Annotated in this window: 52 protein-coding genes and 1 tRNA gene (2 of these 53 running past the window's edge); 15 read left to right on the forward strand and 38 right to left on the reverse strand. The window is 73.5% G+C overall.

The genetic code is table 11. The annotated features are described in order from the left end of the window. Nucleotides 1-656: the 3' portion of a UDP-N-acetyl-D-mannosamine dehydrogenase gene (gene wecC / locus AC3X7R_RS01105; RefSeq protein WP_489963698.1), read on the forward strand. It extends 601 nt beyond the left edge of the window; only the last 656 of its 1,257 coding nucleotides appear in the window; its start codon lies beyond the left edge, outside the window; it ends in the stop codon at nt 654-656. Here the strand turns inward: wecC and AC3X7R_RS01110 are convergent. After that, nucleotides 629-1,903, reverse strand: a complete 1,275-nt coding sequence (locus AC3X7R_RS01110; protein WP_489963699.1) for an O-antigen ligase family protein — start codon at nt 1,901-1,903, stop codon at nt 629-631. The genes wecC and AC3X7R_RS01110 overlap by 28 nt on opposite strands. Before the next feature lie 41 nt (nt 1,904-1,944). Beyond that, complete coding sequence (locus tag AC3X7R_RS01115; RefSeq protein ID WP_489963700.1) at nt 1,945-2,577, reverse strand: hypothetical protein; 633 nt, start codon at nt 2,575-2,577, stop codon at nt 1,945-1,947. Nucleotides 2,578-2,677: 100 nt separating this feature from the next. Here AC3X7R_RS01115 and AC3X7R_RS01120 point away from each other — a divergent pair, with 100 nt between their 5' ends. After that, nucleotides 2,678-3,367 (forward strand): hypothetical protein, encoded by a 690-nt coding sequence (locus AC3X7R_RS01120; RefSeq protein WP_489963701.1) that lies wholly within the window; start codon nt 2,678-2,680, stop codon nt 3,365-3,367. On the opposite strand, the gene AC3X7R_RS01125 is transcribed toward AC3X7R_RS01120, so the two are convergent. Then, complete coding sequence (locus AC3X7R_RS01125; RefSeq protein ID WP_489963702.1) at nt 3,303-4,520, reverse strand: GNAT family N-acetyltransferase; 1,218 nt, start codon at nt 4,518-4,520, stop codon at nt 3,303-3,305. The genes AC3X7R_RS01120 and AC3X7R_RS01125 overlap by 65 nt on opposite strands. Nucleotides 4,521-4,752: 232 nt before the next feature. On the opposite strand from AC3X7R_RS01125, the gene AC3X7R_RS01130 reads away from it, so the two are divergent. Continuing rightward, complete coding sequence (locus tag AC3X7R_RS01130) at nt 4,753-6,147, forward strand: DUF4082 domain-containing protein (RefSeq protein ID WP_489963703.1); 1,395 nt, start codon at nt 4,753-4,755, stop codon at nt 6,145-6,147. Between the two features lie 38 nt (nt 6,148-6,185). On the opposite strand, the gene AC3X7R_RS01135 is transcribed toward AC3X7R_RS01130, so the two are convergent. The 17 genes from AC3X7R_RS01135 to AC3X7R_RS01215 form a co-directional block, all read right to left on the reverse strand. Further along, nucleotides 6,186-7,391: a glycosyltransferase family 4 protein gene (locus AC3X7R_RS01135; RefSeq protein WP_489963704.1), complete on the reverse strand. Its 1,206-nt coding sequence runs from the start codon at nt 7,389-7,391 to the stop codon at nt 6,186-6,188. Then, nucleotides 7,388-8,317 carry a glycosyltransferase family 2 protein gene (locus AC3X7R_RS01140; protein WP_489963705.1) on the reverse strand — a complete coding sequence of 310 codons (930 nt, stop codon included), beginning with the start codon at nt 8,315-8,317 and terminating at the stop codon, nt 7,388-7,390. The genes AC3X7R_RS01135 and AC3X7R_RS01140 overlap by 4 nt, the downstream gene beginning before the upstream one ends. Further along, complete coding sequence (locus AC3X7R_RS01145; RefSeq protein WP_489963706.1) at nt 8,296-9,426, reverse strand: glycosyltransferase; 1,131 nt, start codon at nt 9,424-9,426, stop codon at nt 8,296-8,298. The genes AC3X7R_RS01140 and AC3X7R_RS01145 overlap by 22 nt, the downstream gene beginning before the upstream one ends. Next, a complete protein-coding gene (locus AC3X7R_RS01150; RefSeq protein WP_489963707.1) occupies nt 9,381-10,448 on the reverse strand; it encodes a glycosyltransferase family 2 protein in 1,068 nt (355 codons plus the stop codon). Before AC3X7R_RS01150 ends, AC3X7R_RS01145 begins: the two co-directional genes overlap by 46 nt. Next, nucleotides 10,445-11,923, reverse strand: coding sequence for an oligosaccharide flippase family protein (locus AC3X7R_RS01155; protein ID WP_489963708.1), 1,479 nt, complete (start codon nt 11,921-11,923; stop codon nt 10,445-10,447). Before AC3X7R_RS01155 ends, AC3X7R_RS01150 begins: the two co-directional genes overlap by 4 nt. Then, the gene (locus AC3X7R_RS01160) at nt 11,920-13,041 is read right to left on the reverse strand and encodes a glycosyltransferase family 2 protein (RefSeq protein WP_489963709.1); all 1,122 of its coding nucleotides are present in this window, start codon (nt 13,039-13,041) and stop codon (nt 11,920-11,922) included. Before AC3X7R_RS01160 ends, AC3X7R_RS01155 begins: the two co-directional genes overlap by 4 nt. Continuing rightward, complete coding sequence (locus AC3X7R_RS01165; RefSeq protein ID WP_489963710.1) at nt 13,038-14,150, reverse strand: DegT/DnrJ/EryC1/StrS family aminotransferase; 1,113 nt, start codon at nt 14,148-14,150, stop codon at nt 13,038-13,040. Before AC3X7R_RS01165 ends, AC3X7R_RS01160 begins: the two co-directional genes overlap by 4 nt. After that, a complete protein-coding gene (locus AC3X7R_RS01170) occupies nt 14,147-15,289 on the reverse strand; it encodes a DegT/DnrJ/EryC1/StrS family aminotransferase (RefSeq protein ID WP_489963711.1) in 1,143 nt (380 codons plus the stop codon). Before AC3X7R_RS01170 ends, AC3X7R_RS01165 begins: the two co-directional genes overlap by 4 nt. Continuing rightward, nucleotides 15,286-16,287, reverse strand: coding sequence for an NAD-dependent epimerase/dehydratase family protein (locus AC3X7R_RS01175; protein WP_489963712.1), 1,002 nt, complete (start codon nt 16,285-16,287; stop codon nt 15,286-15,288). The genes AC3X7R_RS01170 and AC3X7R_RS01175 overlap by 4 nt, the downstream gene beginning before the upstream one ends. Continuing rightward, on the reverse strand, nt 16,284-17,366 hold the full coding sequence (locus tag AC3X7R_RS01180) for a Gfo/Idh/MocA family protein (RefSeq protein ID WP_489963713.1): 1,083 nt from the start codon (nt 17,364-17,366) through the stop codon (nt 16,284-16,286). The genes AC3X7R_RS01175 and AC3X7R_RS01180 overlap by 4 nt, the downstream gene beginning before the upstream one ends. 37 nt (nt 17,367-17,403) lie before the next feature. Beyond that, nucleotides 17,404-18,294, reverse strand: a complete 891-nt coding sequence (locus AC3X7R_RS01185; RefSeq protein ID WP_489963714.1) for a glycosyltransferase family 2 protein — start codon at nt 18,292-18,294, stop codon at nt 17,404-17,406. Beyond that, nucleotides 18,291-19,721, reverse strand: a complete 1,431-nt coding sequence (locus AC3X7R_RS01190) for a sugar transferase (protein WP_489963715.1) — start codon at nt 19,719-19,721, stop codon at nt 18,291-18,293. The genes AC3X7R_RS01185 and AC3X7R_RS01190 overlap by 4 nt, the downstream gene beginning before the upstream one ends. 363 nt (nt 19,722-20,084) lie before the next feature. Beyond that, nucleotides 20,085-20,675, reverse strand: coding sequence for an aminoacyl-tRNA hydrolase (gene pth / locus AC3X7R_RS01195; RefSeq protein WP_489963716.1), 591 nt, complete (start codon nt 20,673-20,675; stop codon nt 20,085-20,087). A 109-nt stretch (nt 20,676-20,784) separates the two neighbouring features. Next, nucleotides 20,785-21,414, reverse strand: a complete 630-nt coding sequence (locus AC3X7R_RS01200; protein WP_489963717.1) for a 50S ribosomal protein L25/general stress protein Ctc — start codon at nt 21,412-21,414, stop codon at nt 20,785-20,787. A 228-nt stretch (nt 21,415-21,642) separates the two neighbouring features. Continuing rightward, the gene (locus AC3X7R_RS01205; protein ID WP_489964301.1) at nt 21,643-22,614 is read right to left on the reverse strand and encodes a ribose-phosphate diphosphokinase; all 972 of its coding nucleotides are present in this window, start codon (nt 22,612-22,614) and stop codon (nt 21,643-21,645) included. A 130-nt stretch (nt 22,615-22,744) separates the two neighbouring features. After that, nucleotides 22,745-24,187, reverse strand: coding sequence for a bifunctional UDP-N-acetylglucosamine diphosphorylase/glucosamine-1-phosphate N-acetyltransferase GlmU (gene glmU, locus AC3X7R_RS01210; RefSeq protein WP_489963718.1), 1,443 nt, complete (start codon nt 24,185-24,187; stop codon nt 22,745-22,747). Nucleotide 24,188: 1 nt separating this feature from the next. Continuing rightward, nucleotides 24,189-24,267 (reverse strand) — tRNA-Gln (locus AC3X7R_RS01215). A gap of 150 nt (nt 24,268-24,417) precedes the next feature. Between AC3X7R_RS01215 and AC3X7R_RS01220 the strand changes: the two genes are divergently transcribed. From AC3X7R_RS01220 to AC3X7R_RS01230, 3 genes are read left to right on the forward strand one after another with little or no spacing between them, the layout of a single operon-like run. Next, the gene (locus AC3X7R_RS01220; RefSeq protein WP_489963719.1) at nt 24,418-25,533 is read left to right on the forward strand and encodes an ATP-dependent DNA ligase; all 1,116 of its coding nucleotides are present in this window, start codon (nt 24,418-24,420) and stop codon (nt 25,531-25,533) included. Between the two features lie 7 nt (nt 25,534-25,540). Beyond that, entirely contained in the window at nt 25,541-26,122 is a 582-nt protein-coding gene (locus tag AC3X7R_RS01225; RefSeq protein ID WP_489963720.1) for a hypothetical protein, read from the forward strand. Continuing rightward, complete coding sequence (locus AC3X7R_RS01230) at nt 26,122-28,830, forward strand: stealth conserved region 3 domain-containing protein (protein ID WP_489963721.1); 2,709 nt, start codon at nt 26,122-26,124, stop codon at nt 28,828-28,830. Before AC3X7R_RS01225 ends, AC3X7R_RS01230 begins: the two co-directional genes overlap by 1 nt. Nucleotides 28,831-28,848: 18 nt before the next feature. Here AC3X7R_RS01230 and AC3X7R_RS01235 read toward each other — a convergent pair whose 3' ends face one another. Genes AC3X7R_RS01235 through AC3X7R_RS01245 form a run of 3 tightly spaced genes read right to left on the reverse strand, consistent with a single transcriptional unit; the run spans nt 28,849 to nt 31,569 of the window. After that, nucleotides 28,849-29,916: a sulfotransferase family protein gene (locus tag AC3X7R_RS01235; protein WP_489963722.1), complete on the reverse strand. Its 1,068-nt coding sequence runs from the start codon at nt 29,914-29,916 to the stop codon at nt 28,849-28,851. A gap of 10 nt (nt 29,917-29,926) precedes the next feature. Next, nucleotides 29,927-30,490: a mycothiol transferase gene (locus AC3X7R_RS01240; protein ID WP_489963724.1), complete on the reverse strand. Its 564-nt coding sequence runs from the start codon at nt 30,488-30,490 to the stop codon at nt 29,927-29,929. After that, nucleotides 30,487-31,569 carry a DNA polymerase domain-containing protein gene (locus AC3X7R_RS01245; RefSeq protein WP_489963725.1) on the reverse strand — a complete coding sequence of 361 codons (1,083 nt, stop codon included), beginning with the start codon at nt 31,567-31,569 and terminating at the stop codon, nt 30,487-30,489. Before AC3X7R_RS01245 ends, AC3X7R_RS01240 begins: the two co-directional genes overlap by 4 nt. A gap of 61 nt (nt 31,570-31,630) precedes the next feature. Here AC3X7R_RS01245 and msrB point away from each other — a divergent pair, with 61 nt between their 5' ends. Next, nucleotides 31,631-32,047, forward strand: coding sequence for a peptide-methionine (R)-S-oxide reductase MsrB (gene msrB, locus AC3X7R_RS01250; RefSeq protein WP_489963726.1), 417 nt, complete (start codon nt 31,631-31,633; stop codon nt 32,045-32,047). Here msrB and AC3X7R_RS01255 read toward each other — a convergent pair. The 3 genes from AC3X7R_RS01255 to hemQ all read right to left on the reverse strand — a co-directional run bounded on the left by AC3X7R_RS01255 (nt 32,007) and on the right by hemQ (nt 34,328). Continuing rightward, nucleotides 32,007-32,591: a glycosyl-4,4'-diaponeurosporenoate acyltransferase CrtO family protein gene (locus tag AC3X7R_RS01255; RefSeq protein ID WP_489963727.1), complete on the reverse strand. Its 585-nt coding sequence runs from the start codon at nt 32,589-32,591 to the stop codon at nt 32,007-32,009. The two genes, msrB and AC3X7R_RS01255, sit on opposite strands and share 41 nt — an antisense overlap. A 79-nt stretch (nt 32,592-32,670) precedes the next feature. Next, nucleotides 32,671-33,531, reverse strand: a complete 861-nt coding sequence (locus AC3X7R_RS01260; protein WP_489963729.1) for a hypothetical protein — start codon at nt 33,529-33,531, stop codon at nt 32,671-32,673. A gap of 65 nt (nt 33,532-33,596) precedes the next feature. Further along, nucleotides 33,597-34,328, reverse strand: a complete 732-nt coding sequence (hemQ, locus tag AC3X7R_RS01265; protein ID WP_489963730.1) for a hydrogen peroxide-dependent heme synthase — start codon at nt 34,326-34,328, stop codon at nt 33,597-33,599. A gap of 139 nt (nt 34,329-34,467) precedes the next feature. Between hemQ and AC3X7R_RS01270 the strand changes: the two genes are divergently transcribed. After that, nucleotides 34,468-34,959 carry a hypothetical protein gene (locus AC3X7R_RS01270; RefSeq protein ID WP_489963731.1) on the forward strand — a complete coding sequence of 164 codons (492 nt, stop codon included), beginning with the start codon at nt 34,468-34,470 and terminating at the stop codon, nt 34,957-34,959. An 87-nt stretch (nt 34,960-35,046) separates the two neighbouring features. Then, entirely contained in the window at nt 35,047-35,427 is a 381-nt protein-coding gene (locus AC3X7R_RS01275) for a hypothetical protein (RefSeq protein ID WP_489963732.1), read from the forward strand. 30 nt (nt 35,428-35,457) lie between these two features. On the opposite strand, the gene hemG is transcribed toward AC3X7R_RS01275, so the two are convergent. Genes hemG through AC3X7R_RS01305 form a run of 6 tightly spaced genes read right to left on the reverse strand, consistent with a single transcriptional unit; the run spans nt 35,458 to nt 41,756 of the window. Then, entirely contained in the window at nt 35,458-36,831 is a 1,374-nt protein-coding gene (gene hemG / locus AC3X7R_RS01280; RefSeq protein WP_489963733.1) for a protoporphyrinogen oxidase, read from the reverse strand. A gap of 12 nt (nt 36,832-36,843) precedes the next feature. Beyond that, nucleotides 36,844-38,220, reverse strand: a complete 1,377-nt coding sequence (locus AC3X7R_RS01285) for an MFS transporter (RefSeq protein ID WP_489963734.1) — start codon at nt 38,218-38,220, stop codon at nt 36,844-36,846. Then, on the reverse strand, nt 38,217-38,819 hold the full coding sequence (locus AC3X7R_RS01290) for a flavin reductase family protein (protein WP_489963735.1): 603 nt from the start codon (nt 38,817-38,819) through the stop codon (nt 38,217-38,219). The genes AC3X7R_RS01285 and AC3X7R_RS01290 overlap by 4 nt, the downstream gene beginning before the upstream one ends. Then, the gene (locus AC3X7R_RS01295; protein WP_489963736.1) at nt 38,816-39,358 is read right to left on the reverse strand and encodes an NADPH-dependent FMN reductase; all 543 of its coding nucleotides are present in this window, start codon (nt 39,356-39,358) and stop codon (nt 38,816-38,818) included. Before AC3X7R_RS01295 ends, AC3X7R_RS01290 begins: the two co-directional genes overlap by 4 nt. Then, the gene (locus AC3X7R_RS01300; RefSeq protein WP_489963737.1) at nt 39,355-40,524 is read right to left on the reverse strand and encodes an LLM class flavin-dependent oxidoreductase; all 1,170 of its coding nucleotides are present in this window, start codon (nt 40,522-40,524) and stop codon (nt 39,355-39,357) included. Before AC3X7R_RS01300 ends, AC3X7R_RS01295 begins: the two co-directional genes overlap by 4 nt. A 44-nt stretch (nt 40,525-40,568) precedes the next feature. Beyond that, nucleotides 40,569-41,756, reverse strand: coding sequence for an SfnB family sulfur acquisition oxidoreductase (locus AC3X7R_RS01305; RefSeq protein ID WP_489963738.1), 1,188 nt, complete (start codon nt 41,754-41,756; stop codon nt 40,569-40,571). A 210-nt stretch (nt 41,757-41,966) separates the two neighbouring features. Here AC3X7R_RS01305 and AC3X7R_RS01310 point away from each other — a divergent pair, with 210 nt between their 5' ends. Next, nucleotides 41,967-42,899 carry a LysR family transcriptional regulator gene (locus tag AC3X7R_RS01310; RefSeq protein ID WP_489963739.1) on the forward strand — a complete coding sequence of 311 codons (933 nt, stop codon included), beginning with the start codon at nt 41,967-41,969 and terminating at the stop codon, nt 42,897-42,899. Between the two features lie 46 nt (nt 42,900-42,945). Then, nucleotides 42,946-43,896, forward strand: a complete 951-nt coding sequence (locus tag AC3X7R_RS01315; RefSeq protein WP_489963740.1) for a DUF4349 domain-containing protein — start codon at nt 42,946-42,948, stop codon at nt 43,894-43,896. On the opposite strand, the gene hemE is transcribed toward AC3X7R_RS01315, so the two are convergent. Next, complete coding sequence (gene hemE / locus AC3X7R_RS01320; RefSeq protein WP_489963741.1) at nt 43,881-44,921, reverse strand: uroporphyrinogen decarboxylase; 1,041 nt, start codon at nt 44,919-44,921, stop codon at nt 43,881-43,883. The two genes, AC3X7R_RS01315 and hemE, sit on opposite strands and share 16 nt — an antisense overlap. A gap of 72 nt (nt 44,922-44,993) precedes the next feature. On the opposite strand from hemE, the gene AC3X7R_RS01325 reads away from it, so the two are divergent. Both AC3X7R_RS01325 and AC3X7R_RS01330 read left to right on the forward strand, forming a co-directional pair. Further along, nucleotides 44,994-45,620, forward strand: coding sequence for a DUF3000 domain-containing protein (locus tag AC3X7R_RS01325; protein ID WP_489963742.1), 627 nt, complete (start codon nt 44,994-44,996; stop codon nt 45,618-45,620). Continuing rightward, complete coding sequence (locus AC3X7R_RS01330) at nt 45,617-46,972, forward strand: HRDC domain-containing protein (RefSeq protein ID WP_489963743.1); 1,356 nt, start codon at nt 45,617-45,619, stop codon at nt 46,970-46,972. Before AC3X7R_RS01325 ends, AC3X7R_RS01330 begins: the two co-directional genes overlap by 4 nt. 67 nt (nt 46,973-47,039) lie before the next feature. On the opposite strand, the gene AC3X7R_RS01335 is transcribed toward AC3X7R_RS01330, so the two are convergent. From AC3X7R_RS01335 to AC3X7R_RS01355, 5 genes are all read right to left on the reverse strand, one after another. Continuing rightward, complete coding sequence (locus tag AC3X7R_RS01335; protein ID WP_489963744.1) at nt 47,040-48,434, reverse strand: ABC transporter substrate-binding protein; 1,395 nt, start codon at nt 48,432-48,434, stop codon at nt 47,040-47,042. A 105-nt stretch (nt 48,435-48,539) separates the two neighbouring features. Then, entirely contained in the window at nt 48,540-49,052 is a 513-nt protein-coding gene (locus AC3X7R_RS01340; RefSeq protein ID WP_489963745.1) for a type II toxin-antitoxin system PemK/MazF family toxin, read from the reverse strand. Nucleotides 49,053-49,232: 180 nt separating this feature from the next. After that, nucleotides 49,233-49,835, reverse strand: a complete 603-nt coding sequence (locus tag AC3X7R_RS01345) for a hypothetical protein (RefSeq protein WP_489963746.1) — start codon at nt 49,833-49,835, stop codon at nt 49,233-49,235. 118 nt (nt 49,836-49,953) lie between these two features. Next, nucleotides 49,954-53,913, reverse strand: coding sequence for an ATP-dependent RNA helicase HrpA (gene hrpA / locus AC3X7R_RS01350; RefSeq protein ID WP_489963747.1), 3,960 nt, complete (start codon nt 53,911-53,913; stop codon nt 49,954-49,956). A 46-nt stretch (nt 53,914-53,959) separates the two neighbouring features. Beyond that, nucleotides 53,960-54,400, reverse strand: a complete 441-nt coding sequence (locus AC3X7R_RS01355) for a pyridoxamine 5'-phosphate oxidase family protein (RefSeq protein WP_489963748.1) — start codon at nt 54,398-54,400, stop codon at nt 53,960-53,962. Between the two features lie 63 nt (nt 54,401-54,463). Between AC3X7R_RS01355 and AC3X7R_RS01360 the strand changes: the two genes are divergently transcribed. Beyond that, a complete protein-coding gene (locus AC3X7R_RS01360; protein ID WP_489963749.1) occupies nt 54,464-55,306 on the forward strand; it encodes an SDR family NAD(P)-dependent oxidoreductase in 843 nt (280 codons plus the stop codon). A gap of 12 nt (nt 55,307-55,318) precedes the next feature. Continuing rightward, nucleotides 55,319-55,847, forward strand: partial view of a DUF402 domain-containing protein gene (locus AC3X7R_RS01365; RefSeq protein ID WP_489963750.1) — the 5' portion only. It continues 56 nt past the right edge of the window; 529 of the gene's 585 nt are visible here — the first part of the coding sequence; the start codon lies at nt 55,319-55,321; its stop codon lies beyond the right edge, outside the window.

The raw sequence follows: 55,847 nt of genomic DNA on the forward strand, positions 1-55,847 counted from the left end.
GCGAGATCCACCTGACCGACGCCGCCAGCGCGGAGATGGCCAAGCTGGTGGAGAACGCCTACCGGGACGTCAACATCGCCTTCGCCAACGAGCTCTCCCTGATCAGCGAGGAGCTCAAGCTCGACGTGTGGGAGATCATCAAGATGGCCAACCACCACCCGCGGGTCGACATCCTGACTCCGGGGCCGGGGGTCGGCGGCCACTGCATCGCGGTGGACCCCTGGTTCATCGTGGGCGCCTCGCCCGGGCTCTCCCGGCTGATCCGGACCGCGCGCGAGGTCAACGACGGCAAGCCCCACCACGTGGCGTCCCAGGTCATCGCCAAGACCGAGCGGTTCCGCAACCCGACGGTCGCCTGCCTCGGGCTCGGCTACAAGGCCAACGTCGACGACCTGCGCGAGAGCCCCGCGATGGACATCGTCACCGACATCGCGGACGCACTGCCCGACCTGGACCTCAGGGTGGCGGAGCCGTTCATCGACCACCTGCCCGCCGCGCTGGACGGCCGGAGGCGGGTGCGGCTCCAACGGGTCCACGAGGCGATCGACGACGCCGACATCGTCGTGGTCCTGGTCGACCACGACCACTTCCGGTCGCTGAGCCGCTCCCGCCTCGAGGGCAAGGTGCTCTACGACACCCGCGGCATCTGGCGCTGAGGCAGGGCTCGCGCCCCGAGCAGACCGACACAGAGGAAGAGCAGCCCGGGCACCATGGGGAAGCCCAGCGCGTCGAAGGTCGCCATGCTCACGGCCGCCGCGGCGACCGCGGCGACGAGTGCGCGCGTCCGCGACCCGTCCTGCGGCTCCTGACGGCGGAGCGCCCGGAGGCCCGAGAGGACCGCGCCGCCCAGCAGGGCGAGGAAGGCCAGCGTCCCGAGGATGCCGATCTCGATCAGCATCCCGAGGTACTGGTTGTCGAGGATGCGGTACTGCGGGAGGAACGTGAAGAACCCGCGTCCCAGGACCGGGGAGCGGACGATGAACTCGCCGGCCAGGCTGTAGCTGTCGGTCCGTGACAGCACGCTGCCGTCGTCGGAGATCCCGGTGAAGAGCTTGAGCAGGGCGCCGAGCATGCCGGGGATGAGGACGTAGATCGACATCAGCAGGACGACGATCCAGGCGAGGCCGACGCGTCGCTGGTGGCCCGACCACCCCGTCGCCACGATGACCAGGGCCACCACGACGCAGACGATCGCGCTCCTGGAGATGCTGAGCGGGACCGCGACCGCGATGGCTGCCACCGGCCACCAGCGTCGAAGGCGCCCCGCCTGGCCGGAGCCCGCCATCGCCACGTGCAACGCCAGGGGCAGCGCCATGCTCAGGACCACACCGAACTCGAGCGGGTGCACCGCCGTCGCGGCGATCCGCGTGAAGCCCACCCGCTCCCCCACTCCGCCGATGTCTCCGTTGACGGAGAGCCCGGGGATCCTGATCCTGTCGACGAGCACGTCGCCGGTGAGGAACTGGAGGATCCCCAGCAGGGCGATCAGGCCGGACAGCACGGAGACCCGCCTCAGGACGGACTCCTCGGAGCTCGCCGACGCACCTACGGCGAGCCCGGTGACGACGACGCCCACCCAGGAGACGACCGAGAGCAGGCTCCGGTCGGCCGCGCTGAGCTCCGCGGAGCCCACCGCACCCGCCGCGGCGACGGAGTAGCTGACCAGGACGCAGGCGACGAAGACGGCCATCAGGACCATGACCGGCGCCCTGGTGACCTGCTGCACCTCCTGGGCGGGGCGGGGCAGAGCCAGTGCGCTCCAGACGAGTGCCAGGACGGCCAGACCCATGCCGAAGAGCTGGGCCGGCGTTCCCGCGGCTCCGAGGGGGGCGACCACGAGCGCGGAGGGCACGAGCAGGAGCAGCGTCACGTAGACGCGCAGGAGCAGGGCGCTGTCCCCCACCGCACGATCCGTCGTGGGGCGAAGGCGCGCCAAAGGCATCGCTAGCCCCGGTCGCCCGGTGCCGGAGGGCGCTGCTGCCGCCGCCGCCTCAGGTATGCGTCGAGCAGGGCCACCAGGCCGGCCGTGGCGACAAGCCCCCCGGACACCACCACCAGCAGCGTCCGCAGCTGGGACTTCCGGATCGTCTGCACGACCGGGTCCGCGGAGACCACCGAGGTCGTGATCAGCGCTGACGTCTCGACGTCGCTGGCCAGCTGGAGGTCCCGAAGGCTGGACTCCGCGATCGTCACCAGGGCGTCACGTGCCGCCAGCGCTCCTTGCTCGGTCACGTCCTCCACGACGACCAGCAGCAGCGGTCCGCTCGCGGTGGGGTCCTCCGTGACCGTGTACTCGGCGTCCCCGGCGATCTCCGCGACCTGCTTGGCCACGGGGTCGGCCTGCATGGTGCGCGCCAGCACGCTGTTGACCGAGTCCAGGCCGCTGAGGCTGAGGAAGGGGTTCTTCACCTCGGCCTCGGTGGAGACGGGAGGCAGCAGCACCAGGAGCGCCCGCGCCTCGTAGCGCACGGGAACGAGGTTGACCACGCCGGCGACGGCGACCGCGGTGATCACGAGCCCCAGCAGCGTCGCGTACCAACGTCGCGCCAGCGCCCGGAGCAGAGCCCCTACGGTCATCGCCGCCCCATCCCCCTGGAGACGCGTAGCCCGTCTCACGGTCTCACCAGCTGCCGATCGCATATCCTAACGGCTTCGCCGGGGGGCAGGATGGGACTCGATGGGCCGGACCGAGTGGGTGACCGACGTCAGGCGCCACCTCCACCGAGCGGGTCGCGGCGGAGCGGTGCCGCTCGTCGGCGCCCTCCTGCTCAGCCTGCTGGTCGGCTGGGCGGTGATGAGCCCGCCCGGGGTCTACTTCGGTCAGTCCACGGTGCTCCTCGTCCCGCCCGGCCGTCCGCCCGGACCCACGCTCCTGCCCCCACGGATGAACAGCGCCATCGAGGTCGCCGGGATGGTCGCTCGCTCGGTCGGCGGGTCGGAGGGCTTCGTCGACATCTCGCCCGAGGTGACGCTCCTGGACCAGGGCGTCCGCCAGGGGTGGTCCGTCCAGCAGCCCTCCGAGGGGAGCCAGTGGCAGCGTCTCTACGACCAGCCCACCCTCGAGGTGCAGGCGGTGGCCGGCACCCCGGAGGAGGTCCGGCTCCTGATCGAGGAGGCCGAGACCCGGGTCCGGACCACTCTCGCGTCGTGGGAGACCGAGGCGGGCGTCCCGCCGGGTGACCGGATCGAGGTGGTGAGCGACCCCGGACCCACCGGCGTGACCTTCCACGACGGCGATCCCGTGCGCACCCTGGCCGGCTGGCTCGGAGCCTCGGCCCTGTTCGTGCTGCTCGCCCTCCATCTCAGCCGGCGCCCGGGCCCGGGTCGCCGGGCCCCTTCACCGCCTTCGCCCGCAACCGTCGCTTGAGCTGCTGCGCCGCGTCCCCTCGAGCCCATCGGGACCTGGCCGCCCGCGACCTGAGCGCGTCGAGCCCGACGACCAGGCGCATCAGTCGCCCTCGGGGTCGCCGGCTGAAGATGGTCACGTCGGTGGCCAGCACCTGACGCGTGGCGAAGCGCTCCTTGTAGGCGGCGTCCCCGAAGCCCAGGTCGATCTCGTCGATCCCCGGGTCGCCGCAGCAGTCCTGGATCATCTGACCGAAGGCGTAGCTGCCCAGGCGATCCTTCGCGAAGGCGGAGTCGTATGCGGTGGCCTGGGCGAAGAACGTCCGTCCCACCACAAAACCCCACCAGTAGGAGACGGGTGTCCCGTCGACCAGCACGAGCCACGAGCGCAGGGCGCCGCGCTCCGCCCCCCAGGCCAGCACCGCGTCGCGGGTGACGGCGGGCATCTCCTCGATGCCCAGCCCGGCCTGGTAGGAGCCGGCGTCCACGCACGCCAGGGCGGCCCTCAGCTCAGCCAGGTCGTCGGGTCCCAGGAGACGACGCAGCGAGAGCCTCTCCCCGAACCTGCGCTCCGGCCTGGACCGGTGGTAGCGGAAGTCCTTCCGGGTCTTCGAGGGCAGGCGCCCGAGCCACTCCTCCCAGTCGCCCCGCACCTCGATGAGCCACTTGCCGGTGGGGGCCGAGACGCTCAGCCTCCCCGGACCGAGGAGGCGCTCGGCGGCGGGAACGAACGGCGAGTGCTCCGGCATCTTGGGCGCCACCACCGCGTCCAGGCCTCGGTCGTCGAGGACCGCCAGCAGAGCCGCGACGACGTGCTGCCAGTCGTGCTGGCTGCGCGCACCCAGCACCCCGTCGAAGGAGAGGACCAGGGCACGGCCGGTCGTCCTCGCAACCCGGCGATAGCCGAGTCGCACGGAGACGGTGGTGCTGGCGATCCGGCCGACGACGAGCAGCGTGCCCCCCTCCTGACGCGGGAGGGACAGGACACACGGGGACTCGGTGCCCGGGAGGCTCCGGACCAGGGTGGCGAAGTAGCCGGGATCCGTCTCCGGGCCGGTGGGGCCCGCGGCGAGCCACTCGGTCTCGAGGCCGGCGAGCTCGGCGAGATCGGTGACCGCACGACCCCGCGCGAGCGCCCCGGGGAGCGCACCGTCTGGTTCGACCGGGAAAGCCATGGCACCTCCGGCCAGTGCGCTGCTCCGACGACCGAAGTCTAGGGGTGTCACGCCCTCACGCGCGCCGTTCAGTGAGGCGAACCCCCGAGCGGTCGCCCAGCCGCGCGCTAGATTCGGAGGTCCAGGGAAGGGCGTACTCAGTGGTGGGGGGCGCCGACGGGTTCGGAGTGCTCCCCGACCAGAGTCGCGTCACTCGTCGGCACCGGCGCCCCAACCCCGAAAGCAGGGCCTCATGCCCACCTCCCTCTCTTCGTCCGGCACGAATCGGCCCCGGCAGCTCACGATCACCTCCCTCGCCGTCGCGGTGCTGGCCGCCGCGGCGACCCTCGTCCCCGCCGGGCCGAGCACGTCCGCCCCCGACTCCGAGACGGTCGGCCTCTTCTCCGAGGGCACCCCCTCCGCCGTGGTGGCGGACGACGACCGCAACGCGGTCGAGCTGGGGACGAGGTTCACCTCCTCCCGCGACGCGGAGGTCGTCGGCGCCCAGGTGTACAAGGGGGCCCGCGCCTCCTCGGTCACGCCGACGTCGGCCTCGCTGTGGAACAGCAACGGGCGTCGCCTGGCCCGGGTCGACCTGCCTGCCACGACGGGCTCGAGATGGGTCACGGCCGTGTTCTCCGAGCCGGTCGCGATCGCGGCCGACAAGACCTACACCGTCTCCGTCTACGCGCCGCGCGGCCGCTACGCCGCCACCCGGCAGGGCTTCGCGAACACCGTGAGGCGCGCCGGGCTGACCGCGCCCGGCGGGGGCGCGAACGGCGTCTACCGCTACGGCTCCACCTCCCGCTTCCCGGAGCAGACCTTCGACTCGACCAACTACTGGGTCGACGTGCTGGTGGACGTCACGGTGGACGACGAGAGCACGGACAAGCCGTCGGCACCGCCGAGCCAGGCGGGGGCCTTCCCGTCCGCGGCCGACACCGGCGCCAGCGGTCCCCTCGAGGTGCGCAACGGCGGCCTGACCGTCACCAACGACGGTGCGGTGATCGAGAACCGCGAGATCCGCGGCCCGCTCCTCATCCGGGCGAACAACGTCACCGTGCGCAACGTCAAGGTGGTCTCGGACGGCTTCTGGGTCCTCTACAACTACGGCAGGAGACTGACGGTCGAGGACTCCACGCTCCGCGGCGGCCCCGACACGCAGGCCTCGATCGCGGGCGCGAGCTGGGTCGGCCGGCGCCTCGACCTGAGCGGCGCCGGGGACGGCGCCAAGATGGACGCCAATACCGAGATCTACGACAGCTACGTCCACGACCTCTCCGACCTGCCCTCGGCGCACAACGACGGGCTCGAGGTCACCGACGCGGTGAACGCCCGGGTCGTGCACAACACGGTGCTCAACGACCACGACCAGACCAGCGCCATCCTGCTCAGCGAGTTCGGCAGCAACCCCGACACCAACGTCCTGGTGAAGGACAACTACTTCGCCGGCGGCGGCTTCACCCTGTACGGCGGCGCACCCGACACCGCGCGCGGCCACCGGGTGGTCGACAACCAGTTCAGCACCCGGTACTTCCCGCGCTCCGGCTTCTACGGCCCCGTCGCCTACTGGAGGTCGGCCGGGAACACCTGGTCGGGCAACGTGTGGGCCGACGGGCCCAGGGCGGGCGACCCGGTCAACCCGTGACCTGACCGGACGCCGCCCTCGGCAGCGGACGCGCGCGCTCAGGAGTCACCCTCCTGCTGGCGTGCGCGGACGGCGTCCTGGTAGCACCGCAGCAGGACTCGACCCGACTCCGTCCAGGTGAGCCCGCGGGCCGCCTCCTGCGTCTGCCGTCGTAGCCGCGCCCGGCACTCGCCGTCCAGCCGGAGGCGGGTCAGCTGGTGCGTCAGCACGTCGACGTCGCGAGGGGCGTGCAGGAGCCCGCTGAACCCGTCCCGGACGGGCGCACCCACCGCGGTGGAGACCAGCGGAACGACCCCGCAGGCCATCGCCTCGTAGACCACCAGCGCACTCCCCTCCTCCACCGACGGCAGGAGCAGCACGTCGGCCTGCGCCATCAGGCGGCCGACGTCGGGGACGAAGCCGGTCACGGTCACGTCCGGTGCCGCGAGCTCCTCGGCGAGCCGCTCCGCGTAGGCGGGGTCGACCTCCCCGCAGACCACGAGGCGTCCGCTCCCTACGGCGGCCGAGGCGCGCCAGGCGCGCAGGGCGTAGTGGAGCCCCTTCCTGGGCTCCGCGCGTCCGACGAAGACGGCGGTGAAGGTGTCCGGCGGCGACGAGGCGGTGAACCGGCCGGGTTCGTAGCCGTACCGGTGCCGGAGCAGCCGGCCCTCGTCCACGCCGTGGGCCACGAACGTCGCGGCGGCGTGGTCGGACGGCACGAGGAGTCCGTCGGCGGCGGCGTACTCGGCCTCCTCCAGGGCCTGGCGGCGCGGGGAGGGCGTGTGGGAGTGGCCGCGCGGCAGCGCCATCCCGAGCAGGTCGTACTCGCGCGCCACCTCGGCGTACCCGTGGACGATGTGGGTGTTCGGGACCTCACGGAGCCCGGTGATGCCGAGGCTGCGCGCCGCCCGCAGCGTCGCCAGGGAGCCGCGGGGCCAGGCGTGGACGACGTCGTACGCCGGGACTCCCCGCGCGAGCGCACGGGCCACCCGCCGGTCGTGGTAGCGGTAGGCACGGTCGACCCCGACGACCCGGTGCGGCACCCGGCCGCCGGCGACCCGCAGGGTCTCCACCACCGGGAGATCCCGCGGGACGCATGCGGCGCGTGAGGTGCACCAGACCACGACGTCGCAGCCGAGGCGCCGCAGCGCCAGCACCTGCTGCAGGGCGGTGGTGCCGATCCCCGGCGCCCCGAGGGTGTGCGGGAAGCTGTAGAGCACCCGCAGGCCTCCGTCGTGGCGCGCTCGACCGCCCGGCGACGTCACGGGGTCGCCTCCCCGCCCGAGGACCGGGAGAGCAGGGCGCGAAGGGCCGCCCGGTGAACGGGCCGGTGGACCCGGAGCGCCTCGTTCGCCAGCACCGCGCCACGGAAGGCGAGGGCGGGCACCGGCCCGTGGTGACGTGCGAAGAACCGGATCCGGTTGCGGGCGAGCAGGCTGTAGAGCACCGGGGAGACGTGCGACTCGCCCCCGCGGTGCTGCACCACCGCCCTCGGCTCGTAGCGGATGCCGAACCCCAGCTCCCGCGCCCGCCGTGCGAAGTCCGTCTCCTCCGAGTACAGGAAGAAGCCCTCGTCCCACGGGCCGACCGCGCGGGCGCACTCCCCCGCGACCAGCAGCGCCGAGCCCGAGGCCCAGTCGACCCACCGGGGGGAGTCGTAGGCACCCTCGTCCACCACCATCTCACCGAGGGGGGCGAACCTGCCGGCGCGTGTTCCGCCCAGCAACGCCTCCCCCCAGGCCCGCGCCACCGTGGGCTCGCGGCGCAGGGAGGGGTTGAGCCGTCCCCCGGAGTCCAGCTGCCGGGGCACCACCATCCCCGCACCACTGCTCTCGAGCGACGCCAGGAGGGTGGCCACGCACCCCGGTGACAGGGTGACGTCCGGGTTGAGCACGAGGAACGCCCCGCTGTCGGGCGCGGTGCGCACCCCGACGTTCACGCCCGCGGCGTAGCCGTCGTTGCGTCCCGTCTCGACGACCGTCGCGGCCGGGCACAACCGACGGGCGAGTACGGCCGAGCCGTCCTGCGAGCCGTTGTCGACGACCACCAGTCGCCAGCGAGGCACCCCCGCGAAGGCTGCGTCCAGGGCGCCGATCGCCGCGGCGAGGTCCGAGGAGCTGTTCCACGTCACCATGACCGCGGTGACGTCCCGGGGCGACGGCGCCGCCGTCACGGTCTCCGGCCTTCCCACGCCAGGCTCTTCCCGACCAGTGCGTCGTAGGCGCTCAGCAGCTCGGCGCGCTGACGCTCCGCGCCGTACTGGGAGAGGATGAAGGACCGGGCGAGCGCGCCGCGTCCTGCGCACCAGCCGGGATCGGACCGCTCGTCCGCCACGACGCGCTCCACCTCCCGCGCCAGGGCGAGCACGTCCCCCGCGGGGACCGGCGCGGAGAAGGCGCGCTGCATCAGCTCGATCCCCGCGAAGCCGTGGTAGCCCACGACGAACGCCTCGCAGGCCATCGCCTCGGCGAGGGGAAGCCCGAACCCCTCCTGCCGCGAGCACGTGAGGTAGATCGTCGCCCTGCCGAGCGCCGCCGCGAACTCCTGCTGGGAGCGGGTGGCCACCCGCTCGACGTCCCAGCCCTCCAGGACCCCTCGGGCGCGGAGGATCCCGAGGACCTGCTCGCAGTCGTCGGCCCCGCGCCGCGGGACGTAGACCAGGCGTGGCCGGTCCTTGGGGCCCGCCCGGAACACCTCGGACTCGACGTGGTTGCGGACCCGCAGGACCCGTTGCTCCGGGAAGGCGTGCTGGAGGTAGGCCCGGTTGTGCTCGGAGACCGCCAGGATCCCGAGCAGGCCGTCCGGGTCGCGGTAGTAGGCCGTCGCCAGGTCAGGGCCGTTCGACCAGGTCAGGTGGGCGTTCTGGTTGAGGACGAGGTGCCGGGGCCGCCGCTGGGCGCTCACGAGCAGGTCCACGTCCTGCTCGGGGACGACCAGGACGTCCTGCGGCCCGACCCCCTGGTCCCGCGAGCTCACGATCGCGGTGGCGTTCTCGAACCAGCTGCACCGGAAGCCCCGGCGCCGGTGCATCACCCGGGCCCGGCGGCCCGAGCCGTCGAGGAGGTCGACGTGCTGGTAGATGACGCGCACGCCCCCGGACGGACGGTCGTAGTCCGGGCACAGGAAGTAGAGGGTGGGAGGCGTCGACTGGCGCTCCGAGACGACGAGGCGCGGCCGGGGGCTGCGCCACGGGGTGCCGCGCGTCTCGAGGAGTCCCCGGAGCCGGCCGTTCATCGGCGGGGTCATCGGCGGGGTCACCCCCAGGTCCCGGTCCGCGCCCAGCGCCGCTGCAGCCGCCACCAGGTCCACCTGGCGCGGAGCGACTGCACGACCGCGTGGGCGGCCCGGTCGCCCCGGCCGCTGCCCTGGAGCGCCACCCACGCCGGGATGTCGGTGACCGCCGGATCCGCCTCGACCGCCAGCCCGGCGAGGCGCCTCACGACCTCCGGCCGACTGCGCCGACCCCGGCGACGTTCGTAGGACGCCTCCCGCACCGCCTCCCGCGCGATCGCCCGCTCGGCGTGGCGGACTCCTACTGCCACACCGGGGACGCGCGCCGCCACACCGCCGCCGAGCTCCCGGAACGCCTCGAGCCGTCCGGCCATGTCCCTGACGGCGTCGACCTCCCGCGCCGAAAGGCTCGCGTCGTGCTCGCGGTGCCACGCCTGGTCGGCGCCGACGACGTAGGCGACGTCGCAGAACGCCGCCAGTCGCAACCACATCTCCATGTCGTGGGTGTGCGGGAGGGGCCGCTGCCCACCGACCTGCCGGACCACGGCCATCCTCATCAGGACCTCCGGCGCGGTGATCACGTTGTGCCCGTCCTCGCACCGGTCGGTCAGCCAGTCCACGCCCCGCCAGACCCGCCACTCCCGGACCTTCGCCCTGATGGGCGGCAGGTCGCCGCGGAAGTGCACGGGGTGGCCGTAGACGAGTCCGACGGAAGGCAGGGCTCGCGCCGCGTCCGTCGAACGGCGCAGCGACCCCGGCGTGAGCAGGTCGTCGGCGTCCAGCCGGACCAGGAACTCCCCGGTGCAGGCGGCCAGCCCGTCGTTGAACGTCTCCACCGGCCCACGCGTGGTCTCGTGCGTGAGCAGCCTGACCCTCGGGTCGGCCTCGGCCAGCGCCGAGGCCACGTCGACGGAGTCGTCGGTCGAGGCGTCGTCGACGACCACCACCTCGAGCCGGACCCCCTCCTGGCCGAGCGCGCTGGTCACCGCCTCGCGCAGGAACCGCCCGTAGTTGAAGCACGGGACGACGACGGAGACCACCGGGGGCGGTCCCAGCCAGGTGGTGGGGCGCACGCGCTGCGGCCTGCTCATCCCGGGCCTCCCGCTCGCAGGGGCACCGGCGACGCACCCGACTCCACCGCGCCGATCTCGCGGGCGGTGCGCAGGGCCCTGGCGATCCACCGGTGCATGAGCACGGCGTAGACCACCGTCCCCGCCGAACCCGCCGCCACGATCGTCAGCAGCGACGAGTCCACCAGACGGGCGATCAGGACGGCGGCGGCGAAGGCCGGGACGGACGCAAGCATCGGAAGTGCCACCGCGGGAACGACCTCACGCACGTGGGCCCCCGATCGCTGGCACCGCCACAGGTAGCCCGGCAGCACGACCAGCAGGGCGATGCCCGCCTGGGCCCAGGCGGCACCCTCGAGGCCGCCCCACCTGGTGCCGACGACCGCCGCGGGGACGAGGGAGACCAACCAGAGCACCTGCAGCTGGAGCACGGCCCGAGCCTGACCCAGCGCCATCAGGTAGGTGGCGAACAGGTCGAAGAGCACCCGGAGTCCACCGACCAGGGCCAGCGCCGGCAGCGCCGTGGCAGCGGGCAGCCACCTCTCGCCGTAGAGGAAGGAGACCAGCGGGACGCTCGTGGCGGCGAGGAGGCACGCGGCCGGCGCCACCAGCCCGTAGGTGAGCTGTACCGCGACGACGAGGCTCCGGCCCGCGTCGTGCGTCTCGCGGCGCAGCTGCGAGAAGGCGGCCAGCGCCACGGGGCGGACCGTCTGCCCGAGTGCGGTCATCGGCCAGCTCGCGATGTTGAACGCCAGCACGTAGTAGCCGAGGGAGACCTCGCCGGCGAGACGACCGACGACCGCCTTGTCCGCGCTGAGCACCGCGATCGAGACCATGTTGGCCAGGGCCAGCGGCACCCCGAAGGCGAGCGCGGAGCCGGCCAGCTCCGTGGACCACCCCAGCGTGGGGCGGCAGCGGGTGAAGAGGAACTGCAGGAAGGTGGTGCAGACCTGCGAGGCGACGCGGGCGACCGCCAGGGCCATGGGACCCCAGCCGAGGAGGACCAGGGAGACGGTGACCAGGGCGTCCACCAGGAAGCCGGCCACGCTGGTGGCGAACATCTGCTTCTGCATGAACTGGCGCTGCATCCGCGCGTACGGCACGACGCCGAGCGCCCCCAGGGGGATGGTGAGGGCCAGGACCTGGATGACCCGCGTGGCGTCCCCGCTGCCGAGGAACGACGCCAGCGGGCCGGCCGCCACCACCATGGCCAGGGCGAGGACGCCGCTGGCGCCCAGGCTCAGCGTCGCGACCGTGGGCTCGCGGAGGGCGGGTCTCCGCGTCCGCACCAGGTCGGCGCTCAGGCCCAGGTCCATCACCGCCATCAGGATCCCCTGGACGGTGAGCGCGATGGCATAGACACCGAAGTCCTCGGGGGCCAGCAACCGGGCGAGGACGATGCCGAGCCCCAGGCTGCTGAACCTGAGCACCAGGGCGCTGAGCCCACCCCAGGCCAGTCCTCGACCGACGGCTCTGCCGAGGACCTCCTCGCTCACGACACCAGACCCTGTCGTTGGCGACGGCTGCGGAGGCGGTGCCGCTCGGTCAGCCAGCGCTCGCGCGGCATGAAGAGGGGGTTCCTGCGGCTGCGGCTCCCCCAGGCCTGGCGCCGGCGCAGCGTCCGCCAGGCGCGACTCCCGACGACCGACGGGTCGACCCGCGTCGCGAAGGCCACCAGCTCCTGGACGAACCAGGGCTCCGACCATCCGTCCACCAGGGCGCTCGAGGCGGTCTCGACCGCTTCCCGGGCGAGGGCCGCCCGCGCGGAGACCAGCAGGGCGTCCCCGTGCGCGTAGGCGGAGGCCGCCGTCTCGAAGGCACGGAGGCGGGCCTCGAGCCCCGTGATCACCCCGTGGGTCTGACCGACCGAGAAGACCGAGGAGTGCATGTTGGCCCCGTGGACCCGGTAGCAGGCCTGGACCGTGTCGACCAGGATGCCGACCTCCCCCGCGGCCCCGGCCAGCAGCCACATCAGCATGTCGCCGGCCTGCGGGTGGTCCGGGTCGTAGCCGCCGATCCGCTGCTGCACCGAGCTGCGCAGCACCACCTCGGGCGAGTACGCCACGTTCGTGCCCTTCGTGAAGACCTTGCGAGCCCACTCGTCCCCGTCCCAGTGGACCCACGGTGCCGCGCGGCGCTCCGTCACGGCGGGGGGCGGTCCGTCGAAGGTCCTGATCGAGCCGTACACCATGCCGACGGTCGGGACCGCCTCCATCACGGCGAGGGCGCGGGTCAGCGCCGCCGGGGCCAGGAGGTCGTCCGCGGAGACCAGCGCCACGTAGTCGGTCGTCGCCGCAGCGAGACCGTCGTTGTAGGTGGCGATGTGACCGCGGTTCTCCTCGTGGGCGATCAACCGGACCCGGTCGTCGTCGCGCGCCAGCTGCTCCGCGATCGCGGTGCTGCCGTCGGTGGACGCGTCGTCGACGATGACGACCTCGACGGAGACGGAGGGCTGCGCGAGCGCCGAGGCGACCGCCTGGCCGAGGTAGCGACCGTAGTTGTAGCAGGGGATCACCACCGTCGCGGTGGGGTTGCGGACCGGGGACGGCGCCGCGTGGCGGTGCCTCGGACCGCCCGGGCAGAGCTCCCGTGGGCGCACGTCCTGGCTCGTCATCGCCCGCCTCCCACGAGCCCGGCCAGCACCTCGGCCACCCGCTGCTGCTGCTCGGGGCCCAGGTGCTGGTGCATGGGCAGGGAGAGGATCGTCCTCGCGGCCGCCTCCGCGACCGGGAAGGAGCCGGGCCCCCGGCCGAGCCCGGCGTACGCCCCGGTGAGGTGCACCGGGGTCGGGTAGTGGATCCCGCAGCCGATCCTCGCCTCCACCAGCCCGGCCAGGAGGGCGTCACGCTCCGGCACCCGGATCACGTAGAGGTGCCAGACGTGCTCGTTGCCCGCGGCCGTCCCGGGGAGCCGGACGCCTGGGAGCCCGGAGAGCAGGGACGCGTAGCGGTCGGCGGCCTCGCGGCGCTGCTGGTTCCACTTCTCCAACCGGCTGAGCTTGGCCCTCAGGTAGACCGCCTGCACCGTGTCGAGCCTGGAGTTCATCCCGACGACGTCGTGGACGTACTTCGTCCCGGACCCGTGGGCGCCCAGGATCCGCACCCGCTCCGCGACCTCGGCGTCGTCCGTCGTCACCCCGCCCGCGTCCCCGGCGGCACCGAGGTTCTTCCCGGGATAGAAGCTCGTGCCCGCGACGCTGCCCAGCGAGCCGGCCGCCCGACCGTACCGGCGAGCGCCCTGCGACTGCGCGGCGTCCTCCACGATCGGGACCCCCGCTGCCTGGCACATCCCCTCCAGCAGCTCCACCGGGGCCGCCTGCCCGAAGAGGTGCACCGGCACCACCGCCCGGGTCCGCGGGGTGATCGCCCGCTCCACCGCGCCGACGTCGATCAGCAGGTGCTCCTCGTCGACGTCCACCAGGACCGGTGTGGCACCGATCCGGGAGACCGCCTCCGCCGTGGCGACGAAGGTGTTGGCCGGGAGCACCACCTCGGCCCCCGGCCCGACGCCCACGGCCCGCAGCGCCAGCTCGAGGGCGTCGGTGCCGTTGGCGACACCGACGCAGTGCCGGGCGCCGACGTACTCCGCGTACTCCTCCTCGAACCGGGTGACCTCCTCACCTCCGACGAAGGCGGTCCGGGCGAAGACGTCGGCGAGACCGACCTGCACCTCGTCGGCGATCTCGGCGTGCTGGGACACCAGGTCCACGAAGGGGACGCTCACCGCCCCTCCCCCGCTCTGCGCAGCACCTCGAGGACGCGCCCCTGGTCGGAGTCGGAGAGGTGGTGGTGGAGCGGGAGGATCAGCGTGCCGTCGGTGAGCCGGTCGGTGGCCGGCAGCGGCATGCCCCCGCCGTACCGGTACCGGTGCGCAGGTTGGCGGTGGGCGGCCATGATCCCTCGTCGTGCCGAGATGTCGGCCCTCGCGAGCTGACCGAGCAGGGCGTCGCGGGAGACCGGGAAGCCCTCCTCCACCTCCACCCAGCAGGACTGGAAGTTGGTCGTCCCGTACGGCGGGTCGGCGACCAGACGGAGGCCGTCGATCTCGCTGACGGCCTTGGCGTAGCCGTCGGCGAGGGCCCGCCGCCGAGCGACCATCTCGTCGAGCTTGGCCAGCTGCACCAGTCCGACGGCCGCCTGCATGTCGGTCATCCGGTAGTTGAAGCCGACCTCGGCGTACTCCTCGACCGGGGCCAGCACGCTGGCGTGCCGCTCGGCGGCGGAGACGCTCATCGCGTGCTCGCGCAGCCGGGCGACCCGCTCGGCCCACTCCGGCCGGGAGGTGGTGACCATCCCGCCCTCGCCGGTGGTGAGCAGCTTGCGCGGGTGGAAGGACCACGCGGCGATCTCGGCCCCGACGCCCACGGGCCGGCCGCGGTAGGTCGACCCCGCGGCGCAGGCCGCGTCCTCGACGACCACGATGCCGAGCGGGTCGCAGAGGGCGCGGAGGGGGCCGAGGTCGACCGGCACACCGCCCTGGTCGACCACCACCACGGCCACCGTGGCTTCGGTCAGCACCTCGGCGACGGTGTCGGCGGTGAGGTTCCCCGTCGCCGGGTCGACGTCGGCGAAGACCGGCCGTGCGCCCAGGTAGGCCGCCGCGTTGGCGGTGGCGATGAACGAGAAGGAGGGGACCACCACGTCGTCCCCGGCGCCCACCCCCGCGACCAGCAGGGCCAGGTGGAGCCCCGTGGTGCAGCTGGAGACCGCCACCGCGTGCTCCGCCTGCTGGTGGGCGGCGAAGGCGGCCTCGAACTCGGCCACCCTGGGTCCCTGGGCGACCCAGCCCGACGCGATGACCTCGGCGACGGCCGCCGCCTCCTCCTCGCCGAGCCACGGCCGCATCACGTCGATCCGGTTCATCGGGCACCTGCCGGGCGGCGCCCCGCCGCGATCTCCTCACGGAGCGGGCGCCACCACTCGACCAGGCGCTCGAGCCCCTCCTCGAGCCCGATCCGGGTGGTGAAGCCGAGGTCGCGCCGTGCGGCGGAGACGTCCGCCAGCCGGCGGACCACTCCGTTGACCGGCCGCTCCGGACCGAGCTCGACCGAGAGGTCGGGCCGGCCCATGACGCGGAGCAGGGCCTCGGCCAGCTCCAGCAGGCTGGTCTCGGTGCCGCTGGCGACGTTGTAGACCCCCTCCCGCACGTCGCTGGCGGCGGCCAGCACGTTGGCCCGGGCGATGTCCGGGACGCAGGCGAAGTCCATGGTCTGGCGGCCGTCGCCGAAGATCAGCGGAGGCAGGCCGTCCTCGATCCGCTCCATCCAGCGCACCAGCACCTCGGTGTAGAGGCCGTGCACGTCCATCCGCGGCCCGTAGACGTTGAAGTAGCGCAGCAGCACGTGGTCGAGGCCGTGCATCGCGCGGAAGCTGCGGATCATGCCCTCGTTGAACGACTTCGCCGCCCCGTAGAAGGTGTCGTTGTTGTGGTGGTGGTGCCGCTCCCCGGTGGGGAACTCCTCCGCCATCCCGTAGACCGACGCCGAGGAGGCGGCCACCAGCTTGCCGACCCGCGCCTGCGCGGCGGCCTCCACGACGTTGAACGTGCCGTCCACCATCACCTCCAGGGCGAGGCGAGGCTGCTCGGCGCACTGGGTGATCCGGATCGCGGCCTGGTGGAAGACCAGGTCCTTGCCCCAGGTCAGGTCGTGGACGAGGTCCCGGTCGCTGAGGTCACCCTCGACCAGCGCGACCCGACCCGAGGCGAGCGCGTGGTCGAGGTTGGCACGCCGGCCGCGGACCAGGTTGTCGAGCACGTCGACGTGGGCCACCCCGTCCGTCACCAGCTGGTCGACCAAGGTGGAGCCGATCGTCCCCGCGCCCCCGGTGACCAGGGCCTGCGCCCCTGCCAGGCTCGTCATCCCGCCACCTCCAGCTGCGAGGCGCTGATGTCGGTGTCGACCAGGACCCCGCCGGCACCGAGGCTGCGCGACGCCGCGTCGAGCACCTTCAGCACCCTCAGCCCGGCGGCCCCGTCGGTCCGGGCCGCCCGTCGCCCCCGGATGCTGGCGGCGAACTCCGTCACCATCGCCCCCAGCGCCTCGCGCTCCGGCAGGGCCGGGGCCCACGTGTCGCCGAGCCGGTAGGAGATCGTCGCGTCGGTCCGGTCGGTCGTGCCGGCGGTCTGCTGTGCCAGGTCGACCCCCCGGTCGTAGACGCTCACCCGTTGCTGCGGGTTCAGGTCGTCCCACACCAGGGTCCGGCGGGTGCCGGCGATCACCATCTGCCGGATCTTGGTCGGACTGAGCCAGTTGACGTGGACGTGGGCCATCGCCCCGCCCGGCAGAGGCAGGCTGAGGTAGCCCACGCACGCCTTCCCCGCGCCCAACGGGTCGGCCCCCTGGGCAGCCACGCCGCTGGGGCGCAGCCCCCCGGGCAGGACGAAGTCGAGGATCGACAGGTCGTGGGGGGCCAGGTCCCAGAAGACGTCGATGTCCGGCTGGACGAGGCCGAGGTTGATCCGCACCGAGTCGACGAAGAGGATCTCGCCCAGCTCCCCCGCCTCGACGAGCTCACGGATCTTCAGCACCGCCGGCGTGTAGCAGTAGGTGTGGTCGGCCATCAGGACCAGCGCCCGCTCCGCCGCCAGCTCCACCATCGCGGACCCGTGGGAGACGCTGTCGGCCAGCGGCTTCTCCACGAGCACGTGCTTGCCGGCCCGGAGCGCCGCCAGCGCGATCCCCTGGTGCGTCCGGGCGGGGGTGGCGATGGCGATCGCGTCCACGTCGTCGCAGCGCAGCACCGCCTCCAGCGACGAGGTCACGTGGGCCACGCTGCCGCTCCCCAGCACCGCCCTGGCCCGTTGCTCGTCCAGGTCGCAGACCCCGACCAGAGCCCAGTCCGGGCTCGACCCGAAGTTCCTGATCAGGTTCGGCCCCCAGTAGCCGGCGCCGACGACGGCGACACCGATCGGCTGTCGTTCCTGTGCGCTGCTGCTCATCCGCGTCCCCCCGTGGTGCTGCGCGATGTGTGCGTCCTCATCGGCGTGAGCTCTCGTCCCGCTGCCAGGTGCTGAAGTCACCGGCGCGCAGGGCCCTGCGCGCGCCCAGCCGAGCGATCACCGTGACGCCCAGGAAGACCGGCATCCGCAGGACCAGGGCAGGACGGCAGCGCACCATCCGGACCAGGGTCAGCGGACCCGTGGCGGAGCCGGCCCGGCGCACGCCGGCCTCACCTGCCTGGACGTTGCCCGTCACCACGCGGATCCGCCGCCGGACCAGGTCGGCGAGCGTCCGGGGCGGGTGGACCACCACCGTCGCGTGCTCGACGACCCGACGCTCGGCGTGGTCGAAGGCCTCGGAGATCGCCAGGTCGTCGCTCATCAGCGGCGGCAGCGCGGCGAGCCGGTGCTGGGCCTCCTCGGCGACCGCGACCACGCCGCGGCCGAAGAGGCCGGACCCTACCTGCGGCAGCGCCTCCCAGACGTCGTAGTACCAGTCGACCCACAGCGAGCAGCCGTCCCTGGGCATCGCACGCCGAGGCGCGGTGGCCAGCGCCTCGCCCCTGGTGAGTGGCTCGAGCAGCGCGATCAGGTCGGTCCCGGTCAGCTCGACGTCGGCGTCGAGGTGCACCCGGGGGAAGACCGTGGTGGCCGCGTTGCCCACCCGCACGGCCGCTGCCTTGGACGGCTCCGGGATCTCGATCACCCGGGCCCGGGGGTCCGCGGCGCGGGCCACCTCGGCGGTCCCGTCGGTGCACCCGTTGCACACCACGACCACGTCGAGGTCCAGCCCGCCTGCTCCGGAGCGGAGGGCGGCGAGGTTGCGCCCGATCGTGCGGGCCTCGTTGTGGGCGGGGATGACCACGCTCGCCCTGGTCCTGGTCGTGGTCGTGGTCCTGGTCGTCGTCGTGGTGCTCGTCGTGCTCACCAGGCACCTCGGGGCCGGGCCACGGCGTCGACGGTGCGCATCGCGATCAGCACGTCGTAGGTCAGCCGGTAGTTGTCGGCGTAGTCCAGGTCGAGGAGCATCGACTCGTCGCGTCCCAGCGTGGACCGGCCGCTGACCTGCCAGGCGCCCGTCATCCCGGGGCGGACCGCGAGACGCCGCCGCTCCATCGAGGTGTAGCGCGCCACCTCGTCCGGCAGGGCGGGCCGTGGTCCGATCAGGGACATCTCGCCGTGGAGCACGTTGACCAGCTGAGGCAGCTCGTCGAGCGAGTACCTGCGCAGGAACCGGCCGAACCGGGTGACCCGGGGGTCGTGCTCCTTCTTGAAGAGCAGCCCGTTGCCCTCGTCGACGTCGCGGAGCAGCTCCTTGACCTGCTCGGCGTCCGCGCGCATGGTGCGCAGCTTGTACATGGTGAACGGGCGTCCGTGGCGACCGATCCGCTGCTGGGCGAAGAGCCCCGGCCCGGGCGAGGTGCCTCGCAGCGCCAGCAGGAGGACGGCGAGGAGGGGTGAGAGGAGCGCGAGGAGCAGCAGCGCGCAGAGCCGGTCGGCCACGGTCTTCACACCGCGCACCAGCCAGGACGGGCGGCTCGACCGGACCTGCATCACACTCATCCCCGCCATCTGCGTGGGCTGGACGCGGTGCGCGGCGACGCCCTCCAGCCCCGAGCAGACCGCCAGCCCGGCGCCGGAGCCCTCCAGCGCCCAGCCGATCCGGCGGATCACCTCCGAGTCGACCCCGGCCCCGGGCAGCACCAGCACCATGTCCGGCCGGAACCCGAGGATGAGCTGGCGCGGGTCCTGGGACTCGAAGCGCTCCCCCGGCACCGAGCCGGGTTGGTCCTCCTCGACGACCAGGGTGCCGACGAGCCGGATGCGCCGGTCCCGGTCCCAGCAGGCGAAGGTCGCCGCCACCTCGGCGGCCGGTCCGACGACCACCACCCGGACGCCGGTCATCCACGTGTGGCGCACCGCGGCGGCCACCAGGGTCACCGACCCGCCGGCCACCAGCACCGCGAGCGCGGTGTCGAGGGCGGTCCGCTCCAGCCACCCCACGGTGCAGGCGAGGGCGGCGGCCGCGAACGGGAGGGCCAGGTCCCGGGCCACCCGGCCCGGCGTGGGCAGCCCGGGCCGGACGGCGTCCCGACCCGGCTGGTAGGTCAGCACCAGCGCGCCGAGACCGACCGCGAGGGCGACCCAGGGGTCCGAGCCCACCAGCGCCGCCGCCACGGCCATCGCGGCGAGGACCGCGGCCATCTCGACGGCCAGGACCATCCGCAGGACAGGACGATGGACGCCCTTCCCGGCCCCGTCGGGCACCGGACCGGTCCGCAGCAGCGGCAGGGCACGCTCGTCGGTGCTGGCCGGCGCGGGAGTGGGGTGGCCGCTCGTGAACCCTCGGCTCATCGCGTGGCCCCCAGGACCGCCACGCCGCCCCGGCCCGAAGCATGGGGCGACGGTGGAACGACGTGACGGCTGGAGCCACGGAAGGCGTGGGGGGGAGCACTCCCGTGGATCAATGTGCCGACGCGCGTCGTCTCGCGCCCCGGCGTGGATGAAGGTCCGCTGAATACGCTCTCCACCATGCCCCCCGGCATCCCCGCGCCCCCGCGGATTCCCCCGGATCCGATCGACCCGTCCCTGCAGGCTACGGCTGACATGGCCGATTGTTAATGCCTCAGACCGAGAAATGATGACGCATCATCAACGCAACTGCCTCAAATTGGGCATGCCCTTGGCACCTCGCCACTGCTATGGGAGGGGCCGAGATCAGCGGTTGAACTGCTGCTGCGCCTTCTCCAGGCCCTCGGTGACCAGGCACTCGACTGCGTCCGCGGCCTCGACGAGCTGGATGGGCAGCTCCTTGCGCTCGGTCTTGGAGTAGTCGGAGAGCACGAAGTCCGCCACGTCCTGGCGGCCGGGCGGGCGTCCGATCCCCGCCCGGACCCGGTAGAAGTCGCCGGTGCCCAGGGAGGACCGCATGGAGCGGAGGCCGTTGTGCCCGTTGTCGCCACCGCCCTTCTTGAGGCGCAGGGTGCCGAAGGCGATGTCGAGCTCGTCGTGCACCGCGACGATCCGGTCCGGCGGGACGTCGTAGAACTTGGCGACCGCCGAGACCGGGCCGCCCGTCTCGTTCATGTAGCAGCGCGGGCGCACCAGCACGAGCCGGGGACCAGGGCTGCCAGGGGCGCCGAGCCGTCCCTCGGCCACATCCGCGCGGCCGGTCTTGTGCGACTTGAAGGGCGATCCCAGGCGCTCGGCCAGCAGGTCGTTGACCAGGTAGCCGACGTTGTGCCGGTGGCCGGCGTACTTGGGTCCGGGGTTCCCCAGCCCGACGACGAGCCACACCTGCGAGTCCATGGGCGCAAGTATCCCGTACCCCCTCCGGACGCAGCACGGCGCCGCGACCCGGAGGTCGCGGCGCCGTGCTGAGGCGGTCCGGCGGCTGCAGCAGCCGACGGGCCAGGGGTCACTCGGAGGCGGGCTCGTCGGCCTCGTCGCGCTCGATGCCGGCCTCGGCCTCGGCCTCCTCCATCTGGGCCTCGTGGGCCTCGGCGGAGATCTGCTGGGTGATGTTGACGATCAGCAGGTCGGCGTCGGAGAGGAGCGTGGAGCCCTTCGGGAGCACCAGGTCGGAGGCGAGCACCTGGAGGCCGGCCTCGGCGCCCTCGATGGAGACCTCGATCTGCTCGGGGATGTGGGTGGCCTCGGCCTCGAGCTGGACGGTGGTGTTCTCGGTGACGACCAGCGCGTCGCGCACCGCGTCGCCGACGACGTGGATCGGGACGTCGACGGTGACCTTCTCGCCGCGGACGACGGTGACGAGGTCGACGTGCTCGATGACCCGGCGGATCGGGTCGATCTGGACGTCCCGGACCAGGCCGAGGTGGCTCTCGCCGTCGATGTCGAGGTCGAGCAGGGCGTTGGCGCCGCCGTTGCGGATCGCCAGCATGGTCTCGTGGCCGGGAAGGGTCACGTGGATGGGCTCGGCGCCGTGTCCGTAGATGACGCCGGGGATCTTGTTCTCCCGGCGGATGCGGCGGGCCGCGCCCTTGCCGAACTCGTTGCGGACCTGTGCGGTGATCTTCTCGGTGGACATGCTCGACTCCGTTGGTGTGCGCTGTGCTGACGGGTGGTCTGGTTCGGTGGTTGCCCAGGACGACGAAAACGCCGCGCTCCCGGCAGGGGGGCGCGGCGCGGTGGCTGGCCTGCCCTGTCGATCACGGAGCTCCCTGTGTGGGACTCCCTCGCCGAGGCAACTGCAGCAGACTACCCGGCGCCGGGCCGGAGCAGAAATCGCGGTGCCGGGTGGGCCCCGCGCTCCGGGTCAGGCCTGGCCGTCGAACATCGAGGTGACGGAGCCGTCCTCGAAGACCTCCCGGATCGCCCGCGAGAGCAGCGGTGCGATCGAGAGCGTGGTCAGCTTGTCGAACTGCTTGTCCTCGGGGATCGGCAGCGTGTTGGTGACGACGACCTCGGTGGCCACGCAGTTCTTCAGGCGGTCGACGGCCGGGTCGGAGAGGATCGCGTGGGTGGCGGCGATGACCACGCCGCTCGCCCCGGCCTCCATGCAGGCCTCCGCGGCCTTCACGATGGTGCCACCGGTGTCGATCATGTCGTCGGTCAGCACGGCGACCCGGCCGGCGACGTCACCGACCACGCGGTTGGCGACGGTCTCGTTGGGCCGGTCGGTGCGACGGGTCTTGTGGATGAAGGCCAGCGGCACTCCCCCGAGGCGGGCCGACCAGCGCTCGGCCACCTTGATCCGGCCGGCGTCCGGGGAGACCACGGCAAGCTGCTGGGTGCCGTACTTCTCCTTGACGTAGTCGGTGAGGATCGTGATGGCCATCAGGTGGTCGACCGGGCCGTCGAAGAAGCCCTGGATCTGGTCGGAGTGCAGGTCGACGGTGATCAGCCGGTCCGCCCCGGCGGTCTTGAAGAGGTCGGCGATCAGCCGGGCCGAGATCGGCTCGCGACCACGGTGCTTCTTGTCCTGGCGGGCGTAGCCGTAGAAGGGCATGACGACCGTGATCCGCTTGGCCGAGGCGCGCTTGAGCGCGTCGACCATGATCAGGTGCTCCATCATCCACTCGTTGATCGGCGAGGTGTGGCTCTGGATGACGAAGGCGTCGCACCCCCGCACCGACTCCTCGTAGCGGACGTAGATCTCGCCGTTGGCGAAGCCGTACGCCGACTGGGGCACCAACCCGCTGCCGAGGAGGTCGGCGACCTCGTTGGCCAGCTCCGGGTGGGCGCGGCCGCTGAAGACCATCAGGTTCTTCTCCGTGGTGCGCTTCATTCCGCTCACGGTGAGACTCCTCGGGGGGGATGAGGTGAGACCCGGTGGGACAGGCCCGTACTTCTGGATTGTGTCCCACCGACGGGCATCCCCCCAACCCCGGGGTCCTGCGTGGGACGCGACAGGTTGCCTACGACACATCCTCCCCCGCGTCGCCGTCCAGGACCCCGCCCTGGGCGGCCTCGGCCTGCTTGGTCCCCGAGCGGCGGGAGACGACCCAGCCCTCGATGGTGCGCTGGGTGCCCGCGGAGACCGCGAGCGCGCCGGGCGGCACGTCCTGGCGGACCACGGTCCCGCCACCGGTCGCCGCCCCGTCGCCGATGCTCACCGGCGCCACGAAGGTGTTGTTGGAGCCGGTGCGCGCGTGACGCCCCACGACGGTGCGGTGCTTGGCCACCCCGTCGTAGTTGGCGAAGATCGTGCCGGCTCCGATGTTGGCGCCCTCCCCGATCTCCGCGTCGCCCACGTAGGAGAGGTGCGGCACCTTGGCCCCGTCGCCGATCTCAGCGTTCTTGGTCTCCACGAAGCCGCCGATCTTGCCGTCGGCACCGAGCCGCGTCCCGGGCCGCAGGTGGGAGAAGGGCCCCACGGTCGCGCGGTCCCCGACCACCGCGAGCTCGCCGTGCGTGCGCACCACCCGCGCGCCGATCCCGATCTCGCAGTCCTTGAGGGTGCAGTCGGGACCCACGACCGCGTCCTCGTGCACGATGGTGGCGCCCAGCAGCTGGGTGCCGGGCAGCAGCGTGACGTCGGGCTCGAGCACCACGTCGGCGTCGATCCACGTGGTCGCCGGGTCCATCACGGTGACCCCCTCGCGCATCCAGCGGGTGACGATGCGGCGGTTGAGCTCGCGACCGAGCTCGGCGAGCTGGGCGCGGTCGTTGGCCCCCTCGGTCTGGCGCACGTCGTCGACGGCGAAGGCGCCCACCCGCAGGCCGGCGTCGCGGGCGATGCCGACGGCGTCAGTGAGGTAGTACTCCCCCTTGGCGTTGTCGTTGCTGATCCGGCCCAGCGCCTCGGTGAGGAACGCCGCGTCGAAGGCCAGGATCCCGGAGTTGATCTCCCGGATCGCCCGCTGCTCGGCGTCGGCCTCTTTCTCCTCCACGATGGCGGCGACGTCGCCGGTCTCGTCGCGCACGATCCGGCCGTAGCCGAACGGGTCCTCGACGACGCCGGTGAGGATGCTCACCGCGCGTCCGGAGGCCGCGTGGTCGGCCACGAAGGCGCGCAGGCTCTCGCCGTCGAGCAGCGGGGTGTCGCCCGCCGCCACCACCACGGTGCCGTCGTGGACGTCCGCGGCCTCGCAGGCCACCCGGACCGCGTGCCCGGTCCCGTCCTGCGTCTCCTGGACCGCCAGCACGGCGTCCGGAACCAGCTGCTGGATGTGCGGCCCCACCTGCTCGCGCTGGTGGCCCACCACCGCCACGATCCGCGACGGCTCCATCGCTTGGACGGCGCTGAGCACGTGGCCGATCATCGAGCGTCCGCCGACCGGGTGCAGCACCTTCATGGTCTTGGACTTCATGCGGGTGCCCCCGCCGGCGGCGAGGACGATGACTGTGAGGTTGTCCATGCTCCCCGGGTAGGAGTCGAACCTACGTCGCTAGTCCTGATTCAAAGTCAGGCGGGCCCTGCCGGCAGACCAACCGGGGATAGGCGGCCCAGCCTATCGGCGGGCGCCGGCGACCCGGTCGCGCACCTCGTCGGCGAGCACCACCGTCTCGACGTCGCGCAGCCACAGCTCGCTGCCGGGGTCCGCGGCGAGGGCGCGCGGACGTCGGTCCGGCGCTCTACGCTCGTCGGATGGACCTTCCCGTGATGCCGCCGGTGCGGCCGATGCTCGCCAAGTCCGTGTCGTCCGTGCCCACCACGGGCGGGTTCAGCTTCGAGCCGAAGTGGGACGGCTTCCGCTGCCTGGTCTTCCGCGACGGCGACGAGGTCGAGCTGACCAGCCGCAACACCAAGCCGCTGACCCGCTACTTCCCCGAGCTGGTCGCCGCGGTCCGCGAGCAGCTCCCCGAGCGGGTCGTCCTGGACGGCGAGCTCTTCGTGGCCCGTCCCACCGCCGAGGGCGGCGAGCGGCTGGAGTTCGAGGTGCTGCAGGAGCGGATCCACCCGGCCGCCTCCCGGGTGAAGACGCTCGCCGAGAGCACGCCGGCGGGGTTCGTCGCCTTCGACCTGCTCGCCCTGGGCGACGACTCCTGGCTGGAGCGGCCCTTCGCCGAGCGGCGGGCCGAGCTGGAGCGGGTGCTGGCGGGGCTGGACGGCCCGTGCTTCCTGACCCGGACCACCACCGACGTGTCGGTCGCCCAGGAGTGGTTCACCACGTTCGAGGGGGCGGGCCTGGACGGGGTGATCGCCAAGCCGTTGGACGCGCCGTACGCCCCCAACGCCCGGACCATGCTCAAGATCAAGCACGAGCGGACCGCCGACGTGGTGGTCGCGGGGATGCGCGAGCACAAGACCTCCACCCCCGAGCGCCGCCTGCTGGGCAGCCTGCTGCTCGGCCTCTACGACGACGGTCCCGACGGGGAGCCGCGGCTGCAGCACGTCGGGGTGAGCGCCAGCTTCACCGAGAAGCGGCGCGCCGAGCTCTGGGACGAGATGCAGCCGCTGGTCTGCGACCCCGAGGAGCACCCGTGGGGCGAGTGGAGCCAGTGGGCGGTCGCCAACCCCGACCGGATCCCCGGCACCAAGAGCCGCTGGAGCGCCGACAAGGACCTGGGCTTCGTCGCGCTGCGGCCGGAGCGGGTGCTCGAGGTGAAGTACGACCACATGGAGGGCCGCCGGTTCCGCCACACCGCCCACTTCAAGCGGTGGCGGCCCGACCGGGAGCCGGAGTCGTGCGACTACCGCCAACTGGAGGAGCCGGTGCGCTACGACCTCGGTAGGATCCTCGGCACAGACTCCGAAGGGTGAGGGTGGCATGAGCCAGACCGGCGACAGCACGCGCAACGAGCGGATCGACGACGGGATCGGCACCTACGACGTGGTGATCCTCGCCGAGCACGAGGTGAGCGCCAGCGATGCACGGCAGATCCACAGCCTCCACGACGAGATCGCCGACGAGGTCGTCTACCACGTGCTGATCCCCATCGAGGACGCCGCCGCCAGGGTCGAGGCGGCCATGGGCACCCTCGGCACCGGCGAGCTCCTGGCCGCCCCCGCGGTGATGAACGACTTCGACTACGAGGCCGTGCGCCACGAGTGCGAGGACCGGGCCGCCGAGGAGCTGAGCACCAGCATCGCCGCGCTCTCCGCGACCGGCGCCCGCACCGTCGGCAAGGCGATCACCGACCCCCCGGTCGAGGCGCTCGAGGCGCTGGTGCGCCAGGTGGACGGCCGCGAGGCGATCATCCTCACCCGGCCGCACGTGGTCGCGGAGTTCTTCCACGTCGACTGGACCTCGCGGGCCCGCCGCAAGATCGGCGTCCCGGTGCTCCACCTGATGGAGCAGGAGACCTTCGACGAGCAGGCCGGCGGCGGCGAGGGCGTCACCGGGCTCTGATGCGTCGGCTCCTGCGGCGACGTGACGGCGACCGGCTGCGCATCGCCTTCCTCGTCCTCAACCTGGACGGCATGGGCGGCACCTCCCGCTCGGCGATCACCCAGGCGGGCGCGCTCGCGGCGCGTCACGACGTCACCCTGGTCAGCGTCACCCGGACGGCCGACGCCCCGCACTACCCGATCGACCCCCGCGTCGAGGTCCGGCACCTGGCCGACCTGCGCACCCCGCACCCCGACGGCCTCGACCGGCGGCCCTCGGTGCTGGTCCCGGCCCGCTGGGACGGGCAGTTCTCCGCACTCACCGACGCCGCCCTGACCGCAGCCCTGCCCGACCTCGACGTCGACGTGCTGGTCACCGTGACGCCGGCGCTGCTCGCCGCCGCCGTCCAGCTCGCCCCCGAGCGGGTGGCCGTGGTCCACCAGGAGCACCGTTCCTCGGCCGACCGGGTGGGGGGCATGGAGCCGCTCCTCTCCTTCGCCCCGCGGGCCGACGCGGTGGCGCTGCTCACCGAGTCGTCCGCGGCGTGGCTGGCCCACGAGCTCGGGCCGGTCGCACCCGAGCTGCTCGTGATGCCCAACCCCCTCCCCCCGACCCTCCAGCCGCGGTCGGCGCTCGACCAGCGCCTCGTGCTGGCGGCCGGGAGGATCGTCGCGGAGAAGCAGTTCATCCACCTGGTCCGCGCCTTCGGCCAGCTCGACGCCCCCGGGTGGCGGCTGCGGATCCTCGGGGACGGTCCGTTGCGCGGCGAGCTGCGGGCCCAGGTGGTCAAGCTCGGTCTCGAGGACCGGGTCGAGCTGCCGGGCGCGGTCGACGACATGACCAGCGAGTGGGCGTCCGCCTCGGTCTGCGCCCTCAGCTCGCGCACCGAGGGCTTCCCGCTGGTCGCGCAGGAGGCGATGTCGGCGGGCGTCCCGGTGGTCAGCTACGACTGTCCGTCGGGTCCGCGCGAGCTCGTCGAGCACGAGGTGAGCGGCCTGCTCGTCAGCGCCGGCGCCAAGGCGGGGCTCGCCTCCGCCCTGGGGCGGCTCACCCACGACGAGGCGCTGCTGCGCCGCCTGGGCGAGGGCGCCCACGCCGCAGCCCGGGCCTACCTCCCCGAGGTGATCGCCGCCCGCTGGGAGGAGGTCTTCGCCCGGGTCGCCGGCCGCCGCGAGGGACGCAGCCGGGTGGAGGCCGCGGCCGCCGCCGGGCCGCTCGGCTCCCGGGTCCAGGTCGGCCGGCACACCCAGGAGCGCGCCCCCGGAGTCGACGTCCCCCTGGTGACCCCCGAGCAGTCCCGCCGCGAGGCCCTGGACCTGCTGCTGGCGGCCGTCGCCGGGCTCGACGGGTGGTTCGTGGTGCCCCCGCACGGGGCGGACCCGGCCACCGTGGTGGTCCCCGCCGAGCACCGGCAGAGCGTCCTCTCCCGCCTGGTCGAGGCGCCGGCCCACCTCTCGCTGCTCGACCCCGGCGACCGCGGCTGGCCCGAGCGACGGCTGCCGGTCGCCGAGATGGTGGCCCTGCAGTGCCGGGCGATGACCGCGCGGCTCGCCCTGGAGCCGTGGCCGCGGGGCGACGACGGCCGTCCGAGCCACCTGCGGGGGGCCGGCGCATGGGTGGAGTTCTGGGACCGGGACGGCGACGTGCTGGTGGCGCCCCGGCTCCCGGCGTACGCCGCCGAGGTGCCCACCGGGGCGGCGACCGCGACGGTCGCGGTCCACGAGCGCGGGGTGCCGACGCTGCCGCTGATGGCTCTGCCGAGGGTCGACGAGTGCCGTTTCCCGGTCGACGTCGTCTACACCTGGGTCGACGGCGAGGACCCGGCGTGGAACGCCGCCCGGCTGGCCCGGCTGGGGCAGGCCGCGGACGCCGAGCGGCGCCGGGAGGCCAGCGGCCAGGCGCGCTTCCGGAGCCGGGACGAGCTGCGCTACTCGATGCGCAGCGTCCACCTCTTCGCGCCGTGGGTGCGCACCATCCACCTCGTCACCGCCGGGCAGCGGCCCGACTGGCTGGCCGACGAGGCGCTGGAGTCGGGGCGGGTGCGGCTGGTCGACCACCGCGAGATCCTGCCCGCCGGCGCCCTGCCCACCTTCAACTCCCAGGCGATCGAGACCGGGCTGCACCGGGTGCCCGGCCTGGCCGAGCACTTCGTCTACCTCAACGACGACGTCTTCCTCGGACGCCCGCTGCGCCCGGAGACGTTCTTCTCCCCGGGCGGCGACTTCGCGGCCTTCGTCGGGGAGGGCCTGATCGGCCTGCCGACCGGCGACCCCGGGCAGCAGCGACCGTTCCTCCAGGCGGCCCTCAACAACCGGCGACTGCTGGAGGCGGAGCTGGGGGTGACCATCACCCGGGTGATGGCGCACTCCCCGCACCCGCACCGCGTCTCGGTGCTCACCGAGGTCGCCGAGCGGTACGCCGCCGCGGTGGACGCCACCGCCCACGCCCCCTTCCGCTCGCCGACCGACGTCTCGATGCTCAGCTCCCTGGCCCAGCACCACGGCCTGGCCACCGGCACCGCGTTCGCGGCGCACGCCGAGCACGCCTTCATCGACCTCAGCAACGCCCGGGTGGAGCGCCAGCTGCGCCAGCTGCGGGCGCGCGACAAGGACTTCTTCTGCGTCGGCGACCACCACGACTTCGCACTCGACGCCGACGAGGTCGACCAGGCGCTCGGGGAGTTCCTGGAGCGCTACTTCCCGGTCGCCGCCCCGTGGGAGCGCTCCTGACCCAGGCGCCCAGGTGGCTCAGTGGCCGCGCAGCCGGGAGAGGAGCCGGTTGGGCAGCGAGCGGCGCAGCCGGGCGTTCTCGTGCCGCAGCCCTTCGAGCTCGCGGCGCACCTCGTCGAGCTCGGCGTCCTTCTTGCGCCGCACCTCACGGCGTCCGGAGGTGACCCGGGCCGTGGTCGCGTCCATCGAGATCGCCTCGGCGTGGTCGAACATCTCCACGTAGGCCTCGCGCAGCCGGCCCAGCTCGGCGATCGCCTCCTCGTCGTGCGGAGCGTCGACCAGGACGTTCATGGCCTGCCAGGTCCGTTCGGCCAGCTCCTGGAGCCCCGCGGGGACGGCGAGGTCGTCCCAGGTGATGGCCGAGCGGTTGAGCCGCGCGTCGACGAAGTCGTCCACCTCGTGGTGGGCGCGGTCGGCGAGGTCGGCGGAGTAGGTGAGGTCGAGCTGCTCGCCGGCCCGCGCCATGGCCGTGCGCCAGTCCTCCACCAGGTCGGCGTAGCGGACGAAGGCCCGCGACTGCTCCCGGGTGGCCAGCTCGGTGAGGTGGGCGGCGTTGACCCAGGCCGCCACGTTGGCGGTCTCCCGCTGCCGGCGGAACTTCGGCGTCTGCTCGGTCAGGTAGGCGGTGTCGCGGGAGCGGACCACCTCGGTGGGGTGGCGCAGCATCGTCAGCGTCACCACCTCCGCCTCCACCTGGGCGGCCACTTTGGTCCAGACCGGCAGGATCCAGAAGGCACGGGGGTCCTTGATCAGCACCTGGCCGTCGTGCAGGGCCGGGTCGAGCTGGCTGGAGAGCCAGGCGCGGAGCCGCGCCTCGACCTCGGGGGCGGAGCCCGCCTCGAGGGCGATGTCGGCGGCGTCGGGGCGGGTGTCGATGGTGCGCACCGGGACGGGGTTGAGCACCTCCTTGTGGAACTCGGTCACCCACAGGGGCTCGTAGTACCCCCGGGGGTTGGCCTCGTCGGCGGGCACCTCCGGCTGCGGGACGTGGAGCCCCAGCCGCTTGAGGGTGCCGGCGACGCTGCTGGTCCCGCTGCGGCCCGAGCCGGTGACCAGGACGAGCTTGGGACGGTTGGGAGGAGTCACGGGGTGCAGGCTAGTCGGTGCCCGGGGTCGCCCCGGCGCCGCGGCCGAGCTCGGCGACGACGTCGAGGTGACCGGCGTGCCGGGCGTACTCGGCCAGCACGTGGAAGCAGATCCACTCCAGCGTCGGCGGGTGGTCGTCGAACCGGCCGCCGACCGCCGACCGGGCGGTCAGGGGGTGCTCGCGGAGGATCTTCCGGGTCCGCTCCGCCACGGCCTCGAGACGCTCCGCGAGCCGCTCGGCGGTGACGGCGTCGGGGACCTCCCAGCGCGCGTCGCCGCGCACCTCGTGGGGGTCGTCGGGCCGCTGGGGGTCCTCGGTGTTCCAGTCGCCCCACGCGTCGCGGACGGGCTCGCCGAGGAAGCCCCAGACGAACCACCGCTGCTCCATGTGCATCACGTGGGAGAGCAGCTCGAGGGGCGACCAGCCGGAGGGCACGAGGACCCGGCGCCGCTCGCCGGCGTGCATGCTCAGGACCGTCGCCACGATGTCGGCACGCACCCAGTCGAGGTAGTCGCTCCACCGCTCCGCACCGGGCGCCCCGAACCTGCCCGGCTCCCGCCCCTCCCCGCTCATGGCTCGATCCGGTTGCCGTCGTCGTCCCAGTGCTCGGCGACCTTCTTGCTCGGCTGCACCCGAGGCGGCTCGCCCGGCATCTTCGGGTGGTCGGGCGGGTAGTTGAGCTCGCGCGGGTCGGCCTCCCACAGCGCGAGCAGCGGAGTCAGGTCGTGGGCGACGTCGTCGATCTCCTGCCACGGGTCGCCACTGGAGGCGAGCCGCTCCGGAACGGTGAGGAGGTTGAAGGCCCGCGGGTCCTTGACGTCGTCCAGCTCATCCCAGGCCACCGGGGTGGAGACCGGGGCCCCGGGCAGCGGCCGCAGGGAGTATGCCGAGGCGATGGTGCGGTCGCGGGTGTTCTGGTTGTAGTCGACGAAGATCCGCTCGCCCCGCTCCTCCTTCCACCAGGCGGTGGTCACGCCGTCGTCGTGCTTCTCCAGCTCACGCCCGAGGGCGATGGCGGCGTGCCGGACGTCGACGAACTCCCACTCGGGACGGATGCGGGCGAAGACGTGGACTCCCCGGTTGCCGCTGGTCTTGACGAACGGCCGGATGCCGAGGCCGGTCAGCAGCTCGCGGGCGACCTGCGCGACCCGCACCACGTCGGCGAACGAGGTGCCGGGCTGCGGGTCGAGGTCGATGCGCAGCTCGTCGGGGCGGTCCACGTCGGTGCGCCGCACCGGCCAGGGGTGGAAGGTGAGGGTGCCCATGTGGGCGCACCACACCGCCACCGCGGCCTCGGTCGGGCAGATCTCCCGCGCCGTGCGCCCCGAGGGGAAGGTGATCTCCACGGAGTCGATCCAGTCGGGCGCCCCCTTGGCGATCCGCTTCTGGTAGAACGCCTCGGCGTCCTTGTCCTGCGGCCCGGTCGCCAGCTGGAAGCCCTCACGCACGCCCGAGGGCCACCGCTCCAGCGCGGTCGGCCGGTCGCGCAGGGCCCGCAGCAGGTCCTCCCCGACGTCCGCGAAGTACTGCGCGACCTCGAGCTTGGTGATCTCGGGGGTCTCCTCGGTCGCCTGGTAGATCACCCGTTCCGGGGAGGAGACGCGGACCTCCCGCTCCCCCGCCTGCACCCACGCCTCCGACGCCTTCGCCATGGGGCCCATCATGGCCTCCGGCGCCGACATGGGCCACCACGCGGTGGATACGCTCTGTGCCATGGGCTACCAGGTGGAGAAGACCGACGAGCAGTGGCGGGCCGAGCTGACCCCCGAGGAGTACGCCGTGCTCCGCCAGGCGGGCACCGAGCGCGCCTTCACCGGTGAGTACAACGACACCGACACCCCCGGCACCTACTCCTGCCGCGCCTGCGGGCACGAGCTCTTCGAGGCCCAGACCAAGTTCCACTCCGGCTGCGGGTGGCCCAGCTTCTACCAGCCGTTGACCGACACCATCGAGTACATCGAGGACACCTCGCACGGCATGAAGCGGGTGGAGGTGCGCTGCGCCAGCTGCGGCTCCCACCTGGGCCACGTCTTCCCCGACGGCTACGGCACGCCCACCGGCGACCGCTACTGCATCAACTCGCTCAGCCTCACCCTGCACGCGAAGCAGGACGCCTCTTCATCGGACTGAGCAAGCGCCTGGCCGATATGGAGTGAAGGCGGGCACGCAAGAGCCGCTGCAGCAGCGCCGGGTACAGATGCAAAGGCAGTCCGAGGGCCACCAGCCACACCGCGCCTCCCCATGCCCCGGTCGACAGCACGCCGAGAGCCACGGCCGCAGCCACGACAAGGCAGATGCTGTGGCCGACCTCGGAGCGACGTGTGTGCTGATCGAGTTCCTTCAGGCCCTCCCGCGTGCCGTCGAACCCACGCTCCCTCGCGATGACCCGGTTCCATCCGATGACGTCGAGCAGCTTCCCGAAGAGTCGGACCCCCAGTGCCGGGTAGAGCCGCGCCTCCCAGGGCCTGACCCGGAGCCACCCGTGATCCGGGATCCGTACCCGCGGACCGACGATCGAGGACACCCACGCCATCAGGATGAAATGAGTGACCCAGGCGAAGGCGAACCCGGTCCGGCCGAGGAAGACCCACGCCGCTGCGATGCCTCCGGCGGCGAGTGCCGTGGTGAGCGACGCGACCAGCATGACGCGTGCTGACTTGAGAGAGTGGGGCACACGCCCACGCTATCGAGGCTGCTTGCTGCACGGCCGCTGACGGCCCACACGACCCGACACGGAGCGAAGGCCCGGTGTCTCAGTCGACCGGAACCACCAGGGCGGAGCGGACCTCGACCCGCCCCTCACCGTGGGCCTGGTCGACCCACTCCTGGAGCGAGCCGTCGTCGTAGACCACGGTCAGCAGCACCTGGTCGCCCCAGGCGGAGCTGTCCAGCACGCCCGGGAGCTCCTGGAGCCGGGTGGTGAGGGCGACGAGCTCCTCCTCGTCGTACCGGGCCTGCTGGACGCAGAGCGCGCCGCCCCAGCTCTTGCGCAGCGTCGCCTCCGCGCCGGCGGGGTCCTTGGTGACCCGCACGTTGACGATCTGCTCCTCGGGCCTGGTGAGGTCGCCGTCCAGCCAGGCCTCCGCGTAGCCCGGCAGCTGGCCGGCCCGCCTCAGCGTCTCGTCGAGCGCGGCGGCGGAGGTCTTCGCCCGGTTCTCGATCTTCCAGCCGCCGGACGGCTCGGGGCACGCGGTGCCCGGCGTCTCCTCGACCGGAGCCGCTCCGTCGTACAGCGCCGCGGGGACCGCCTCGTCCACCTTCAGCCTCTCGCCGTCCCAGGTGCCGGTGAGCGCGAACTGCCCGTATCGCACGCTGCCGCTGGCCTCGTGCTCGGGATGGTCGTCCCAGCTCCAGCCGGAGAGTCGCTGCCCGTCGCACTGCGGCGGCGCCGACTCCGCGACCGCGCCGAGGCAGACGACCGGCAGGTCGCCCTGGTCGAGCACCAGGACCGGACCCCGGGTGGTCACCTGTCCCTCGGCCTGCGGCACCGCGGTGGGCGAGGAGGCGACCTCCTCGTCCGCGCTCTCCGGCTCCTCGGCCTCCGTCCCGCATCCGGTCAGCCCGGCCAGGGCCAGGGCGAGGGCGGGCAGCAGGAGGCGGGCGCGACGGGGCATGCCCCTGATCATGGCATCCCCGGTCACCGAGGGGGGCCGCCTCGACGACGTGACCGGAAGAGGCGTCAGGGCAGCCGGGTGAGGAGCTCGGCCACCGAGGCCCGGGCGCCGGTGTAGAACGGCACCTCCTCGCGGACGTGACGCCGGGCGTCGGACGCGCGCAGGTGCCGCATCAGGTCGACGATGCGGTGCAGCTCGTCGGCCTCGAAGGCGAGCATCCACTCGTAGTCGCCGAGGGCGAAGCTGGCCACGGTGTTGGCGCGGACGTCGGCGAAGCCGCGGGCCATCTGGCCGTGCTCGGAGAGCATCCGGCGACGCTCGGAGTCCTCGAGCAGGTACCACTCGTAGGAGCGGACGAACGGGTAGACGCAGATGTGGGCGCGCGGCTCCTCGTCGGCGAGGAACGCCGGGATGTGGCTGCGGTTGAACTCCGCCGGCCGGTGCAGCGCCATCTGCGACCAGACGGGCTCGAGGCGCCGCCCGAAGGCGGTGCGGCGCAGCGCGTTGTACGCCGCCTGGAGCGGCTGGCTGTCGGTCGCGTGCCACCACACCATCACGTCGGCGTCGGCGCGCAGGCCGCTCACGTCGTAGGTGCCGCGGACGACCACGTCCTCGGCGGCCAGCTTGGCGAAGAGCTCCTCGACCTCGGCCGCCTCGGCGGCGCGGTCGGCGTCGCCGAGCAGGTCCCGCAGCTTGAAGACCGACCACATGGTGTAGCGGATCGAGTCGTTCAGCTCGTTGATGCGCGCGGCGTTGCTCTGGCCGGCGGTGGTCTGCTCGGGGGTCGTGTCGGTCATGCCCCCATTGTGCTCCCGTGACCGAGGCCACAGGAGGCAGACCCGTCCGCCCCGGATGAGACCACCTGACAGATGGCCCGTCGCCTGCCATTCTTGCCAGCGGCCCGTCGGGAGCGGGCCCGACCTGGGAGGGTTACTGATGAAGGCTCTGGTGCGACCCCTGACCGTGTGCGCGCTGCTCACCGCCCTGACGTTGAGCGGCTGCGGCGAGGACGACGAGCCGGCCGGCGACGCGGGGACCAGCGCGGGGGGCGAGAGCACCCCCGGCGAGGCGAGCGGCGAGCCGAAGGGCGACGACACCGGCACGGGCCAGAAGAACCAGAAGCTGAAGAGCGTGAAGGTCCCGAAGGACTTCCCGGGCGAGGTGCCCCTGATCGACGGCGTGGTCACCGACGCCGTGGAGGAGGGCGGCACCTGGCTGGTCCTGGTGGAGGTGGCCGGACCGCACGAGGAGATCGTGGAGACCGCCCTCTCGAAGGTCCTCGCCGGCGGCTTCACCGAGGAGAGCCGCACCGAGGCCGACGGCGGCAACGTCCTGGTGACGGCCACCGGCGCGGGCTACGCCCTGACCCTGTCGGTCAACAAGCACGCCGACAGCAGCACCGTGAGCTACGCGGTCACCGAGGCCTGACGCCGCTGGGCACGCCCGCGCGGACCTGCACAGGATCTTCACGGCTTCGTCACCACCCCCTGGTGGGGCGGCTCCTACCGTGGCGGCATGTCATCGAAGACCGCCTACCGGCTCGGGCTCGCCCTGGCGGTGGCCACCCCCCTCTCGCTGCTGCTCGCCGCCGGCGCCCTCGGGATCATCGGGGCCGGGGGCCGGCAGGACCGCGTCTACGTCGTCGTCCTGGCCGTCGTCCTGCTGGGCTCGGCGCTGGCCAGGCTCCGTGCGCCCGCCATGGTGCTGGTCATGTCGGCCGGCGCTCTGACCCAGGCCGTGGTGACCGCGACCGTGCTCCTCGCCGGGGTGCACGAGGAGAACGGCGGGCAGGTCGGTGACCTCCTCGCCGTCACCGCGCTGTACGTCGCGCTCTTCGCGGCCGCCGCCTGGCTCTTCCACCGGGCCGCGGTGCCGCAGCGCGCCCTGGCCACCTGACGGAGCCGGCGGGCGCGTGGCGCGTGGCGCTCAGGCGGACCCGAGGAGCCGGTCCACCGCGACCCTCGCGGAGGCGATCACCGCCGGGATCCCGACGCCGTCGTAGGCCGCCCCGGCCACCGCCACCCCGTCGGGCAGCGCCGCACGGGCCCGGGCGACCAGGTCCAGGTGGCCCACGGCGTACTGCGGCAGCCCTCCGCCCCAGCGCTGGACGTGGGTGTCGACCGGTACCGCCCGGAGGCCGGTGGCCTCCTCGAGGTCACCGAGCGACCAGTCGACCAGCTCGGCGTCGCTGGCCTGGAGCGCGGTCTCCTCCCCGTGCCGCCCCAGGGAGGTGCGCAGGTGCACGACCCCCTGCTCGGCGCCGGCGGACCGGACCCAGCCCCACTTGGCGAAGGAGAAGGTGGAGGCCTTGATCCGGTGCCCGTCGACGGGCGGCACCAGGAAGCCCGACGAGCCCGACGCCTCCAGCTGTGCGACGTCCTCGGTCCGGAAGGCGAAGGTGACGACCGCCATCGAGGCGTACTCGATCCCGGCCAACTCCGCGGCGGTCGTGGGGGCCACCTCACGGAGCAGGCGGGCGGTCGGGGCCGCGGGCGTGGCCAGCAGCACCGCCGCCGCCTCGATCCGCTCCGGGGCCGTGGTCGGCCCGACGGTGAGGGCGAAGCCCTCCGGCGTGCGGACCAGCTCACGGACGGTGCGGCCGGTCCGGACGTCGAGCCCCGTGGCGAGCGCCTCGGGGAGCCTGCCCATCCCGCCGGGGATGCCGGCGAAGACGGGGCGGTCGTAGGTGGTGGGGATGGCCGCGCCCTGCTCCAGCAGGGAGCCCCGCTCGGCGAAGGCGACCAGCTGGGGCACCGACGCGCGGGCCGAGAGCCGGCGCGCGTGGCCGGCGTAGACCCCGCCGAGCAACGGCTCGACGAGCCGGTCGACCACCTCGTCGCCGAAGCGGGCGGCCACCAGGTCGCCCACCGAGATGTCGCCGTGCACCGGCGTCGGGGGCAGGGAGGGCTCGCGCCGCACCCGGGCGACCCCCTCGTCGGAGAGGACGCCCGAGGCGAGCAGCGCGTCGAGGTCGAGGGGCACGCCCATCAGCGAGCGCGGCAGTGGCCGGAGCCGTCCTCGGGTCCAGATACGGGAGGAGGCGACGGTCGGGTGCTCGACCGGCAGGCCCAGGTCGGCCGCGAGCTCGACGCCCTCGGGGCGTCGGTTGAGCATCGCCTCCGCGCCGACGTCGACCTGGATCCCGGCGACCGTGTCGCGTCGCAGCTTGCCGCCGACCTCGGGCGAGCCCTCCAGGACCACCACCTCGCGCCCGGCTGCGACCAGGAGCCGCGCCGCCGCCAGTCCGGCGACGCCGGCACCCACGACCACGACGGTTCCACGCGGCACAGCCTGTTGCATGCCCCCAATCTCTCAGACCTCCACGGGCTCCCGCTCGCCGGGCGTCCTCGGCCGGGACAGGTCGGCGTGGGGCTCGTCGCCCGCCCCGCCGACCAGGGTGTCCAGGTCGCGGCCCAGCGTCTCGGGGAGGAAGCGCGCGCAGGTCAGCGAGATCACCGCGACCGCCACGTTGTAGGTGGCCACCCACCACAGCGTCCCGTCGCCTCGCGTCACCAGCCACGCGGCGATCAGCGGCGTCAGCCCGGAGGCCACGATCCCGGAGACCTGGTAGAGCGTGCTCAGCGCGGTGTAGCGGTAGCGGGTCTCGAAGAGCTCGGACCAGAAGGCGGCCAGCGGCCCGTAGACGACGCCGTAGACCAGGCCGAGTCCGCCGACGAAGGTGAGGAAGATCAGCCCCCGGTGGCCGGACTGGATCATGGCCGCCGCCGGGAAGGCGAAGATCAGCCCGATCCAGGCGCCGATCCGGTAGACCGGCTTGCGGCCGAACCGGTCGGACCAGGCACCGGCGAGCGGCACCAGCAGCACGCCGAGACCGGCGCCGACCACGATCCCCTGGAGCGCCCAGTCGCGGGGCAGGCCCATGTTGGTCACGACGTAGGCGAGCAGGTAGACCGAGAAGAGGTTGAAGGTGAACCCCTCGATGAAGCGGGTCCCCATGCCGAGCAGGAGCGGTCGCGGCTGGCTGAGCACCAGGTCCTTGAGGGGGAGCCGGGAGACCTCCTTGGCCTCCTGGACCTTGGCGAAGGCGGGCGTCTCCATCACCGACAGGCGGATCCAGGTGCCGACGCCGAGCAGCAGGATGCTGACCACGAAGCAGGCGCGCCAGCCCCAGGCGAGGAACTGGTCCTCGGGGAGCAGCCCGGCGATGGAGAAGGCGATGGCGGCGAGGAACATCCCGCCCGGCACCCCGATGTGGGCGAAGCTGCCGAAGAAGCCGCGCCTGCCGCGGGGCGCGTACTCCACCGCCATCAGCACGGCACCGCCGTACTCCCCGCCCACGCCGATCCCCTGCAGCACCCGCAGCACCACCAGGGCGACCGGCGCCCAGATCCCGATCTGGTCGTAGGTGGGCAGCAGGCCGATGGCGGCGGTGCCGACCCCCATGATCAGCAGGGTCAGCAGCAGCATCCGCTTGCGGCCGAGGCGGTCACCGAAGTGCCCGAAGATGATCCCGCCGACCGGACGGGCCAGGAAGCCGACGGCGAAGGTGCCGAAGGCGGCGAACTGGGCCGCCGGCCCGCTGAGCCCGTTGAAGTAGAGCTTGTCGAAGACCACGGCCGCCGCGGTGCCGTAGAGGAAGAAGTCGTACCACTCGATCGTCGCTCCGACCGCCGAGGCCACCGCGACCTTGCGGGGGCTGGCGGACGCCGAGTCGACCGCCGCCTTCACGCGGCGTCCTCGGCGCCGGCGCGCGCGGCGTCCGGGGAGCCCTCCGGGACCGGCTCCCCGTTGATCCGCCCGTGCAGGGCGGCGGGGTCGAGGTCGTCGCGGTGCAGCCGCTTGAAGCCGCTCTCGTGGAAGACCAGCGGCGAGCGGTCGCCCTCCGCGCGGACGCCGTGCACCCGCAGCAGCACGATCGTGTGGTCCCCGGCGTCCACCTCCTGGTGGACCGAGCAGGTGAAGGTGGCGACGGCCTCGTCGAGCAGCACCGCCCCGCCGGCGGTGGTGCGCAGCGCCAGGTCGTCGAAGCGGCGCTCGGCGGGGCCGGCGAGCTGGCGGCAGAGCTGGTCGTGGTGGTCGGCCAGCACGCTGACCCCCAGCTGACCGGCCTCGCGGAGCGCCGGCCAGGTGTTGCTGGTCCGGGCGATCGAGAAGGAGACCAGCGGCGGGTCGATGCTGACGGAGGTGAAGGAGCTGGCGGCGAGGCCGATCAGCTGGCCCCCCACCCGGCCGGCGACGGCCACCACCCCGCTGGGGAAGGTGCCGAAGACGTCACGCAGCACCCGGGGGTCGAGGTCCTGCTCGGCGGTCTCGGGGACGACGGTCATGAGGTGGCTCCTGTCAGGTGGGGCGAGTCCGGCCGGGGCTGCGTCCCGGCCAGCAGGGCGGCCACCACCGGACGGGCGGCGGCGAGCCAGGGCGCGTACGCCGCGGGGTCGTCGTGCTGGGTGTCGAGCAGGTAGAGGCCCCGCACGGGGGTCTGGGCGCCGATCTCCGCCAGCACCGGGCGGAGCGTGAGCTCCGGTGCCAGCGCGTGGGCCGGGCCGGCGCCGAGCATCAGCGGGACGGCGATCCCGCGCAGCGTGCCGGAGCCGAAGCGGTCGAGGAAGACCTTGAGCAGCCCCGAGACCGACGCCTTGTAGGTGGGGCTGGCGAAGACCACCAGGTCCGCCTCCCCCACCTGCGCGACCAGCGCCGCGACGTGCTCGTCGGCCCAGTCGAGGATCGAGGCACCGAGGGTGGCCAGGTCGACCACCAGGTCGGGCTCGGCGCCGGTGAGCTCGCGGGCGAGGTGGGTGGCGGCGGCCAGCGTGCGGCTGGCCGGCTTGGGGTTGCCGACGACGACGGCCACCCGGGGCCCGGTCACGAGGCGGCCCGCCCGACCGTGGCGAACGGGACGGAGGCCGTGCTCGTCCGGGCGGCGGGGCGGGGGTCGTCCCACAGGCCGCGCTCGGCGAGGATCGGCAGCACGCCCTCGCCGAAGGTGTAGGCGCCCTCGAGGTGCGGGTAGGCGGAGAGGACGAACTCGTCGATGCCGAGCGCGGCGTACTCCGCGATCCGGTCGGCCACCTCCTCGTGGCTGCCGACCAGGGCGGTGCCGGCACCGCCGCGGACCAGGCCCACCCCGGCCCACAGGTTGGGGTAGACCTCGAGGTTGTCGCGCGAGCCGCCGTGCAGGGCGAGCATCCGCCGCTGCCCCTCGGACTCGCTCTTGGCGAGCCCGGACTGGACGTTGGCCAGGGTCTCCTCGTCGATCCCGGCGAGCAGCCGGTCGGCCTCGGCCCACGCCTCCTCGGAGGTGTCGCGGGTGATGGTGTGCAGCCGGATGCCGAAGCGCATCGGGCGTCCGTTGCGCGAGGGCTCCGCGTCGGCGACCGAGCGGATCCACTCGATCTTCTCCTTGACCGCGGCCGGCGGCTCGCCCCAGGTGAGGTAGACGTCGGCGTGCTTCGCGGCCACGGTGGCCGCGGCGGGCGAGGAGCCGCCGAAGTAGATCTCCGGGATCGGGTCGGGCAGCTGGTTGAGCCTGGCCGCCTCCACCGAGAGGTGCTCGCCGGAGAAGTCGACGGTCTCGCCCTCCCACAGGCGGCGGACGATGGTGAGGAACTCGTCGGCGCGGGCGTACCGCGCGTCCTTGTCGAGGAAGTCGCCGAACATCCGCTGCTCGTGGGGCTCGCCGCCGGTGACCACGTTGAGCAGCAGCCGGCCGCCGGTCATGTTCTGGAAGGTCCCGGCCATCTGGGCCGCCAGGAACGGCGCGACCAGGCCCGGCCGGAAGGCGACCAGGAACCGGAGCCGGTCCGAGACCTGGCTGAGCATCGCGGTGGAGAGCCACGCGTCGTCGCACCAGGCGCCGGTCGGGGTCAGGGCGGCGTCGAAGCCGGACTGCTCGGCCGCCCGGGCGACCTGGCCCAGGTAGGGCACGTCGGAGGGACGGCCCGCGGCTCCGGGGTTGACCCCGTGGCCGCCGCCGACGACGTGGCGGCCGTCACCGCCGTTGGTGGGCAGGAACCAGTGGAACTTCAGGGACATGACTTCCTCTCGGGCTTCGGGTGGCGGGGGTGGCGGGTACGCCGTCAGAGCTGGCCGTGGTTGGGGGGCAGGACGCCCTCAAGCACCCAGCGACCCAGGTGCTGGACCTTCCAGGCCGCGGGGTCGTGGAGGGTGTGGGTGCGGGCGTTGCGCCAGTGGCGGTGCAGGTTGAGGGAGTCCAGCGCCGCGCGGGTGCCGGCGACCTCGAAGAGCCTCGAGGAGACCGAGACCGACGCCTCGGTGGTGGCGGCGCGGGCCGCGGCCACGGCGAGGCTGGCGGCACCGGCGGACTCCTCGGTGAGGTCGGCGTTCGCCTCGTCCACGGCCCGGGCCGCGGCCGCGAGGAGCAGCTCGCACCCCCGCACGGCGACCTCCATCTGGCCGAAGGCCTGCACCACCAGCGGGTCCTCCACGGCTCGGGCGACCCCGGCGTCGGGGTAGGGCCGGCTCTTGGTGCCGACGAACTCCGCCGCCTCGGTGAGGGCGGCCCGCGCGATGCCGGCGTCCAGCGCCGCGTGCAGCACCTGGGCGAAGGCCCCGTAGGTCTGCGGGCCGGTGAACGTCTCGGCGTACCCGGTGACCAGGTCGTCGGGGACGGCCACGTCGCGCAGCGAGACCGTGCCGCTGGCGGTGGTGCGCTGGCCCATGCCGTTCCAGTCGTCGACCACCTCCACACCCTCGGCGTCGCGCCGCACCCAGGCGACGGCCATCGGGCCGAGGGGGCCGCGGTGGGCCAGGACCGGGATCCAGTCGGCGAAGAGGGCACCGGTGCAGTAGCCCTTCTCGCCGCTCAGCACCCAGCCGCCGCTCCCGTCCTCCAGGAGGGTGGTCCGGTGGTCGCGCACGTGCTTGGAGCCGATCTCGGACTGCGCGTTGCCGAAGGAGGCTCCGGCCAGCACGTCGGCGAAGAGCCGGGCCTGCTGGGCCGGGGTGCCCTGGTGCTTGAGGAGGTTGACGTAGACGAAGTGGCTGTGCGGGATCTGGGCGAGGCTCGGGTCCGCGGTCGCGAGGAGCCGGAAGACCTCGGTGAGGGTGGCCACCGAGACGTCCCGTCCGCCGTGCTCGGCGGGCACCGTCACCGCGAGCAGCCCCGAGGCCTTCAGCGTGGCCATCTCCTCGTGCGGCGTGGTCCGCTCGGCGTCGCGCTGGGCGGCACCCTTGGCGAAGAGGGAGGAGAGCTGCGCCGCGACCTCGAGCGCGGCGGCGTCGTCCAGGACCGGGACGCGGCTCACGCCACTCCCCTCTCGCTCGTGCGCTTCATCCGGCACCTCTTCCCGGTCGTCGACCGCTCGGCCACAATCTCATTAATCTGTACTGACTTGGTTGACTTTAGACCCGGTCCACATCTGCAGCCAAGGACGAACACCCCACTTCGCGGCACGTTTTGCCGTGGGGGTGGACGGTAAAACCTATTAAGTCGCGTAATTGAGTAGCATTACGCCATGCGTGTCGAACAGCTCGAGTGCCTGCTGGCCGTGACCCGTCACGGATCCCTGCGGCGCGCCAGCGAGCACCTCCACCTCTCCCAGCCCGCCCTGAGCGAGTCGATCACCCGGCTCGAGCGCGAGCTGGGGGTGGTGCTGCTCGACCGCCGGCGCTCGGGAGCGCGGATCTCGCGCGACGGGCTCGAGCTGCTCCCGCACGTGGAGGCCGTCCTGGAGTCGGTGGCCCGGCTCCGCACCGCCGCCGGTGACCGGTCGGTCGGCGAGCGCCTGCTCCGGGTGGGCACCGTCAGCGCCGCGACCTCCACCCTGCTCACCCCGGCGCTGCGCGCCTTCACCACCGACCAGCCCCACGCCCGGGTCGAGGTGGTCAACGCCCGTCAGGTCAGCATCGACTCCGGCCTCCTCGACGGCAGCCTCGACCTGGGCCTGGTCAACGTCCTGGAGGGCGACGACCCGCCGGCCGGACTGCTCGACACCCCGCTGCTCACCGGACCGGTGGTCGCGGTGCTTCCCGGCGACCACCGGCTCGCCTCCCAGCACTCCGTCGACGTGGACGACCTGCGCCGCGAGCCGTTCGTGGCGATGCGCGAGGGATACCTGATGCACCGGCTCAGCGTCCGGCTCTTCGGCGACACCTGGCCCCGCGCCCTCACCAGCACCGACGGCGCGGAGCTGGGGAAGGCGCTGGTCGCCGACGGCGCGGGCCTCACCCTGCTCCCCCGGTTCAGCGTGGAGGGCGACCCCCTGCACCGGGTCGGTGCGCTGGCGCACCGCCCGGTGGAGGGCCTGGACACCTCCGTCGCCCTGGTCCTGCGCCTGCGCCGCAGCACCCGGGTCGCCCCGCCGGAGCGCCACCTGCGCGACGCCCTGCTCGCCCAGGCGGGGCGGGCCAGCGCCCTGCGGGTCGTCGACGAGGCCCCGGCCGGCTGAACGGGGCCTGACGGAACCGGCAGCGACGCGGCCGCGTCCCACTGCCATGACGAGACGACCTGCGAGACGAGCCCCCGCGTACGCCGCCCTGCTGACGACGGCACTGCTCCTCGCCGGCTGCGGCACCGGGTCGGAGTCCTCCGACAGCGACACCTCATCCGGTGGCGCGGTCTCCGACGAGGCGCAGACCTCGGACGACGCCGGGGCGGTCGCGCCCGAGGCCGATTCCGCGGCCGACTCCGGCCGGTCCCTGGTCCCGGCGAGCGGCGCCGGGGTCGCCCCCGCCGCGGCCCGCCGCGCGGTGATCGCCACCGCCACGGTCGCCCTTGACTCCCCCGACGTCGCCAAGGCCCGCCAGGAGGTCAAGCGGGTCGCCGACGTGCTCCGCGGCGAGGTCAGCGACGAGGAGGCGAGCACCGACGACGGCGAGGTGTCCTGGACCCGGATGGTGCTACGGGTGCCGACCGAGAGCTACGAGGAGGCGATCGAGCGGATCGAGGGGGCCGGGCGCCTGCTCGAGACCGAGCGCAGCACCGAGGACGTCACCACCCAGGTGATCGACAACGAGGTCCGGATCCGCGCCCAGGAGCGGAGCCTGCGGCGGGTGGAGGTGCTGCTGGACCGGGCCGAGCGCATCGCCGACGTGGTCAGCGTCGAGGCGGAGCTGACCCGACGGCAGGCCGAGCTGGACTCCCTCAAGCAGCAGCAGGCCTACCTGGCGGACCAGACGTCGATGGCCACCGTGACCGTCCACATCTCGCAGCGCGCCGCCGACGAAGAGCCGGTCGTCGAGGACGAGGAGACCGGCTTCCTGCACGGGCTCGCGACCGGGTGGAGCGGCCTCAGCGGCGCGGCGGTCGCGCTGGCCACGGTGGCCGGGGTGCTGCTGCCCTGGCTGCTCGTCGTCGCCCTGCTGGGCGTGCCCGCCTGGTGGGCGGCCCGCCGGCTGCCGCGGCGCGGCCGACGCCCCGCTACGCCGGGTCAGGTCAGCGGGTAGGACTGCACGAAGTCGGTGAGCCGGGCCAGCTGGTCGGGGTCGGTGGAGGGGATGACCCCGTGGCCGAGGTTGAAGACGTGGCCCCGCGCCGCGCGGCCCGCCTCGATCACCTGGGCCGCGCGCGCGGTCATCACCTCGGTGGGGGCGAAGACCAGGGTCGGGTCGAGGTTGCCCTGGACCGCACGGTCGCCGACCAGCTCGATCCCGCGCTCCAGCGGGGTGCGCCAGTCGATGCCCACCACGTCGGCCCCGGCCTCGCCCATCAGGCCCAGCAGGTTGGTGGTGCCGACGCCGAAGTGGATGCGGGGCACGCCCAGCTCGCCCGCGGCCTCCAGCACCCTGGCCGAGTGGGGCATCACGTGCTCGCGGTAGTCCTGCGGGGTGAGCGCCCCGGCCCAGGAGTCGAAGAGCTGCACGGCCGAGGCACCCGCCTCCACCTGCACCCGCAGGTAGTCGGCGGCGATGCCGGCGATCTTGCGCATCAGGGCGTCCCACACCTCGGGGGCGCCGAACATCATCGCCTTGGTCTTCGCGTGCTCCTTCGAGGGACCGCCCTCGACCAGGTAGGAGGCGACCGTGAACGGGGCGCCCGCGAAGCCGATCAGCGGGGTCGCGCCGAGCTCGGAGACCAGGCCGCGCACGGCCTGGGTGATGAAGGGGACGTGGTCGGGGGTGAGGTCGGGGATCGCCTCGACGTCGGCCAGGGTCCGCACCGGGTTCGCCACCACCGGCCCGATCCCTGGCTTGATGTCGAGATCGACCCCGACGGCCTTGAGGGGCAGCACGATGTCGGAGAAGAAGATGGCCGCGTCCACGCCGTACCGCCGGACCGGCTGCATGGTGATCTCGACGACCAGGTCGGGGTCCATGCAGGACTCCAGCATCCCGATCCCCTCGCGGACCCGCAGGTACTCGGGCAGCGAGCGGCCGGCCTGCCGCATGAACCAGACCGGGGTGTGCGGCACCGGCTCGCCTCGGACGGCCTTGAGGAACGCACTGTCGCGGACTGTGGGGGTGGAGGTCACGCCCGCGATCATCGCAGGTCAGGCGGCGTGTTGGCACATCGCTGGCTGGCCGCCCGACGTAGATTGGCGCTCATGGTCGTCCACTCCGAGCCACACCCCGGCACGGGGCCGGCTGAGGCACCCGCTCCGTTCCTGACCGCGGTCGCGCAGCTGCGCGCCGCCGCGCTGCGCCCGGAGGTCTTCTGCGAGGAGATGCCGGCGCCGCAGCGCATCGCCCCCTGGTCGTCGGCGCTCAGCGCCGACGTCAGCGTCGGCGACCACGAGGCGGGCACCGGACGGCTCATCCTGCTCCACGACCCCGACGGCAACGACGCCTGGAACGGCACCTTCCGGTTCGTGGCCTACGCCCGCGCCGAGATCGACCCCGAGCTGGTCACCGACCCGATGCTCGGCGCCGTCGGCTGGAGCTGGCTCGTCGAGGCCCTCTCCGCCCACGGGGCGCGCTGGGGCTCGGAGTCCGGCACCGTCACCCGGGTCGCCTCCGAGAGCTTCGGCGGGATGGCCCACGAGGACGGCACCGCCCAGCTCGAGGTCCGCGCCTCCTGGACCCCGCTGGAGGGGGACGACGGCCTCGACCTGGCGCCCCACGTGGAGGCGTGGGGTGAGCTGCTCTGCACCGCCGCCGGGCTGCCGCCGCTCCCGGAGGGCGTCACGGCCATGCCGAGCCGCCGCGGGCAGCGAGGCCCGGACCCCCGATGAGCCGCAACCAGGAGACGGGCTCCGCACCCGACCCCTCCCCAGACCCCGACCTGCCCGGCACCGACGAGGCGCCCGAGGCCCCGCCGGCCCCGCTGCTCACGCTGCGCGACGGAGTGCCCGACGTGGTCGACACCCCCGAGGCCCTCGCCCGGGCCTGCGAGGCGCTCGCCGCCGCGACGGGTCCGGTCGCCCTCGACGCCGAGCGCGCCTCCGGCTACCGCTACTCCAACCGCGCCTACCTGATCCAGCTGCGTCGCGGCGACTCCGGCACCTGGCTGATCGACCCGATCCCATTCGGCTCCCGTCTCCCCCAGCTGGCCGACGCGCTGGGCGACGAGGAGTGGATCCTGCACGCCGCCACCCAGGACATCCCCTGCCTGCGCGAGGTCGGCCTGGAGCCGGTCAACCTCTTCGACACCGAGCTGGCGGGCCGCCTCCTCGGCTACCCCCGCGTCGGGCTCGCCACCCTGGTGGAGCAGATCCTCGGCCTGAGGATGCGCAAGGAGCACTCGTCGGCGGACTGGTCGACCCGTCCGCTGCCGCGCTCCTGGCTCGAGTACGCCGCCCTCGACGTGGAGGTCCTCGTCGAGCTGCGCGACCACATGGCCGCCGAGCTCGTGGCGCAGGGGAAGGACGAGTGGGCGCGGCAGGAGTTCGCCCACCTCACCGGCTTCCAGCCGACCGTCCGGGTCGAGGCATGGCGGCGTACGTCGGGGCTCAACAAGCTGCGCGGGCGTCGCGCCCTCGGCGCGGCGCGTGCCCTGTGGGAGGCCCGGGACGAGATCGCCCGCCAACGCGACGTCACGCCCAGCCGGATCATCCCGGACTCCGCCCTGGTGGCCGCGGCCGCCGCGCTCCCCACCGACCGGCAGGCCCTGCTGAGGACGCCCGGGTTCCACGGCCGCGGCGCCGAGCGCTACGCCAACCGGTGGGTCACGGTGCTCGACGAGGTCCGGGCACTGCCCGAGTCGGAGCTGCCCAGCCGGACGGCCCGCAGCGACGGTCCCCCGCACCCGCGTGCCTGGGCGGACCGGGACCCGGCCGCCGACCGGCGGTTCAAGGCGGCCCGGGAGGCGACCAAGAAGCTCGCCGACGAGCACGGGCTGCCGGTGGAGAACCTGATCAGCCCCGACCCGGTGCGCCGCGCCATGTGGGCACCGCCCGCCACCCGCGACCCCGGCCCCCTGGCCGACGCGCTCGCCGAGCAGCTCGCGACGCTCGGCGTGCGGCCGTGGCAGGTCGAGCTGGTGCTCGACGCCCTGGTCGACGCCGTGCTCACCGGTGACGTCGAGCCGCCGGCGGAGCCGGACGACTCCGGCGAGCCCGGGACGGGCGACCCCGAGGGCCGCTGAGCGGCGCGCCTCGGAGGGAGCCTCGGCCGACTCCCCGGAGGGAGCCTCGGCGCCGGGCTCCTGCCGGTCAGTCCTCGGCGCCGTCCGGGGACTCCGTCTCGCTCGACTCCTCGGTCTCCTCCGACTCGGCGGCCAGGACGTCGCGCGAGGTCTCGTCGATCTCCTCGGTGATCGCCTCCAGGTCGAGGTCTCCAGGCTCGGTCAGCAGTGCCAGCAGCAGCGGGGCCACCGCCTGCTCCAGGTCCTGCCAGGACTCCAGGAGGGGCTCCAGCACCATCCCGCGGACCGCGGTGTTGAAGACCCGGCTGCGCGAGGGCTGGCGGCCGGGCTGCAGGAAGTCGTCGGAGGCGGCGACGGCCAGGTTGGCGGGAACCATCGCCCCGGCACGCGTCACCCGGGCCGTCGCACTCTCGCCCACGGCGTAGGAGATCAGGTCGGCGGCCGCGGCGGGATCCTCGGTCCGCGCCGAGATGCACAGGCCCGTGACCTCACCGACGGTGCTCGCGCTCTCGAGCGTGGGCATCGCCATCACGTTGAAGTTGAGGCCCTCCACCTGCCGCAGCTCGGGGACCAGGTCGCGGTAGCCGGCGATCATCCCCAGCTTGCCGCGGCGGAACCACTCCAGCGCGGAGCGCCGCTCCAGCTGCTCGTCGGTCAGGGTCAGGCTCGCGTCGCGGAGCACGGCGAGCGACTGCTCCAGCGCCGCCCGGCTGCCGTCGTCGGAGAAGCTCAGCGAGGTGGGCGCCTGGTCGTCGTCGAAGACCGAGCCGCCTCCCGACCGGATGAAGGGGGTGAGCCCGCGGATGGAGGCGTCGATGTGGAAGCCGCTGGTGCCGCGGCCCGGCCGGGCCGCGAAGTCGGCGGCCGCCTCGAACTCGGCCAGCGTCCACCTGTCCCAGCGGTACGGGACGTCGAGCCCGCGCCGTTCCATCTTGTCGAAGTCGATCAGGTCGGTGTTGAGGTACATCACCATCGGCGAGATCGAGTAGGCCATGCACTGCAGCTCGCCGTCGAGGCTGAAGGACTCGACCGCGTCGCGGGAGAAGTCGTCGCCGAAGTCCACTCCCCGCTCGTCGAGCAGCTCGCTGACGGGCCGGGTGAGCCCCTCGCCCATCAGCTGGTCCAGGTCCTGCCGGTCGACCATGAAGACGTCGGGCACCTCGCCGCCGGCGAGCGCCTCCACCGCGGAGTCGTGGTCCTTCCACTCCACCAGGGTCGTCTCGCCGCTGTCGTAGGAGGCGTTGAACTGGTCGGCGACCGCGGACCACGCCGCCAGCTCCTCCTCGGTGCCGTAGACGCCCAGGGAGAGTGGCGTGGCCTCGCGGGTCGGGGAGGGCTCCGCGGGGGTGGCGGAGCTGGAGGGACGCGCCTCCGGGGTCGCCTCGTCGTCGGAGCAGCCGGCCGCGACCAGCGCCAGGGACAGCAGTGCGGCAGTCACCAGGGCGGGACGACGGAACGGCATGGACGGGACTCCTCGGGGGGTACGGGACGGGGCGCGCGCGGCCACCCGCGGGCGGACGGCGCGCCGTAACCCTAGCGAGCGACCGGTCGACGGGTCATGGCCGCGTCATCCCAAGTCGTGGAACCTGCGGGCCTCGGCCACCACCCGGTCGAAGACCGCCCGGTCCAGGGCGGCTCCCTCGCGGCGGATCGCCGCGTCCTGGAGCCGGAGCAGCCGGTCCAGCCGCACCTCGCTGGGCCGGCGCTGCCGGTCCCAGTCCCCCGTCCCCACGTCCATCCAGTGGCGGCCCCACCGGGCCTCGTCCTGGGCGTCCCGGTCATGGTCCTTGCTGCTCAGCATCAGCCCCAGCCAGGCGTCCTGGTGGTGGGCGAGCAGCAGCACGGGCCGGTCCTTGCCCTGCGACGGGTCGTCCTCGTAGGGCACCCAGCCCCACACGATCTCGCCCGGGTCGGGCTCGCCGTCGATCTCGGCGGCGTACCTCACGACCGGGCCTGCGACGGGCTCACCGGTCGCTGGGGCGGCTCCGGACGGCCAGCCGGGCGCGGTGCCACGGGGGCCTCCGGCACGGGCGGCGGACCTCTGGGCGAGCACGCCGAGCGCGCGACGGAAAAGTCCCATGCCGCTCATGCTAGAGGGGTACGCCGGACCGGGAGCGCCTCACGGCGCGTGGCCGCTCGTAGCGGCTTATTTTGGGACCCGGGGCTGCCGCGGTCCGGCGTACCACCACGCCCCATTGTAGTCGCAGGGCAAGGACGGCCCTCGCCATCCGGTCGCCATCAGGTCGCCATCGGGTCACCGTCAGGCCAGTTCGCCGCGCATCTCCAGGTGGGCCGCCGCCTCGAGCTGCTCGGCCAGGGTCAGCATCCGCGCCGCCGCGTCGTGCCGGGCGTCGGGCTCGGCCAGCGTCGCCCGGCCCACCGCGACCACGTGGGCGAAGGCGGCCGCCCGGTGGAGGACGTCGGCGAAGTCACCGCCGGAGATCCCGCGCAGGACCTGGTCGACCATCGCCTTGAGCTGCTCCACCCCCGGCGGGTCGGCCACCCCGGCGACGACCCGGGCGAACGGCGCGGCGGCCCGCCCCGCCTCGAACTGCGCCGCCACCTCACGAGGCGACGCGTGCACCCACGAGCGCAGCAGGTAGAGGCGCCACAGCGCTCCGGCCAGGGAGTCGACCGGCGAGCCCGACCACAGCTCGGCCAGCACCTCCAGCCCCTCGGTGTCGGCCAGGTGGACCACCCGCTCGGCGATCGAGTCGTCGCCGGCGGCCCGGGCGCCCCGGACCAGCAGCGCCGCGGCCCGGTCCGCGGCCTCCTGCATGAGCAGCGGATCCGCCCCCGCCTCGATCTCGGCGAAGAGCTTGTCCCCCGGCATCATCGGACGGTGGTGGGGTCGCTCGGCCATGCCCGCCAGCGTACGTCCGTTGGGGTGGGCGGCTGGATCCCCGCTCAGGCGGGGTTGTGCAGGGTTCGTGGGTGTTGCAGCACCCACGAACCCTGCACAACCCCGGCCAAGCGGGTACTCATGTGGCGGCGAGCGCCTTGCGGAGGCGCTGGTCGGAGACCGGCTGGGCGGTGCCGAGCTGTTGGGCCCACAGGGAGACCCGGTACTCCTCGAGGAGCCAGCGCACCTTCCGCAGCGCCTCGCCGGGCGGCCGACCGGGCGGCAGTGCCTGCACCTGGTGGAGGTAGGAGGCCTGCACGTCGGCGACCTGCTCCATCAGCTGCCGGTCCCGGGCGAGCTGGCCGGCGAGCTTCTCGCGGCGGTGCTCGAGCGCGGCGAGGTAGCGGGGGTAGTGACGCAGCTGACGCATCCCGGCCTCGCCGAGGAAGCCGCGGTGAACGAGCCGCTCCAGCTGGGCCCGCATGTCGGTCAGCGCCGGGAGCGTGTGCAGGTCGGCGCGGCCGGAGAGCGCCTTGTCGCAGGCACGCCAGGCCGCCAGCACCTTGATCACGTCGTGGATCCCCGCCCGGACCGCCGCCTCCAGGTCACGCCCGGCCTCGGCGAGCAACGCGTCGAAGGCGGCGCGGTCGCGCACCGGCGGGTGGGCGTCGACGACGTCGCTCAGCACGGCGGCGCGCAGGTCCTCCAGCAGCTCCGCGACGCTCGGGTACGGCGAGGCGGCCAGGCCGAGCTTCTCGGTGTTGGAGAGCCCCGCGAGCGCCGCCGCGGAGCCCGGCAGCGCCAGCAGCAGGAGCCGGCGTACGCCGAGACGGTGGCGCGCCGCTGCCTCGTCGGCCGACCCGTAGACCCCGAGGCCGACACTGGCCCCCTCGTCGTCGAGCGCCGGGAAGCCCCGCACCTCGTGGCCGGCCCGGCGCTGGCTGAACGACTCCTCCAGGGTGCCGAAGGTCCACGTCGTCTGCCCGGTCGCCGTCACCCCGGTGTCCTGGGCGACCTCGGCCACCGCCGCGGCGAACGCCGGCCGCAGCGGGGCCTTGAGCGCCTCGAGGTCCTTGCCGCGCGCGGCCTCGGCGCCGTCCTCGGTGACGACCCGGAACGTGGGCCGCAGGTGCGCCGGCACCTTCTCCCAGTCCCACGCGTCGCGCGGCACGTGCACCCCGGTGGCCGAGCGCAGGTAGCGCTCCAGGGCGTCGAGCAGCGGCTCCTCCCCCGGCGGCACCGCGGCCAGGAAGTCCCGCGCGGTGTTGGGCGCCGGCACGAAGGAGACCCGCAGGTTCTTGGGCAGGCTGCGGATCAGGTGGGTGACGAGCTCCTCGCGCAGGCCGGGCACCAGCCAGGAGAAGTCGTCGACGTCGACCTGGTTCAGGGTCGCCACCGGTACGTCGATGGTGAGGCCGTCGTCGGCCGCGCCCGGCTCGAAGTGGTAGCTGATCGGGAAGGTCAGGTGGTCCCCGTGCCACTGGGTCGGGAAGTCGGCGGCCTCGACCTCGGCCACGGTGTCGTGGGTGAGCATGTCGAGGTCGAAGGTGAGCAGGTCCGGCCGCTCGCGCCGCTCCTTCTTCCACCACTGGGCGAAGTGCGCGCCGCTGACCACGTCGGGCGGCACGCGGGCGTCGTAGAAGTCGAAGAGGGTGTGCTCGTCGACCACCAGGTCGCGGCGGCGGGCGCGGTGCTCGAGCTCCTCGGCCTCCGCGAGCAGCTCCATGTTCTGGCTGTAGAAGCGGTACCGGCCCGAGGTCAGCTCCGCCCACTCCCCCTGGACCAGGGCGTGGCGGATGAAGAGCTCGCGGGCGACGGCCGGGTCGATGCGGCCGTAGTTGACGGGCCGGTCGGCGACCAGCGGGACCCCGTAGAGGGTCACCTTCTCCAGCGCCATCACGGCCGCGCGCTTCTTGGACCAGTGCGGCTCGCTGTAGGAGCGCTTGACCAGGTGGGCGCCGAGCCGCTCGGCCCACTCCGGCTTGATCGCGGCGTTCTGCCGCGCCCACAGCCGGCTGGTCTCGACCAGCTCCCCGGCCATCAGGAACGCCGGGTTGCTCCCCTTGAGCACCGAGCCGGGGAAGATCGCGAACCGGGCGCCGCGGGCGCCGACGTACTCGCGCATGGGACGACGGCCCGACGCGCCGGGGCGTGGCTTCTCCCGCTCCTCCAGGGCACCGATGTGGGAGAGCAGGCCGGAGAGGAGCGCCTGGTGGATGCCGTCGGCGTCGGGGGTGTCGGCCGGCCGGCCGACGTCGATCTTCATCTCCTTGCAGACCTGGCGCAGCTGCGACTCGAAGTCCTGCCACTCCCGCACCCGCAGGTAGTTGAGGAACTCGCGCCGGCACATCCGGCGGAAGGCGCTGGAGGAGAGCTCGCGCTGCTGCTCCTTGAGGTGGCGCCACAGGTTGAGCCAGGTCAGGAAGTCCGACGACTTGTCCTTGAAGCGGGCGTGCAGCTGGTCGGCCTGGGCCTGCTTGTCCGCCGGCCGCTCGCGCGGGTCCTGCAGGGAGAGCGCGGCGGCGATCACGATGACCTCCCGCACGCACCCGAGCCGCTCGGCCTCCAGCACCATGCGCCCCAGGCGCGGGTCGATGGGCAGCCGGGCCAGGCGCTGACCGAGCTTCGTCAGCCGCGGCCCGTCCTGCTGCCGGCCCCGCCCCTTCCGGGACGTCATGGCGGTCGGCTGCCCCGGCGACCGCTCGCCATGACGTTGCGCGTCGCGGGACGACGGCTGCGCGCCGTCGGACGACGCCATGGCGCCGAGCTCCTCCAGCAGCTGGATCCCGGCGGTGATGTTGCGCCGGTCCGGGGGGTCCACGAAGGGGAACCGCGCCAGGTCGCCCAGCCCGAGCGAGGTCATCTGCAGGATCACCGAGGCGAGGTTGGTGCGCAGGATCTCGGCGTCGGTGAACTCCGGGCGGGACTCGAAGTCCTCCTCGGAGTAGAGGCGGATCGCGATCCCCTCCGCGACCCGCCCGCAGCGGCCGGAGCGCTGGTTGGCCGACGCCTGGCTGATCGGCTCGATGGGCAGGCGCTGCACCTTGGTCCGCGCCGAGTAGCGGGAGATCCGGGCGACCCCGGTGTCCACGACGTACCGGATGCCGGGGACGGTCAGCGAGGTCTCGGCGACGTTGGTGGCCAGGACGACGCGGCGCACGGTCGAGGGGTGGCTGGAGAAGACCCGGTGCTGCTCGGCGGCGGAGAGCCGCGAGTAGAGCGGGACCACCTCGAGCCGGTCGGAGCCCAGCGACTCCAGGGCGTCGGCGGTGTCGCGGATCTCCCGCTCGCCGGGGAGGAAGATCAGCACGTCACCGGGGCCCTCCCGGGAGAGCTCCCGGACGGCGTCGAGGATCGCCTCGGTCTGGTCGCGCGTGACCGGCTCCCCCTCCTCGTCCGACTCGGGCAGCTCGCGCAGCGCGCGGTAGCGGACCTCGACCGGCCAGGTGCGGCCCGAGACCTCGATCACCGGCGCCGGCCGGCCCTGGGGGTCGGAGAAGTGCTCGGCGAACCGGTCCACGTCGATGGTGGCGGAGGTGACGATCACCTTGAGGTCGGGACGGCGGGGCAGCAGCCGCTTGAGGTAGCCGAGCAGGAAGTCGATGTTGAGGCTGCGCTCGTGGGCCTCGTCGATGATGATCGTGTCGTAGCGGCGCAGCATCCGGTCGCGCTGGAGCTCGGCGAGCAGGATCCCGTCGGTCATCAGCTTGACCCGCGAGGACGCCGAGGTCCGCGCGGTGAACCGGACCTGGTAGCCGACCAGGTCACCGAGCTCGGTGCCCAGCTCCTCGGCGATCCGCTCCGCCACCGAGCGGGCCGCGATCCGCCTCGGCTGGGTGTGGCCGATCAGGCCGCCGCGGCCGTCCTCGCCGCGCCGGCCCCGGCCCAGCTCGAGACAGATCTTGGGCAGCTGGGTGGTCTTGCCCGACCCGGTCTCGCCGGCCACGATCACCACCTGGTGGTCCCGGATCGCCTCGGCGATGTCATCACGGCGCTGCGAGACCGGGAGCTCGGCGGGGTAGGTGATCGTCAGGTCACCGGAGCCGGGCTCCGCGTCGGGCCGGTCCCCGGGTCCGCTGACGGGATCGCTGCTGGGCATGGTGGGCACCATTGTGCCCGGCGCGGGGCAGTCGGCCGAGGGCCGGTCAGGCCCCGGGCGGGTCCGCGACAACGGGGTGTGGCCACTCCGCGACCCCGACCCGCCGGCCCGTCACGTCCTGCGCGGTGATGCGCAGCATCATCGGGCGGTTGCCTCCGGCCCAGGGCTGGGGAAGGTCGACGGGCGGGTCGAAGACGGCGGCCGACGGGTCCAGCACCCGCTCGCAGAGCCCCAGCACGACGACGCTCCACCCGCTCTTCAGCTCGCGGTCGAGGTGGTCGATCTCGAACGCCACGGTGGCGCCGGGCCCGTGGGTGGCCAGCTCGGAGTAGGAGGTGGTGCGGATCTCCAGCACCCCGTCGTTGACGGTGTAGTTGACCGGCACGATCCGCGGCCCGTGCGGCGTGGTGAACGCGACCCGCCCGACCACGTCGCCGCGCAGCAGCGCACGGCTCTCGTCGAGCGAGAGCTCGGCCACCTCTTCCATGCCCCCATGGTGGCATGCCGCGGTCCCCGGTGCGAGAGGCCGCGGACCGCTAGGGTCGCCCGCATGAGGACACTGGACGCCAAGGTCGTCGCCATCACCGGAGCCGCGTCGGGTATCGGGCGGGCACTGGCCCTGGAGACGGCGGGGCGCGGCGCCCTGCTGGCCCTCTCCGACGTGGACGAGACCGGCCTGGCCGAGACCGCCGAGCTGGCCCGTGCCGCGGGGGCCAGGGAGGTGCGCGCCGACCGGCTCGACGTCTCCGACCGCGCCGCGTTCACGGCGTACGCCGACGAGGTGGCCGCCCACTTCGGCCGGGTCAACGTGATCGTCAACAACGCCGGCGTCGCGCTGGCCGGGGACTTCACCGACCTGGAGCCCGGCGACATGGAGTGGATCATGGGGATCAACTTCTGGGGCGTGGTCCACGGGACCAAGGCCTTCCTGCCCCACCTGATCGCCTCGGGCGACGGCCACGTGGTCAACCTCTCCTCGCTCTTCGGCCTGGTCTCGATGCCGGGCCAGAGCATGTACTGCGCCTCGAAGTTCGCGGTGCGCGGCATGTCCGAGGCGCTGCGCGAGGAGATGATCGTCGCCGGACACCCGGTCGGCGTGACCGTCGTCCACCCCGGCGGGATCAGGACGGCGATCGCCCGCAACGCCCGGGTCTCCGACCCCGACGACAAGCAGCGCACCGCCGACTTCTTCGACCAGCGGCTGGCCCGCACCGAGCCCGAGGAGGCGGCGCGGGTCATCGTCAAGGGCGTGCTGGCCGGCAAGCCCCGGGTGCTGGTGGGCGCCGACGCGCACGCGCTGCACCACCTGGCCAAGACCACCGGGGCGCGCTACCAGGACCTGGTGGCCCGGGTCGCGCGGCGGGCGCTGCCGGCCCGTACCAAGGTGATCTGAGGCGACCCCGAGGTGACCGACGGCGCCCGCCGGCCGGGTCAGCCGGTGCGCTGCGAGATGGCCAAGTGGGGCGACCTGCCCCACTGGTCCTACGACGGCCTCTGGCTGGGCGAGGACGAGCTCGGCGACTGGCTCGGCTTCCCCGCCGGCACTCTCTTCACCCGTCCCGGGCACCGGTTCGTCGCCACCAACGACCAGGTGGGTCTGGTGCCCGCTCCGGTGGCCGGCGGGCGGCCGTGGTGGCTGGCCACGTTCCACGGTGAGGGCGGCGGCTCCCTCCCACCGCTGGCCGGCGAGCCGGTCGCGCTCTACGTCGACGTCACCACCCCGGCGGTGTGGGACGGCGCCACGCTGCGTGCCGTCGACCTGGACCTCGACGTCGTCGGGGACGTCCACGGCCGGGTGGTGGTCGACGACGAGGACGAGTTCGACGAGCACCGGGTGCGGTTCGGCTACCCCGCTGACGTGGTCGCCGCGGCACGGGCGAGCTGCGCGCGGGTGGCGGCCGCGGCGAGCGCCGGGGAGACGCCGTTCGACGGCG

This window comes from Nocardioides sp. Z22_16 (assembly GCF_058134365.1).

Coding starts and splice junctions, on each gene's coding strand:
- msrB (WP_489963726.1), top strand. CDS start 31,631: ATGGGCTACCAGGTGGAGAAGACCGACGAGCAGTGGCGGGCCGAGCTG.
- AC3X7R_RS01290 (WP_489963735.1), bottom strand. CDS start 38,819: ATGACCGTCGTCCCCGAGACCGCCGAGCAGGACCTCGACCCCCGGGTG.
- AC3X7R_RS01245 (WP_489963725.1), bottom strand. CDS start 31,569: ATGGCGAAGGCGTCGGAGGCGTGGGTGCAGGCGGGGGAGCGGGAGGTC.
- hemQ (WP_489963730.1), bottom strand. CDS start 34,328: ATGACCGACACGACCCCCGAGCAGACCACCGCCGGCCAGAGCAACGCC.
- AC3X7R_RS01125 (WP_489963702.1), bottom strand. CDS start 4,520: ATGGCTTTCCCGGTCGAACCAGACGGTGCGCTCCCCGGGGCGCTCGCG.
- AC3X7R_RS01355 (WP_489963748.1), bottom strand. CDS start 54,400: ATGGAAGAGGTGGCCGAGCTCTCGCTCGACGAGAGCCGTGCGCTGCTG.
- AC3X7R_RS01310 (WP_489963739.1), top strand. CDS start 41,967: ATGCGTGTCGAACAGCTCGAGTGCCTGCTGGCCGTGACCCGTCACGGA.
- AC3X7R_RS01175 (WP_489963712.1), bottom strand. CDS start 16,287: ATGACGAGCCTGGCAGGGGCGCAGGCCCTGGTCACCGGGGGCGCGGGG.
- AC3X7R_RS01220 (WP_489963719.1), top strand. CDS start 24,418: ATGGACCTTCCCGTGATGCCGCCGGTGCGGCCGATGCTCGCCAAGTCC.
- AC3X7R_RS01115 (WP_489963700.1), bottom strand. CDS start 2,577: ATGACCGTAGGGGCTCTGCTCCGGGCGCTGGCGCGACGTTGGTACGCG.
- AC3X7R_RS01275 (WP_489963732.1), top strand. CDS start 35,047: ATGTCATCGAAGACCGCCTACCGGCTCGGGCTCGCCCTGGCGGTGGCC.
- AC3X7R_RS01150 (WP_489963707.1), bottom strand. CDS start 10,448: ATGAGCAGGCCGCAGCGCGTGCGCCCCACCACCTGGCTGGGACCGCCC.
- AC3X7R_RS01315 (WP_489963740.1), top strand. CDS start 42,946: ATGACGAGACGACCTGCGAGACGAGCCCCCGCGTACGCCGCCCTGCTG.
- AC3X7R_RS01335 (WP_489963744.1), bottom strand. CDS start 48,434: ATGCCGTTCCGTCGTCCCGCCCTGGTGACTGCCGCACTGCTGTCCCTG.
- AC3X7R_RS01330 (WP_489963743.1), top strand. CDS start 45,617: ATGAGCCGCAACCAGGAGACGGGCTCCGCACCCGACCCCTCCCCAGAC.
- AC3X7R_RS01325 (WP_489963742.1), top strand. CDS start 44,994: ATGGTCGTCCACTCCGAGCCACACCCCGGCACGGGGCCGGCTGAGGCA.
- pth (WP_489963716.1), bottom strand. CDS start 20,675: ATGGACTCGCAGGTGTGGCTCGTCGTCGGGCTGGGGAACCCCGGACCC.
- AC3X7R_RS01120 (WP_489963701.1), top strand. CDS start 2,678: ATGGGCCGGACCGAGTGGGTGACCGACGTCAGGCGCCACCTCCACCGA.
- AC3X7R_RS01225 (WP_489963720.1), top strand. CDS start 25,541: ATGAGCCAGACCGGCGACAGCACGCGCAACGAGCGGATCGACGACGGG.
- AC3X7R_RS01345 (WP_489963746.1), bottom strand. CDS start 49,835: ATGGCCGAGCGACCCCACCACCGTCCGATGATGCCGGGGGACAAGCTC.
- AC3X7R_RS01180 (WP_489963713.1), bottom strand. CDS start 17,366: ATGAGCAGCAGCGCACAGGAACGACAGCCGATCGGTGTCGCCGTCGTC.
- AC3X7R_RS01160 (WP_489963709.1), bottom strand. CDS start 13,041: ATGACGAGCCAGGACGTGCGCCCACGGGAGCTCTGCCCGGGCGGTCCG.
- AC3X7R_RS01205 (WP_489964301.1), bottom strand. CDS start 22,614: ATGAAGCGCACCACGGAGAAGAACCTGATGGTCTTCAGCGGCCGCGCC.
- hrpA (WP_489963747.1), bottom strand. CDS start 53,913: ATGCCCAGCAGCGATCCCGTCAGCGGACCCGGGGACCGGCCCGACGCG.
- AC3X7R_RS01300 (WP_489963737.1), bottom strand. CDS start 40,524: ATGTCCCTGAAGTTCCACTGGTTCCTGCCCACCAACGGCGGTGACGGC.
- hemG (WP_489963733.1), bottom strand. CDS start 36,831: ATGCAACAGGCTGTGCCGCGTGGAACCGTCGTGGTCGTGGGTGCCGGC.
- AC3X7R_RS01190 (WP_489963715.1), bottom strand. CDS start 19,721: ATGAGCCGAGGGTTCACGAGCGGCCACCCCACTCCCGCGCCGGCCAGC.
- AC3X7R_RS01360 (WP_489963749.1), top strand. CDS start 54,464: ATGAGGACACTGGACGCCAAGGTCGTCGCCATCACCGGAGCCGCGTCG.
- AC3X7R_RS01270 (WP_489963731.1), top strand. CDS start 34,468: ATGAAGGCTCTGGTGCGACCCCTGACCGTGTGCGCGCTGCTCACCGCC.
- AC3X7R_RS01200 (WP_489963717.1), bottom strand. CDS start 21,414: ATGTCCACCGAGAAGATCACCGCACAGGTCCGCAACGAGTTCGGCAAG.
- AC3X7R_RS01260 (WP_489963729.1), bottom strand. CDS start 33,531: ATGCCCCGTCGCGCCCGCCTCCTGCTGCCCGCCCTCGCCCTGGCCCTG.
- AC3X7R_RS01240 (WP_489963724.1), bottom strand. CDS start 30,490: ATGAGCGGGGAGGGGCGGGAGCCGGGCAGGTTCGGGGCGCCCGGTGCG.
- AC3X7R_RS01340 (WP_489963745.1), bottom strand. CDS start 49,052: ATGGGACTTTTCCGTCGCGCGCTCGGCGTGCTCGCCCAGAGGTCCGCC.
- AC3X7R_RS01230 (WP_489963721.1), top strand. CDS start 26,122: ATGCGTCGGCTCCTGCGGCGACGTGACGGCGACCGGCTGCGCATCGCC.
- glmU (WP_489963718.1), bottom strand. CDS start 24,187: ATGGACAACCTCACAGTCATCGTCCTCGCCGCCGGCGGGGGCACCCGC.
- AC3X7R_RS01170 (WP_489963711.1), bottom strand. CDS start 15,289: ATGAACCGGATCGACGTGATGCGGCCGTGGCTCGGCGAGGAGGAGGCG.
- AC3X7R_RS01130 (WP_489963703.1), top strand. CDS start 4,753: ATGCCCACCTCCCTCTCTTCGTCCGGCACGAATCGGCCCCGGCAGCTC.